Origin of the sequence: uncultured Ruminococcus sp., from assembly GCF_947301925.1 — a bacterium.
Lineage (GTDB): Bacteria > Bacillota > Clostridia > Oscillospirales > Ruminococcaceae > Ruminococcus.
Genome location: NZ_CAMYUE010000001.1, coordinates 288,357 through 346,027 on the forward strand (window position 1 = coordinate 288,357; position 57,671 = coordinate 346,027).

Annotated in this window: 53 protein-coding genes and 1 other RNA gene (2 of these 54 cut by a window edge); 20 read left to right on the forward strand and 34 right to left on the reverse strand. The window is 45.8% G+C overall.

Translation table 11 applies throughout. From position 1 onward, the window contains the following. The 13 genes from Q0Y65_RS01375 to Q0Y65_RS01435 all read right to left on the reverse strand — a co-directional run. Positions 1-136, reverse strand: the start of a protein-coding gene (locus tag Q0Y65_RS01375; RefSeq protein WP_297955900.1) for a Gx transporter family protein. The gene continues 368 nt to the left of window position 1, outside the view; only the first 136 of its 504 coding nucleotides appear in the window; it begins with the start codon at positions 134-136; its stop codon lies beyond the left edge, outside the window. 1 nt (position 137) lies between these two features. Then, positions 138-491 carry a NusG domain II-containing protein gene (locus tag Q0Y65_RS01380; protein ID WP_297955903.1) on the reverse strand — a complete coding sequence of 118 codons (354 nt, stop codon included), beginning with the start codon at positions 489-491 and terminating at the stop codon, positions 138-140. Further along, the gene (locus Q0Y65_RS01385; protein WP_297955905.1) at positions 484-1,527 is read right to left on the reverse strand and encodes an FAD:protein FMN transferase; all 1,044 of its coding nucleotides are present in this window, start codon (positions 1,525-1,527) and stop codon (positions 484-486) included. Before Q0Y65_RS01385 ends, Q0Y65_RS01380 begins: the two co-directional genes overlap by 8 nt. 112 nt (positions 1,528-1,639) lie before the next feature. Beyond that, positions 1,640-3,160, reverse strand: coding sequence for a 2,3-bisphosphoglycerate-independent phosphoglycerate mutase (gpmI, locus tag Q0Y65_RS01390; protein WP_297955907.1), 1,521 nt, complete (start codon positions 3,158-3,160; stop codon positions 1,640-1,642). Positions 3,161-3,220: 60 nt separating this feature from the next. Further along, positions 3,221-3,997 carry a triose-phosphate isomerase gene (tpiA, locus tag Q0Y65_RS01395; RefSeq protein ID WP_297955909.1) on the reverse strand — a complete coding sequence of 259 codons (777 nt, stop codon included), beginning with the start codon at positions 3,995-3,997 and terminating at the stop codon, positions 3,221-3,223. A 6-nt stretch (positions 3,998-4,003) separates the two neighbouring features. Further along, positions 4,004-4,228 carry a hypothetical protein gene (locus Q0Y65_RS01400; RefSeq protein WP_297955912.1) on the reverse strand — a complete coding sequence of 75 codons (225 nt, stop codon included), beginning with the start codon at positions 4,226-4,228 and terminating at the stop codon, positions 4,004-4,006. 71 nt (positions 4,229-4,299) lie between these two features. After that, complete coding sequence (locus tag Q0Y65_RS01405) at positions 4,300-5,520, reverse strand: phosphoglycerate kinase (RefSeq protein ID WP_297955915.1); 1,221 nt, start codon at positions 5,518-5,520, stop codon at positions 4,300-4,302. A gap of 174 nt (positions 5,521-5,694) precedes the next feature. Further along, positions 5,695-6,456: an alpha/beta fold hydrolase gene (locus tag Q0Y65_RS01410; protein ID WP_297955918.1), complete on the reverse strand. Its 762-nt coding sequence runs from the start codon at positions 6,454-6,456 to the stop codon at positions 5,695-5,697. A gap of 107 nt (positions 6,457-6,563) precedes the next feature. After that, a complete protein-coding gene (locus Q0Y65_RS01415; protein ID WP_297955921.1) occupies positions 6,564-7,784 on the reverse strand; it encodes a sodium ion-translocating decarboxylase subunit beta in 1,221 nt (406 codons plus the stop codon). Between the two features lie 12 nt (positions 7,785-7,796). Next, positions 7,797-8,198, reverse strand: coding sequence for a biotin/lipoyl-containing protein (locus Q0Y65_RS01420; protein ID WP_028520481.1), 402 nt, complete (start codon positions 8,196-8,198; stop codon positions 7,797-7,799). 2 nt (positions 8,199-8,200) lie between these two features. Further along, positions 8,201-8,584 (reverse strand): OadG family protein, encoded by a 384-nt coding sequence (locus Q0Y65_RS01425; RefSeq protein WP_297955925.1) that lies wholly within the window; start codon positions 8,582-8,584, stop codon positions 8,201-8,203. Between the two features lie 12 nt (positions 8,585-8,596). Continuing rightward, positions 8,597-9,994, reverse strand: coding sequence for a pyruvate carboxylase subunit B (locus tag Q0Y65_RS01430; RefSeq protein WP_297955928.1), 1,398 nt, complete (start codon positions 9,992-9,994; stop codon positions 8,597-8,599). Positions 9,995-10,211: 217 nt separating this feature from the next. Next, complete coding sequence (locus tag Q0Y65_RS01435) at positions 10,212-12,779, reverse strand: translation factor GTPase family protein (RefSeq protein ID WP_297955931.1); 2,568 nt, start codon at positions 12,777-12,779, stop codon at positions 10,212-10,214. 116 nt (positions 12,780-12,895) lie between these two features. Here Q0Y65_RS01435 and Q0Y65_RS01440 point away from each other — a divergent pair, with 116 nt between their 5' ends. After that, positions 12,896-13,564: a sporulation protein YunB gene (locus Q0Y65_RS01440; protein ID WP_297955933.1), complete on the forward strand. Its 669-nt coding sequence runs from the start codon at positions 12,896-12,898 to the stop codon at positions 13,562-13,564. 3 nt (positions 13,565-13,567) lie between these two features. Here the strand turns inward: Q0Y65_RS01440 and Q0Y65_RS01445 are convergent, their stop codons facing one another. Then, complete coding sequence (locus Q0Y65_RS01445; protein ID WP_297955936.1) at positions 13,568-14,206, reverse strand: class I SAM-dependent methyltransferase; 639 nt, start codon at positions 14,204-14,206, stop codon at positions 13,568-13,570. Positions 14,207-14,365: 159 nt separating this feature from the next. On the opposite strand from Q0Y65_RS01445, the gene Q0Y65_RS01450 reads away from it, so the two are divergent. Further along, the gene (locus Q0Y65_RS01450) at positions 14,366-16,033 is read left to right on the forward strand and encodes a MutS-related protein (protein ID WP_297955939.1); all 1,668 of its coding nucleotides are present in this window, start codon (positions 14,366-14,368) and stop codon (positions 16,031-16,033) included. Between the two features lie 54 nt (positions 16,034-16,087). Here Q0Y65_RS01450 and glmS read toward each other — a convergent pair whose 3' ends face one another. From glmS to nrdD, 8 genes are all read right to left on the reverse strand, one after another. Next, positions 16,088-17,926 (reverse strand): glutamine--fructose-6-phosphate transaminase (isomerizing), encoded by a 1,839-nt coding sequence (gene glmS / locus Q0Y65_RS01455; protein ID WP_297955942.1) that lies wholly within the window; start codon positions 17,924-17,926, stop codon positions 16,088-16,090. A gap of 113 nt (positions 17,927-18,039) precedes the next feature. Further along, positions 18,040-18,528, reverse strand: a complete 489-nt coding sequence (locus tag Q0Y65_RS01460; protein ID WP_297955944.1) for a hypothetical protein — start codon at positions 18,526-18,528, stop codon at positions 18,040-18,042. Positions 18,529-18,539: 11 nt separating this feature from the next. Further along, complete coding sequence (locus Q0Y65_RS01465) at positions 18,540-19,622, reverse strand: hypothetical protein (RefSeq protein ID WP_297955947.1); 1,083 nt, start codon at positions 19,620-19,622, stop codon at positions 18,540-18,542. Positions 19,623-19,767: 145 nt separating this feature from the next. Then, the gene (locus tag Q0Y65_RS01470) at positions 19,768-21,111 is read right to left on the reverse strand and encodes an SPFH domain-containing protein (protein WP_297955950.1); all 1,344 of its coding nucleotides are present in this window, start codon (positions 21,109-21,111) and stop codon (positions 19,768-19,770) included. 184 nt (positions 21,112-21,295) lie between these two features. Beyond that, complete coding sequence (locus tag Q0Y65_RS01475) at positions 21,296-21,637, reverse strand: arsenate reductase family protein (protein ID WP_297955953.1); 342 nt, start codon at positions 21,635-21,637, stop codon at positions 21,296-21,298. Between the two features lie 2 nt (positions 21,638-21,639). Further along, positions 21,640-24,408: a glycoside hydrolase family 3 C-terminal domain-containing protein gene (locus Q0Y65_RS01480; RefSeq protein WP_297955956.1), complete on the reverse strand. Its 2,769-nt coding sequence runs from the start codon at positions 24,406-24,408 to the stop codon at positions 21,640-21,642. Positions 24,409-24,540: 132 nt separating this feature from the next. Continuing rightward, complete coding sequence (locus Q0Y65_RS01485; protein ID WP_297955959.1) at positions 24,541-25,092, reverse strand: NADH peroxidase; 552 nt, start codon at positions 25,090-25,092, stop codon at positions 24,541-24,543. A 70-nt stretch (positions 25,093-25,162) separates the two neighbouring features. Then, positions 25,163-25,429, reverse strand: coding sequence for an anaerobic ribonucleoside-triphosphate reductase (nrdD, locus tag Q0Y65_RS01490; RefSeq protein ID WP_297955961.1), 267 nt, complete (start codon positions 25,427-25,429; stop codon positions 25,163-25,165). A 104-nt stretch (positions 25,430-25,533) separates the two neighbouring features. Here nrdD and Q0Y65_RS01495 point away from each other — a divergent pair, with 104 nt between their 5' ends. Together Q0Y65_RS01495 and Q0Y65_RS01500 are read left to right on the forward strand one after the other, a co-directional pair. Beyond that, positions 25,534-26,202 (forward strand): Crp/Fnr family transcriptional regulator, encoded by a 669-nt coding sequence (locus Q0Y65_RS01495; protein ID WP_297955964.1) that lies wholly within the window; start codon positions 25,534-25,536, stop codon positions 26,200-26,202. A 61-nt stretch (positions 26,203-26,263) separates the two neighbouring features. Then, entirely contained in the window at positions 26,264-27,127 is an 864-nt protein-coding gene (locus Q0Y65_RS01500) for an undecaprenyl-diphosphate phosphatase (RefSeq protein ID WP_297955966.1), read from the forward strand. Between the two features lie 36 nt (positions 27,128-27,163). On the opposite strand, the gene Q0Y65_RS01505 is transcribed toward Q0Y65_RS01500, so the two are convergent. From Q0Y65_RS01505 to Q0Y65_RS01525, 5 genes are all read right to left on the reverse strand, one after another. After that, positions 27,164-27,397 carry a YdbC family protein gene (locus Q0Y65_RS01505; RefSeq protein WP_037298838.1) on the reverse strand — a complete coding sequence of 78 codons (234 nt, stop codon included), beginning with the start codon at positions 27,395-27,397 and terminating at the stop codon, positions 27,164-27,166. Between the two features lie 139 nt (positions 27,398-27,536). Then, positions 27,537-27,839: a hypothetical protein gene (locus tag Q0Y65_RS01510; RefSeq protein ID WP_297955969.1), complete on the reverse strand. Its 303-nt coding sequence runs from the start codon at positions 27,837-27,839 to the stop codon at positions 27,537-27,539. A 138-nt stretch (positions 27,840-27,977) separates the two neighbouring features. Further along, entirely contained in the window at positions 27,978-28,670 is a 693-nt protein-coding gene (locus Q0Y65_RS01515) for a GTP pyrophosphokinase family protein (protein WP_297955972.1), read from the reverse strand. A gap of 35 nt (positions 28,671-28,705) precedes the next feature. After that, positions 28,706-30,562: an ABC transporter ATP-binding protein gene (locus Q0Y65_RS01520; RefSeq protein WP_297955975.1), complete on the reverse strand. Its 1,857-nt coding sequence runs from the start codon at positions 30,560-30,562 to the stop codon at positions 28,706-28,708. A 26-nt stretch (positions 30,563-30,588) separates the two neighbouring features. Beyond that, on the reverse strand, positions 30,589-31,431 hold the full coding sequence (locus tag Q0Y65_RS01525) for a TPM domain-containing protein (protein WP_297957042.1): 843 nt from the start codon (positions 31,429-31,431) through the stop codon (positions 30,589-30,591). 155 nt (positions 31,432-31,586) lie between these two features. Between Q0Y65_RS01525 and Q0Y65_RS01530 the strand changes: the two genes are divergently transcribed. The 3 genes from Q0Y65_RS01530 (at position 31,587) to Q0Y65_RS01540 (ending at position 33,612) form a co-directional block, all read left to right on the forward strand. Continuing rightward, positions 31,587-32,396, forward strand: a complete 810-nt coding sequence (locus Q0Y65_RS01530) for a DNA-3-methyladenine glycosylase (protein ID WP_297955978.1) — start codon at positions 31,587-31,589, stop codon at positions 32,394-32,396. A 62-nt stretch (positions 32,397-32,458) separates the two neighbouring features. After that, entirely contained in the window at positions 32,459-32,710 is a 252-nt protein-coding gene (locus Q0Y65_RS01535) for a hypothetical protein (RefSeq protein ID WP_297955981.1), read from the forward strand. A 38-nt stretch (positions 32,711-32,748) separates the two neighbouring features. Next, entirely contained in the window at positions 32,749-33,612 is an 864-nt protein-coding gene (locus Q0Y65_RS01540) for an AraC family transcriptional regulator (protein WP_297955984.1), read from the forward strand. A gap of 35 nt (positions 33,613-33,647) precedes the next feature. Here Q0Y65_RS01540 and rnpB read toward each other — a convergent pair. From rnpB to Q0Y65_RS01555, 3 genes are all read right to left on the reverse strand, one after another. Continuing rightward, an RNA gene (gene rnpB, locus Q0Y65_RS01545) (RNase P RNA component class A) lies at positions 33,648-33,994 on the reverse strand. 32 nt (positions 33,995-34,026) lie between these two features. Then, entirely contained in the window at positions 34,027-35,490 is a 1,464-nt protein-coding gene (locus tag Q0Y65_RS01550; RefSeq protein WP_297955987.1) for a PH domain-containing protein, read from the reverse strand. Beyond that, positions 35,480-35,932, reverse strand: a complete 453-nt coding sequence (locus Q0Y65_RS01555; protein WP_297955989.1) for a PH domain-containing protein — start codon at positions 35,930-35,932, stop codon at positions 35,480-35,482. Before Q0Y65_RS01555 ends, Q0Y65_RS01550 begins: the two co-directional genes overlap by 11 nt. 117 nt (positions 35,933-36,049) lie before the next feature. Between Q0Y65_RS01555 and Q0Y65_RS01560 the strand changes: the two genes are divergently transcribed. The 13 genes from Q0Y65_RS01560 (at position 36,050) to Q0Y65_RS01620 (ending at position 52,465) form a co-directional block, all read left to right on the forward strand. Next, the gene (locus tag Q0Y65_RS01560; protein ID WP_297955994.1) at positions 36,050-37,291 is read left to right on the forward strand and encodes a sodium:alanine symporter family protein; all 1,242 of its coding nucleotides are present in this window, start codon (positions 36,050-36,052) and stop codon (positions 37,289-37,291) included. Between the two features lie 686 nt (positions 37,292-37,977). Beyond that, positions 37,978-39,621 (forward strand): ribonuclease J, encoded by a 1,644-nt coding sequence (locus tag Q0Y65_RS01565; protein ID WP_297957045.1) that lies wholly within the window; start codon positions 37,978-37,980, stop codon positions 39,619-39,621. Between the two features lie 22 nt (positions 39,622-39,643). Further along, positions 39,644-41,611, forward strand: a complete 1,968-nt coding sequence (locus Q0Y65_RS01570; protein WP_297955996.1) for a DHH family phosphoesterase — start codon at positions 39,644-39,646, stop codon at positions 41,609-41,611. Between the two features lie 26 nt (positions 41,612-41,637). Continuing rightward, positions 41,638-42,084 (forward strand): 50S ribosomal protein L9, encoded by a 447-nt coding sequence (rplI, locus tag Q0Y65_RS01575; protein WP_297955999.1) that lies wholly within the window; start codon positions 41,638-41,640, stop codon positions 42,082-42,084. A gap of 12 nt (positions 42,085-42,096) precedes the next feature. Next, positions 42,097-43,452 (forward strand): replicative DNA helicase, encoded by a 1,356-nt coding sequence (dnaB, locus tag Q0Y65_RS01580; RefSeq protein ID WP_297956002.1) that lies wholly within the window; start codon positions 42,097-42,099, stop codon positions 43,450-43,452. After that, the gene (gene tilS / locus Q0Y65_RS01585) at positions 43,449-44,789 is read left to right on the forward strand and encodes a tRNA lysidine(34) synthetase TilS (RefSeq protein ID WP_297956005.1); all 1,341 of its coding nucleotides are present in this window, start codon (positions 43,449-43,451) and stop codon (positions 44,787-44,789) included. The genes dnaB and tilS overlap by 4 nt, the downstream gene beginning before the upstream one ends. 17 nt (positions 44,790-44,806) lie before the next feature. Next, a complete protein-coding gene (ftsH, locus tag Q0Y65_RS01590) occupies positions 44,807-46,708 on the forward strand; it encodes an ATP-dependent zinc metalloprotease FtsH (RefSeq protein ID WP_297956008.1) in 1,902 nt (633 codons plus the stop codon). A gap of 133 nt (positions 46,709-46,841) precedes the next feature. Beyond that, a complete protein-coding gene (locus tag Q0Y65_RS01595; protein ID WP_297956011.1) occupies positions 46,842-47,261 on the forward strand; it encodes an FHA domain-containing protein in 420 nt (139 codons plus the stop codon). Beyond that, complete coding sequence (locus Q0Y65_RS01600; protein WP_297956014.1) at positions 47,251-48,546, forward strand: FtsW/RodA/SpoVE family cell cycle protein; 1,296 nt, start codon at positions 47,251-47,253, stop codon at positions 48,544-48,546. The genes Q0Y65_RS01595 and Q0Y65_RS01600 overlap by 11 nt, the downstream gene beginning before the upstream one ends. Continuing rightward, the gene (locus tag Q0Y65_RS01605) at positions 48,543-49,904 is read left to right on the forward strand and encodes a penicillin-binding transpeptidase domain-containing protein (RefSeq protein WP_297956016.1); all 1,362 of its coding nucleotides are present in this window, start codon (positions 48,543-48,545) and stop codon (positions 49,902-49,904) included. The genes Q0Y65_RS01600 and Q0Y65_RS01605 overlap by 4 nt, the downstream gene beginning before the upstream one ends. A gap of 139 nt (positions 49,905-50,043) precedes the next feature. Beyond that, positions 50,044-50,571 carry a ribosome hibernation-promoting factor, HPF/YfiA family gene (gene raiA / locus Q0Y65_RS01610; RefSeq protein WP_297956019.1) on the forward strand — a complete coding sequence of 176 codons (528 nt, stop codon included), beginning with the start codon at positions 50,044-50,046 and terminating at the stop codon, positions 50,569-50,571. A 69-nt stretch (positions 50,572-50,640) separates the two neighbouring features. Further along, a complete protein-coding gene (locus Q0Y65_RS01615) occupies positions 50,641-51,309 on the forward strand; it encodes a lactate utilization protein (protein WP_297956022.1) in 669 nt (222 codons plus the stop codon). Between the two features lie 181 nt (positions 51,310-51,490). Further along, positions 51,491-52,465, forward strand: coding sequence for an aldolase catalytic domain-containing protein (locus Q0Y65_RS01620; RefSeq protein ID WP_297956024.1), 975 nt, complete (start codon positions 51,491-51,493; stop codon positions 52,463-52,465). Positions 52,466-52,503: 38 nt separating this feature from the next. Here the strand turns inward: Q0Y65_RS01620 and Q0Y65_RS01625 are convergent, their stop codons facing one another. The 4 genes from Q0Y65_RS01625 to Q0Y65_RS01640 all read right to left on the reverse strand — a co-directional run. Then, positions 52,504-54,744, reverse strand: coding sequence for a DNA topoisomerase (ATP-hydrolyzing) subunit A (locus Q0Y65_RS01625; RefSeq protein ID WP_297956027.1), 2,241 nt, complete (start codon positions 54,742-54,744; stop codon positions 52,504-52,506). Then, a complete protein-coding gene (locus Q0Y65_RS01630; RefSeq protein WP_297956029.1) occupies positions 54,745-54,969 on the reverse strand; it encodes a hypothetical protein in 225 nt (74 codons plus the stop codon). 12 nt (positions 54,970-54,981) lie between these two features. Further along, positions 54,982-56,961, reverse strand: coding sequence for a toprim domain-containing protein (locus tag Q0Y65_RS01635; protein ID WP_297956031.1), 1,980 nt, complete (start codon positions 56,959-56,961; stop codon positions 54,982-54,984). A gap of 128 nt (positions 56,962-57,089) precedes the next feature. Then, positions 57,090-57,671: the 3' portion of a heavy metal translocating P-type ATPase gene (locus tag Q0Y65_RS01640; protein ID WP_297956033.1), read on the reverse strand. 1,926 nt of this gene lie beyond the right edge of the window; the window shows 582 of its 2,508 coding nt (coding positions 1,927-2,508); its start codon lies off the right edge, out of view; its stop codon occupies positions 57,090-57,092.

Sequence of the window (57,671 nt, forward strand, 5' to 3'; positions counted from 1 at the left end):
CATAGACAGTGATAATATTTGCCAGACCGAGCTTCGCTCCGGGGATCGGTATGATATCTATTCTGAGCTCGATAACGAATATTATAAGTGCAAGAGCTGTAAGCAATGACAGCTTGGCGAGTCTGTTTGCTTTCATATTATTGCTCCTTATCGGCATATCTGATGACAAGCTTGTGAGGCAGGCAGACTATCGGTATACTCTCCGAACGCAGAACGCCGGTTTTTACGCAGGTATGATCATGACAATCTGCGTCGGTAATACTGATTTTTCCGTCTTTGATGGACACCTCGTTCCAACCGCCGTCAGGCGATTCTATCCTGAATGTCCTGTCATCTTCCGTGGAAAGATCAAGCTCGTATATCACTTTATTGTTCTGAACTATCACGACCTGCGTACTGTCAGAGTCCTTTGACGCTATAACTGCCCATATCACAGCGGCAGCAAGTATCAAAGCAACAGCGGCAATCAGCAGCTTTACAGTTTTAGTCAAGATCTATCACCTCTGCACCCATATCACTCAGATCAGTAAAGCATTCGGACAATCCTTCTGAATAGTATAGTTTTTTATCGTCAGTAACAAGTATAAGCTCATAGCCGTTTTCAGAACGCAGAAAATCAACGGCTTTATCATAGCCTGCAACAAAAAGAGCTGTTGATAAAGCATCACAGTCTATACCGCTGTCCCCTATTACGGTAACGGAAACAAGACCGTTATCGGCAGGATATCCGTCGGAGGGATCAAGTATATGCCAGTATACTTTTCCGTCATCGGCAGTAAAACAGCGTTCATAGTTTCCCGAAGTAATAACAGCTTTGTCTGATACTTCGATCATGCACATATCCTGTTCGGGAGAAAACGGATCTCTCACCGCGATTTTCCAGTCCGAGCCGTCAGGCTTTGAACCGAGAGCCTGCACGTTTCCGCCAAGACTGACTATAGCGGAGCTTACTCCCTCTTCCGACATTATCTTCATTATCTCATCGCCTGTATAGCCCTTTGCAAGAGCTCCGAGGTCGAGCTCGGCTTTTTCGGGCAAGCTTACTATATTCCCGTTCAGGTTGATTTTTCTGTAATCAACATAAGAAAGAAGCTCACCGATGGTATCATCGTCGGGAACTTTATAGTTCCCTGTTGTGAATCCCCATTCCTTCAGCACGGGAAATAAAGTTATATCTAAGGCTCCGCCTGAACGGTCTCCTATTTCAATGGCTTTATTTATAATTACTGCCGTATCATCACATACATTTACTTCATCACCGAAGCTGTGATCTATAGCCCAGATATCACTCTGTTCATCGTTTACCGAAAGTTCCTTTTCCAACTGAAGAATACGTTCTTCGGCTTTATCAAGAGCTTTACCGGCATTTGCTCCGTATGCCTTCATGTTCATGAAGGTGTCCATAGCAAAGACATCTTTTGTCATTGAAACTGTTTCACTATTCAAGTCATGATCCTTAGCAGCACAGCTGCTTATACACACAAAAGCCAAAAGAACAGTACCGATAATAATCCTTTTTCCGCCCATAATACATCTCCTATTTATTACTTATTACATTATAACATAAAATGTTAGTATATGCAACCATATTATTATCAGGCAGAAAAAAGCGGACCGTTTTATCGATCCGCTTCGCTGATTACTTTACGAGCAGGCTCTTTCCTGTCATTTCCTCAGGCTGAGGCACGCCCATTATATCAAGCATTGTAGGTGCAAGATCGGCAAGAACACCGCCTTCCGCAAGCTTGCCCTCAACACCGACCGCAATAAGCGGAACAGGGTTTGTTGTATGAGCTGTGAACGGACTGCCGTCGGGCTCCATCATCTTATCGGCATTACCGTGATCGGCTGTGATAAGAGCTGCGCCTCCCTTTGCAAGGATCTTGTCGACCATACGTCCAACGCAAGTATCGGTAGCCTCCACTGCCTTTACAGCAGCATCAAATATGCCGGTATGTCCGACCATATCGCAGTTTGCGTAGTTGAGTATGATAACATCGTACTTATCAGAGTCAATAGCCTCGCATACAGCGTCGCATACCTCGTATGCACTCATCTCGGGCTTGAGGTCAAATGTAGGAACATCGGGAGACTTGATAAGGATACGATCCTCGCCCTCGAACTGTCTTTCCTCACCGCCGTTGAAGAAAAAGGTAACGTGCGCATATTTCTGTGTCTCCGCAATACGGAGCTGAGTCTTTCCGAGCTTTGCAAGATATTCGCCCATTGTCATCGTAAGCTGCTCGGGAGGATATGCTACTGAAACATTAGGCATTGTAGCGTCATACTGAGCCATACATACAAAGCTTACAGGGAAGAAGCCGTTTCTTCTCTCGAAGCCGCTGAAATCGGGATCAACGAATGAACGTGTGATCTGTCTTGCTCTGTCAGGACGGAAGTTAAAGAAGATAACGCTGTCGTCAGCCTTTATCTGTGCTCCACCCTCGATAACTGTAGGAAGCATGAATTCATCGGTAACTTCATTAGCGTAGGAGTTCTTTATAGCCTGAACAGGATCTGTTTCCTGAACGCCCTCGCCGTAAACAAGTGCTGCATATGCCTTTTCAACTCTGTCCCATGCGTTGTCTCTGTCCATAGCATAGAAACGTCCCGAGATAGTAGCGATCCTGCCAAGACCGATCTTGTTCAGCTCTGCAACTGCTTCCTCCATATACTCGGCAGCAGATGAGGGAGGAACGTCACGTCCGTCAAGGAAAGCATGAATGTAAACCTTGTCAAGACCGTTCTTCTTTGCCATTTCAACGATACCATAAAGATGCTCCATATGGCTGTGAACGCCACCGGGGGAAAGAAGTCCCATAAGATGGAGTGCGCTTCCCTTTTCCTTGCAGTTGTTCATTGCACCGAGAATAGCCTTATTATTGAAAAACGTGCCGTCCTTGATATCCTTTGATATCTTAACAAGCATCTGGTAAACGATGCGGCCTGCACCAATATTGGTGTGGCCAACCTCAGAATTGCCCATCTGTCCGTCAGGCAGACCAACATCAAGTCCGCTTGCACCGATGATAGTGTTAGGGCACTCGGCCATATACTTGTCAATGTTGGGCTTCTTAGCGGCAGCGATAGCGTTACCGTATGTATCGGGATTATAGCCGAAGCCGTCCATGATTATAAGTGCTACAGGTTTCTTTGACATTATAATTTTCCTTTCATATTTAAGGGCGGAATAGCTCCGCCCTTATAAATATAAGATTTATCAGCCGTTTACAGCTGCCTGAACGATTGTATTGAAGTCGGCAGCCTTCAGTGAAGCTCCGCCGATGAGACCGCCGTCGATATCAGGCTGTGCAAGAAGCTCGGCTGCGTTGCCAGCATTCATAGAACCGCCGTACTGGATAGTTACAGCATCAGCTGTTGCCTGATCGTACTTCTTAGCAAGCTGCGCACGGATAAATGCACAAACCTCCTGAGCCTGATCGGGTGTAGCTGTAAGACCTGTACCGATAGCCCATACAGGCTCATATGCGATAACAACGTTCTTTACCTGCTCAGCAGTTACGTCCCAGAGATCAAGCTTGATCTGACGAGCGATAACTTCTTCAGTGATATTGCACTGACGCTCCCACTTGAGCTCGCCAACGCAAACGATAGGCTTGAGACCAGCCTCGAGAGCTGCAAGAGTTCTCTTGTTAACTGTCTCATCTGTCTCGCCGAAGTACTGTCTTCTTTCGCTGTGACCGATAACAACATACTCAACGCCAAGCTCTGTGAGCATATCAGCAGAGATCTCGCCTGTGAATGCGCCGCTCTTCTCGAAGTGAACATTCTCGGCACCGATCTTTACATTGCTGCCGGCTGTTGTATTTATGGCTGTCTCAAGGTTAGTGAAAGGTACGCAAGCGATGACCTCGATTTTGCCCTCAGCATTGGCTACAAGAGGCTTAATAGCTTCAAGAAGCTCCTTAGCCTCGGGACGTGTCTTGTTCATTTTCCAGTTACCGGCAATAATTGCCTTTCTTAATGACTTGTTCATTACTGATTACTCCTTATCACATTTATGCTTTTTACAGCACTTTTTATCTTTTTTCTCAATATTATTTGAGTTTTTGAACTGATTGTTCGCACCGTTGTAGCTTCCGATCGCGATCCCGTTTTTTACAGGAGACAATAATAGACCCACTATCACTCCAACAAGGAATCCGATAAGCACATAGAGAAAAGCTTTTTCGCCGTTCTCCTCTTTGAATTTTCTGATAGCTTCCATTACGGTTATTTCCTTTTCTTTGATACCAAAACGAGGGCGAATATCTCTACCCGCCCTGTTTGTAAATTCAATTACTTTTCAGCAATAGCTGCAACACCGGGAAGAACCTTGCCCTCGAGGTACTCGAGTGAAGCACCGCCGCCTGTTGAGATGTGGCTCATCTTGTCAGCGAAGCCGAGCTGGATAGCAGCTGTAGCAGAGTCGCCGCCGCCGATGATAGTTGTAGCGTCAGCCTGTGCGAGAGCCTCACATACAGCAACAGTACCCTTCTTCAGTGTGGGATTCTCAAATACGCCCATAGGTCCGTTCCAAACAACAGTCTTTGCAGACTTAGCAGCCTCAGCGAAGATAGCAGCTGTCTTGGGACCGATATCGAGGCCCATCTTGTCAGCAGGGATCTTGTCAGCGTCAACATACTCTACGCTGATCTCTGCGTCGATAGGATCAGGGAATGAAGCTGCGATAGCTGTATCAACAGGAAGAAGTATCTTCTTGCCGAGCTTCTCAGCCTTAGCCAGCATTTCCTTACAGTAGTCGAGCTTCTCCTCGTCAACAAGTGACTTGCCGATAGAGCCGCCCTGTGCCTTTATGAATGTGTAAGCCATACCGCCGCCGATGATGAGTGTATCGCACTTCTCGAGAAGGTTAGAGATAACATTGAGCTTGTCAGCTACCTTAGCGCCGCCGAGGATAGCAACAAAAGGTCTCTCGGGTACCTCAACTGCATTACCGAGATACTGGATCTCCTTCTGCATGAGGTAACCAACAGCTGTCTCCTTAACGAACTTTGTAACGCCTGCTGTTGAAGCATGAGCTCTGTGTGCAGAACCAAAAGCGTCCATAACGAATACTTCACCGTCAACGAGATCAGCGAGCTCCTTAGAGAACTCCTCGCCGTTCTTTGTCTCCTCGTTGCCGCGGAAACGTGTGTTCTCAAGAACAACGATCTCGCCGTCGTTCATAGCAGCAACTGCCTTCTTGGCGTTTTCACCTACAACTGTATCGTCAGCTGCAAATGTAACCTTTGTGTTTACCAGCTCGCCAAGTCTTGCTGCTGCGGGAGCCAGTGAGAACTTAGCCTCGGGACCGTTCTTCGGCTTGCCGAGATGTGAGCAAAGAACAACCTTTGCACCGTTCTCAACGAGCTTATTGATAGTGGGGAGAGCAGCCTGGATTCTGTTATCATTTGTGATAACGCCATCCTTCATAGGAACATTGAAGTCAACTCTTACGAGAACTTTTCTGCCCTTAACGTTAATGTCTTCTACAGTAACCTTGTTTAATCCTGCCATGGGTATGACATCCTTTCGTAATAAAATACATTCTTAGCTGTTGTTATATTATTAACAACGTACATTACTATTTTACACTATTTCATGATATTTTGCAAGTATTTCCTCAATATTTTTCATCTTAAACATGAAAACTCTTTATGACGGCCGTATATATATTGAAATTGCCCTGTTCTACGCTAAGAATTCCATGCTGAGCTTATAGAATTCCTCCTGATTTGTCATCATGGCAGGGTGATCTCCCGTTTCAAAGAGGTGCATACTGCCATTGGTTAACTTTTCCAGCATATTACCGTATATTTTTTCGTAGTAGTCAGGTGCAACGCTGTACATAAACTTATCACCTTTGCTCCCTGTGAGCAGCACCTTAGTTTTAAGATCACTGAGAGGTCTGTGAAAGAAGTCCACAACTTCTTTTGAGTGTCTGATAATAGCTGATGTGTCATTCCTGACGATCTGCTCCCAGTCATTGCCGTGCATATAAGAGTAAAAACCCCTTGCATTTACATCTTCCATCGAAGAACTGCGGTCGGAAAGCAGATTTTTCACAAAAGCTTCATCAGCTTTCTCACCCTCAAAACTGTCAGCGATGACTTTGTTCACACATTCGGGCACTTCAAGCGCTACATTCAGAGCAACTATAGCTCCACCGCTGCTACCGATAATGTTAACCTTGTCATACTTTTTATGCCTGAGAAACGCAATTACCTGCTGTGCCTCATAAAACCATAAATCGGCAGGAAACTTTGATAATCTTTCCGACCTTCCGTGGCCAAGAAAGTCGATCAGTATGACTTTGAAACGTTCGCTGTATCGGTTGGAATAATCTTCGTACATTTTAGAGGAAGCTGTATTGCCGTGAAGGAAAATAAGCGGTGTTCCCTCACCCATTTCTTCGTAAAAGATCTTTTTATTATCAAATATATAGAAACTCATATAGCACCTCCGTTATGATATAATTATATAGTATTTATAAACGGCTGTCAACTAAAAAAGCCACGGCAGATAAATGCCGTGACTTTGTAAATACTATTCAGTTCCTATCACTTGAATACAGCGAGGAGGAATCCGGCTGCGATAGCAGAACCGATAACACCTGCTACGTTTGGTCCCATAGCGTGCATGAGCAGGAAGTTTGAAGGATTAGCCTTCTGGCCTTCCATCTGCGATACACGGGCAGCCATAGGAACGGCTGAAACACCTGCGGAACCTATAAGAGGATTGATCTTGCCGCCTGAAAGCTTATACATGATCTTTCCGACGAGAAGTCCACCGATAGTCGAGAATGCAAATGCTGTAAGACCAAGAACGATGATCTTGATGGTCTCAAGTGAAAGGAATCTGTCAGCAGCTGTTGTTGCGCCAACGGAAATTCCGAGGAACACAGTTACGATGTTCATAAGAGCATTCTGAACTGTGTCTGAAAGTCTTTCTGTAACTCCACACTCTCTCCAGAGGTTACCGAGCATAAGGCAGCCTACAAGAGGAGCTGTTGAAGGGAGAAGAAGGATTACGAACATAGCAACGATTATAGGGAATATAATCTTCTCTGTCTTTGTAACGACACGGGTCTGCTCCATCTTGACTTCTCTTTCCTTCTTTGTGGTGAGAAGCTTCATAAGAGGGGGCTGGATCATAGGTATCAGAGCCATATAAGAGTAAGCTGCGATAGCTATAGGTCCGAGAAGTTCAGGGGCCAGCTTTGTGGTAAGGAAGATAGCTGTAGGACCGTCAGCACCACCGATGATACCGATGGAAGCAGCCTGATTTCCGCTGAATCCAAGGCATACAGCACCAAAGAATGCAAGGAATACACCCATCTGTGCAGCAGCTCCGAGAAGGAGGCTCTTGGGGTTGGAAATAAGAGGACCGAAGTCTGTCATAGCTCCTACGCCCATGAATATGAGCGACGGGTAGATACCTGCCTTTACGCCGATGTAAAGGATATCAAGAAGACCGCCGTTACGCATGATAGCGCCGTAGCTATGATAGTCAGCGTGATCGTGATCGAGGAAGTTATCCCAGAGATTCATGTGATAAAGTGCATCCGATGTGTCTCCGCCTGTAAAATATGAAAGGTTTACCAGCAGACAGCCAAATGCTATACCAACGAGAAGCAGAGGTTCAAACTTCTTTTTGATTCCAAGATAAAGAAGAACGCAGGAAATAAGGATCATTATAAGATTCTTCCAGCCTCCGTCAATGAGGAAGCTATGGAATCCCGAGCTTTCCCAAAGGGTCTTCAGGGTTTCAAGTATATCCATTTCAAGTCCTCCTTATGCGATAACAACCAGAGGAGCGCCTGTATCTACAACAGAACCCTTGCTTGTAACTACCTGAGCAACTGTACCGTCCTTAGGAGCTACTATCTCATTTTCCATCTTCATAGCCTCGAGGATAACGAGGATCTGACCAGCCTTTACAGCGTCGCCCTTAGCAACATCAACTCTGATGATGTTTCCGGGCATAGGAGCTGTTACAGTCTCGCCTGCTGCAAGATCAACAGGTGCTGCAGGTGCAGGAGCGGGAGCCGCTGCGGCAGCGGGTGCAGCAGCAACAGGAGCAGCGGCAGCTGCGGGAGCGGGTGCAAGTGCCTCGTATTCATCAAGCAGAACAGCTTTACCCTGTTCTACCTCAACTTCATAGGTTTTGCCGTTAAGAGTTACTTTATACTTCATGATTATTTGACCTCCTTAATGGAAATAAAGTGCAGCTCATTGAGCGGCTTCTGCATTTTATCGGCAACGATAGCCATTATCATAGCAGCTTCCTTATCAGGAACGTCAAAGAGCTTAACATGACCTGCTGAACCGGGAGCAAGAGGAAGCTCCTTTTCAGCTTCGGGAGCAGCCTCGGGAGCGATCTTATTTTTAGCTTCTGCAATGGCGCTTTCCTTTTCGTTCTTTGACTTGAAGTAAGCACCTGTGCAGTAGAGAACGATCATCAGAAAAATAAGTCCGCAGAAAACAACACAGTAACCAAACACAGCGGTGATCGCTGCGTCACTGATAGACATTTCCTTTACGTTTTCGGCAGCAGCAGTAAAAAAGTTTGAATCAAACATAACTCTGCCTCCTTACATTTCCTCAATGGTGTAAATAGCTTCGTTTTCTTCCTTAGCCTTGCGGTCCTTGAGGAAATTGAGAGTCTGATCGGGATAGCAGATATAGCTCATTACATCCTCCTCGCTGCGGCAGAGATCTCCGAGAGCTTCCCTGGCGGCAGTGAACTCCTCGCCTGTTCTCTTCTGATCCTCTATGCGGCAGTCGACAGGCTCGTCTTCGCCAAGAACCATCTTGCTGAGTTCTGCATCTATAGGAGCAGGAGCGATACCGTACTCGCCCTTTATGTAATTCTTTACTTCCTTGGAAATATTCTTGTAGCGCTCGCCGATGAGCACGTTTGTTACGGCCTGATTACCTACCATCTGTGAAAGAGGAGTAACGAGAGGCGGATAACCGAGATCTGCTCTTACCTTCGGGATCTCTGCAAGAGCATCGTCGAACTTATCCATTGCGTGCATATCGGTAAGATTAGCGATCATATTTGAAAGCATACCGCCCGGAACCTTATAAACCAGAGCCTGCGCATCTGTACCGAGGCTCTTGGGGTTGAGCTGACCGTTGTCTATGTACTTCTGCTTGATAGGCTTGAAGTAGTCGTTCACCTTATTGATTATATCCTCGTTGAGGCCTGTATCTATGCCATACTGGCTGAGAGCATAGAACATACTCTCTGTTGCAGGCTGAGAAGTACCGCCCGAGAAGCATGAAGTTGCAGTATCGATAACATCGATTCCCGATTCGATAGCCTTTGTGAGAGTCATATAGGCCATTCCGGTTGTACAGTGTGTATGAAGGATAAGGGTCATATCTCCGATAGCGTCCTTGATGCCCTTGATAAGGTGCTCTGCCTCATAAGGAGACATTGTACCTGCCATATCCTTCAGACAGATAGTGTCAAAGCCCATTTTCTGGAGCTCCTTACACATCTCAATATACTTGTCTACTGTGTGAACAGGGCTCTGAGTGTATGAGATACAGCCTGAAGCGATAGTCTTTTCAGTCGCATACTTCTTTGTAGCGTTGAGTGCAGTCTCGATATTTCTGAAGTCGTTGAGAGCGTCGAAAATACGGATAACGTCAATACCGTTCTTGATCGAAAGTTCGATGAACTTCTCAACTACATCGTCGTGGTAGTGCTTGTAGCCCAGAAGGTTCTGGCCTCTGAGAAGCATCTGGAGTCTGCTGTTGGGAAGATTCTTCCTGAGATTGCGGAGCCTCTCCCACGGATCCTCGCCGAGGTAACGGAGACAGGAGTCAAATGTAGCTCCTCCCCAGCACTCGATCGAGTAATATCCGGCCTTATCCATTTCTGAAAGAATACCCTCATAATCGGCATAAGGCAGACGTGTAGCCATAAGTGACTGGTTGGCGTCACGCAAAACGGTTTCTGTCAGTTGCACTTTTTTCATGTACAAACCTCCTCAATTATAAATCTGCAGAGCAGAAAAAATACAGTTATCTGATCGGGAGAACACATTGATATCAAAGTTCCTTAAAAAAACCCCAATCAAAAATAATTATATCATATCCAAAAAATAAAATCCACTGTTTTTTACAAAAAAATAATTATTTTTTTCTTTTACTCAATTTACAAACAAAAAACAGGCACATTATGTGCCTGTTTAATTACATGGAATCGATATATTCTCTGATGGATCTCTCTGCTACCTCGCAGCGTTTTCTGAATTCGGTGGCTGAGATCCTCATAGCCCCGTTGCCGAGGATTATCATCTGCTCTACTCCGTCAGAGGTGGCAACTCTTACCCTGTGCTTCTTTGACAGCTCATGGGTAACCCGCTCAATATAGGTATCTGCGGTCTCGCACTCCTTGGTGTATACTATATTTATATTACAGTATTTCTCTACGTCTCTGTGCTTCCCTTTTACTTTATAGGCGTCAAATACAAGTATAAGCTCACATCCTGCATAGCCCTGATAGTTGCACATACGGTTTACAAGTTCACCTCTTGCCGCATCGAGATTTTCCTCCGCGATCTTTTTAAGGTCGTCCCATGCAAAGATAATGTTATATCCGTCCACAAGAAGATAGTCGGGACCTTCGTATTTCGGGAGCCTGACTTTTTTATCGTCAATGGTAACAACCTTTGTTTTCTTGAAGGCTTTGTTCGGATCGCGCTTTATCTTTCCGTAAGTCATCTCGAAGATTGCCATCAGTTCTTCGTCGCTGACTGCCTTTTCCATAAACCGGGCAGCCTTTTTCTGCTGCTGTTCCTGAGTATCGTCATCATCGCTGTTCTCCGTACAAAGCGGCAGGTGCATATTGTCATACACCTCGTTCCACTTTACGAGATATCCTGCCCCGTGCGAACAGAATACGGAATCAGCACTGTTTTCCACATCACTGTCGGGATCGTACTGTATTCGCCCGATTACATCATCTGCATTATGACATTCCCTGTATCCGCTCAGCGACAATGAGAGCTTGCCTTTCCCTCGGGTGTACTCCATAAGCTCCGACTGATAGCTGCTTATCTCCGATACGGGAGCGCTTCCTTTTATTACAGAGCTATCACCTATCTGCTGGGGAGAACCGAATTCAGCGCTCATGCGTTGCAGATCGGATATGGCTCTGCCTACATTTTCCGCCGGTATCTCCAGCTCGTAGTCAAAGAAGGGTTCAAGAAGTACAGACTCCGTACTGCGAAGCCCCTGCCTGACGGCACGGTATGTTGCCTGTCTGAAATCTCCGCCCTCGGTATGCTTCAGATGAGCCTTTCCTGCTACAAGAGTTATTTTTATATCAGTTACAGGCGAGCCTGTCAGGACGCCGATATGCTCCTTTTCTGTCAAATGCGTAAGAATGAGGCGCTGCCAGTTCCTGTCAAGCTCGTCCTCCGGACAAACGGTGTCTATCTGTATCCCGCTTCCGCGAGGCAGCGGTTCGAGAAGCAGATGCACCTCGGCATAATGTCTGAGAGGCTCGTAGTGACCGACTCCCTCAACGCTTTCAGCGATCGTTTCCTTGTAAGAAACCGCACCGTCCAAAAAACTGACGTTATAGCCGAATTTATCATATATGAGCTTTGTAAGGACCTCGGTCTGTACAGCGCCCATAAGCTGTATATTTATGCTCCGATTCTGTTCGTTCCATACCAGATGGAGCTGCGGATCCTGATCCTCAAGAAGTCTGAGTTCTTTTAATGCCTCATGAACATTTTTTCCATCAGGAAGAGCGACATGGTATGTCATTACAGGCTCAAGCACAGCGCCTTCAGAGTTAAGCTCTTCTCCCAGTCCTTGTCCGGCATATGTACCTGAAAGCCCGGTAACCGCACACACCTCCCCGGCCGCGGCTGACTCGGATGTTCGGAATTTTTCGCCTGTGTAAAAACGTATGGAACTGATCTTTCCTCTGATATCCTGCCCGTCAGCGTCTTTATATCCGATCTCATCTCTCATTTTTAGTTCGCCGCCTGTTATTTTCAGATGAGTAAGACGGCTGCCTTTGGGATCGTAGGATATTTTATAGACCTTAGCGGCAAAAGAAGTCTTGTACTCTTTTTCAACAGTATATCTGTCCAGCAGGCCGATAAACTCCTCTATCCCCTGCATTTTCAGTGCGGAACCGAAAAAGCACGGAAAAATTCTTCTGTCTCTGACGGCGGCGCATATACTGCAACTGTCAAGAGCACCGTCGCGAAGATACTCCTCCATCAGCTCCTCACAGGCCATTGCGCAGTTTTCAGCTATATCATCACTGCTGCCTGAAAAATCTGTGCAGCCCTCCGACAGCCTTTTGCGAAGCTCGTTGATCAGATAGCTTTTATCTGCACCGATAAGATCCATTTTATTAACAAAGATAAAAACAGGGATACCGTATTTACGCAGCAGCTTCCAGAGAGTTGCCGTATGGCTCTGCACTCCGTCTGTGCCGCTTATTACAAGCACCGCGTAATCAAGCACCTGCATTGTTCGCTCTGTCTCTGCTGAAAAGTCAACATGACCCGGAGTATCAAGAAGAGTAAAACGGGTCTCATCAGTTGAGAATTCGGCCTGCGAAGAAAAGATCGTTATACCGCGCTCTCGTTCTATTGAATTGGTATCAAGAGTGGAATTGCCATTGTCAACTCTGTCGAGACTGCGGATAGCTCCCGATGTATAGAGCATAGCCTCCGCAAGAGTAGTCTTTCCCGAATCGACGTGTGCGGTTATACCTATTATAATGTTTTTCATTGTTACGCTCCGAAATAAAATATCACTTTATTTTACCACATAAAACTGATTTTGTCCATATATAAAACACATCAAGGAATCAAAGTGAATATAATAGTACGAAAAGAGGTGCTGTAATGAGACGCAGAAGAAAAAGACGGCAATTGAAACGGATATACCTTATATGGCTTTTGATAGCAGCAACGATCTTTGCTGTATTTTTTATTCAAACGGAAAAAGCGCTTGAACCAGTTGCAAGAACGCGAGGGGAACACTTTGCGAAACAGCTCGCAACAGAGCTTGTAACAAAATCTGTATCGGATTATATCAGCGATAACCGCTTTACATATGATGATTTTTCGGCCGTTCTGTATGACGATAAAAAAAGGCCTGTGTCGGTAGAAGCCATACCGTATACTATAAACAAAGTTCAATCCGAACTGACTTATGCAATAAACAGACGTTTTGAAGAAGCAGGAAAAAAAGAAGCTCATATTCCTTTGGGTTCTCTCATTGATTCACCAGTTTTCATAGGCAGAGGGCCTGCCGTGAGAATAAGAGTCTGCCCTGATGGAACAGCTGAGGTGAAGATAAAAAGTGATCTCTCAGAAGCGGGAGTCAATCAGACCTGCCACAGGATATCAGCGGTAATAACAGTTAAAATGACTTCATCAGTGCCTATGTACAGCTTTGAGACAGTCACAGAATTTGAGTTCGTACTTGCGGAATGCGTCATTGTAGGAGAAGTACCGAATATAGCGCCTTATATCGGGAACTCAAATCCCGTACAAAATAAGACGGCATGAAAATCATTTATTGCCTTCGGCACAAACACATTTTTCGCCATCCTTTGTGTGTATAACAACATTTCTGAAACCTGCACCCGTAAGAAGCTGCCTGAACTGTTCAAGAGTAGGGTTGAAAAGTCCGTACTTTCGTATACCCTCAATGTCTTCTTCGTCGAGGCAGGCGTCGCCGTTTATATCGGCAACTATAAGAAAACGTCCGCCATTTTTAAGCACCCTGTACACTTCTTTAAGGTTTTCGGCAGGGTCAGGCCAGAAATAAAAGCTTTCTACCGTGATTATCTTATCAAAGAAGCAATCATCAAACGGCAATGCCTCAACGGAAGCGCCCTGCACGCTGACTTTTCCACTTTCAACATCGGTTTTATTCCTTTCTGTTGAAAGTCTGACAGATACCTCCGAATAATCAACTCCGTATATATTGCCGTTCTTTATACTCTCTGACAGTCTGTGCAGGGTCTCGCCGCCTCCGCAGCCTATATCAAGGGCTGTATCGTTATCGCTGAATTCAAAGAAGCCGAGAGCCCAGCCTGTTACAGCGTAATGATGCTGGTTCATACCCATGAGCATTTCTATACCGGCATCGCCTTGAGGCTTTCGAGGATTGCCAAGCTCGGTAATTGATACTTTTTTCTCACACATTTTTATTCTCCTTAATATTTGTTTGCAGCTGCTTATCTTCATTGTTACAGTAAAGACGGCTGCTGATATTTTAAACCGCCTGTTTTCATGTCGGAGAGCTTATTGACTTTTTGTCCGATCGCGTGGTATAATACAAAAAAAGCCTAAAGGAGAAGAATAATGAGCAATAACCACTCTGACGATATACAGGGTTTCAGTCTTCTTGCTCCCGATGATTCCGACAGCTATTTTTGTTTGAGTGCCAATACGCGCAACGATCTTTCTATCGACTACATCACTGAGGCTGTATCAGCAAATTCATCGGAAAAGGAAGCAATAAGGCGGATCCTTCTGAAAATGCCAACCGACAACAGGATAATAAGCTACCGCAATGCAGTTTACTCCGAGCTCAGGGAGGAACCTGACCTTTGCGAAAAGCTGTATGAAATATTTGACACAATGCGTTTTTATACCAGCGACAGTCCTTCTCATATAGATAAAAACTCAACTATCTGGGAGCTGCTTACCCGACTGAAATCACTTGAAAATTATACCCGTTCCATTCTTCAGGTAAAAGAACTGATAGCAGATCGCGAATTCAGATCGGAAGGACTGAGGAGATTTGCCGCTCAGATAACGGAGATCTACAATAACAGCGGTTTTGATGAGCTGTCTAAGGATATTTCCGTTATAAGCGACGAAATAAATAATGTTAAGAGCATGACTCTGGGAGTCAACTTCAACAGGGATTTTTATCCGGAAGAAGTCGGTATAATATCGCTGAATAAATTCTGGTTCAGTGAACAGAGTATGCTGAAGCGCTTTCTGAAATATCACAGAAAAGATCAGATCAACGATAAGGATCTCATGGCTTTTTCTATGGAAATGCCGGAGGATAATATGGCTGAAATGCTCAATAAATATGAGAGGAAATACCGCGGCGCTGCAAAGCAGCCTTCTGCAAATCCTCTTATGAACAACCTTAACAGTATTATAGAGCGTATGCTGCCGTCCGTTACTGCCAAGATAAAAAGAGTTCTTCATAAATATATCGACGCCAGCGGCCGTGCCCTTTTTACTCTTGCAGACGAGCTTTTATTCTATCTGCGCTTCATAGAGCTTGAAAGAAAGCTTACCGCAACAGGCGTCCCTTGCTGCTGTGGAAAAGCTTCCGATTCGGATACGTTCATAAAGGACTTCTACAATGTCAAGCTTGCCATTTGCAGGCTAAAAGGCGAAATAAACGACGATATTATATGTAACGATATCGAATTCACCACTGACAAGACGGTTTGGATACTTACAGGTCCCAACCGCGGCGGAAAGACTATACTCACACAAGGGATAGGGCTTGCCTTTCTTCTGTATCAGAGCGGCCTGTTCACTCCTGCCTCATCGGCAGATATACGCCTTTGTGACGGGATATATACTCATTTCCCTGTTGATGAAGAACGCACCGTATCTCTTGGTCGTCTCGGTGAAGAATCGGAACGCTTCAATGTCATATGCAAGACTGCTGGTTCAGACAGTCTCCTGCTGTTCAACGAATCATTCGCAACCACAAGCCATACCGAATCGCTGTATATAGCGGAGGACGTTCTTAAATTCCTTTGCTGTAAGGGAATACGCACCTGCTTTAATACACATATGCACGAACTCGCCGAAAACGCCGGAAAAATCTCTGATGGTGAAAACTGCCAATGCAAGGCGGTAAGCGTTGTAATGGAAAGCGATAACGGCGAACGTTCTTACCGCATATCCTTCAAAAAGCCCGACGGTAAGAGCTATGCTCATGATATTGCTTATAAATACGGTATCACGTTTGAGCAGCTTATGGGCAATACATAAGAATAGATCAGGCAGATCTACAGTTGATCCGCCTGATCTTTTTTAATTTGAGTTTTATTCAACAGTAACGCTCTTGGCGAGATTTCTCGGCTTGTCAACGTCATAGCCCTTGGCTACAGATACATAGTATCCCAGGAGCTGAAGCGGTATAACAGAGAGACTGCCTGCAAAATGTGCGTCAGTCTGAGGAATGTATACAGTAAAGTCTGCAAGATCCTCCATGCTGTAGTTGCCGTATGTGGTAAGACCCATAAGTGAAGCACCGCGGCTCTTTACCTCAACCATGTTGCTGACTGTTTTTTCGTAAAGCTCCTGCTGGGTAAGGACGCCGATAACAGGTATGCCTTCCTCAATAAGGCTTATCGGACCATGCTTGAGCTCGCCTGCTGCATATGCTTCTGAATGGATATAGCTGATCTCCTTCATCTTGAGGCTTCCCTCGAGACCGATAGCATAATCAATGCCGCGGCCGATGAAGAAAGCGTCTTTAGCGCCTGCAAGCTTATTTGCATACCACTGGATACGCTCCTTGTCCTCGAGGATCTTCTCGATCTTCTCGGGAATGGTGTAAAGCTCCTCAAGAAGCTCCGCGCATTTTTCCTCGGTCATTTCTCCGCGTGCAACAGCAAACTGCATTGCAAGAAGATAACCGGCAATAAGCTGTGTGCTGTATGCCTTGGTTGTAGCAACCGATATTTCGGGACCAGCGAGAGTGTAGAATACATTGTCTGCCTCACGGGCAATGGATGAGCCTACAACATTAACGATACCAAGAGTCTTTATGCCCTTGTCCTTTGCCTCTCTGAGAGCAGCAAGGCTGTCAGCAGTTTCGCCTGACTGGCTGATAATAATAACAAGACTGTCCTTTACAAGAGTCATTTTTCTGTATCTGAACTCGGAAGCAAGCTCAACTCTTACAGGTATTGAGGTAAAGTCCTCGATAACATACTGAACCGCCATACCTACATGGTATGCACTTCCGCAGGCAACGATATATATCTGGCTGATCTTCTGCATCTCCTCGTCGGTGAGACCGATATCGGAGAAATTGATCTTTCCGTCCTTGACAACGGAATGGATGGTATCCTTTACGACCTTGGGCTGCTCATGGATCTCCTTGAGCATGAAGTGCTCATAGCCGCCTTTTTCGGCAGCCTCGGCATCCCATTTGATCTCTGTGAGTTCCTTCTCAATCTCCTCACGATCAATGTTATAGAAAGTAACTCCGCCCTTAACAAGCTTTGCTATCTCCATATTGCCGATATAATAAACATTTCTGGTATATTTAAGGATAGCAGGAACATCAGAAGCAACGTAGGTCTCGCCGTCTGTGATACCGATGATCATGGGGCTGTCCTTACGTGCTGTGTAGATCTCGCCTGCATAGTCCTTGAACATTACGCAGAGAGCATAAGAACCTCTTATACGGATCATAGCTCTTGCAATAGAGTCTACAGGACCGAGATTATACTTCTTATAGTAGTAATCAATGAGCTTGACAGCAACTTCCGTATCGGTCTGTGAATTAAAAGAATAACCGCTCTTTGAGAGCTTTTCGCGAAGCTCCTGATAATTCTCGATGATTCCGTTATGAACAGCAATGACATTTTCGTCGTCGCTGCTGTGAGGATGAGCATTGAGTGCGGAGGGCTCTCCGTGTGTTGCCCAACGGGTGTGGCCTATACCGCAGCTACCCTTAACAGCGTCGCCGTTATTGGTCATTTCCTTGAGCACCTTGAGTTTGCCCTTAGCCTTTACGATCTCCGTGTCCTTTTCACCGTCACGAACCGCAATTCCTGCCGAATCATATCCTCTGTATTCCAGCTTTGAAAGACCGTCAAGCAGTATGGGAGCTGCCTGCTTGCTTCCTGTAAAGCCGACTATTCCGCACATAATCTGTTCCTCCAAGTATAATTTATGATTTCAGTTCCAACCTATAGATACGGCAGATATATTCCACCATATTACATCTATTATACTACAATAAAGCTTTTTTGTCAACCGGATTATTTCCTTGTATTGATGTTATGGGGAGGAGCTGCATTAGTTCTTGCAACAGGGCTTCTCTCGGTCTTTTCACCGAGGTATGTATCCTGATTCAGCCTGAGCTTCAGACTGTTCTCCTTACGATAATCAGCTGCACCTGTTTTCTTGTGTACCGACTTCATGCTTGATCTCATTATCGATACGCCGATAAGTCCTGCAACAAGGCCGATTATAAGACATATAATAAAAGATCTTACGGGATTATATGTTCTTTCAACTGCTCTGTCATCGTATGAGCTGCTGTGATGACTGTCCTGAACATAATCATATGCATCATCAAGATCTTCCCAGTCTGAAGCTGCATCGTCGTCGCCTATATACTCAAAATCATAATCTGCCGCTGCTGTAATACCTATCGGACTTTTTTCTGACGCTGTTCCGAGAGCGACAGGGACTGCGAAAAAAAGAAGCAATGAAGCAGCCGAAGCAGCTAATTTCCTTATATTCATCTTTTTCCTCCTTAAAGTCCGAGTATAAACGAGATCACAAAGCAGGCAGCGGTTACTCCGGCAGCAATGGCACAGAACCATTTGGCTGCTGCTCCCGAATCCACGGGAAGATCACCGACGAATTTGCCTGTCTGACCGTTCATAGCAAATGTGTATTTATTGCCGTTCCATGTGGTATTCAGAAGCCAGACGGGATATAGTGCATATTTCGCCTTGGCGTTTTTCAGCTTTATGCTTGAGTTTTCTCTTGTAAATGATGTATAGCCTGTAACTGTGCTGTCGAATACCTGCTGCGTAGTCTGTTTTATGCGCTCGTTGGCACGGTCTATGCTTTGCTCGGCAGTAACATCATATCTGTCGGCAAGGTATCCCGAAAGATAGGCAGTCTGGAACTCCACCGCGCCGTTGAAATCAAAGGGCTCGATGGATTCCATAAGCTCATCCTGCATTTTGGTCGAGCCATCAACGGGAACAAGCTCAAACTCAACATTTCCCTCACGCTGAACGGAATAAAACTTTCTTTCTACATAGTTGAAGCTGTTATCGCTCCATCTTCTTGTCTTCTCGCCCTTATAAAGCATTTTTGCGTCAGCTTCCGCGTCAAAAAGCCAAACAGGGACATATACTCCCTTTATCTCGTCGATGTGATTCTGATCCTTGAAAACCTTCGGAAGCAGCTTCCTGCCCTCTATATGCTTGTTGAGAGCCTTTTTTGCAGCCTCTTTATCGAATTTGAAGGGAATGATGTAATCAGGCTTGAGGTCGCCTGAGAAATTGCCTGACATTACAACGGGATTGTCACAGTAAGGGCACTTTGAAGCGGACGTTGTCGAGTCGGTTATTATCTCGCCGCCGCAGGACTTGCAGGTATATATCCTCATGCCCTCAGTCTCGCCCTCTTTCCAGTCGTTTCCCGCCGCCGAATCCCACTTCATCTCATCGGGCTGCGAATTTTCCAGATTACTGTCGTGATCTTTCAGTGATTCCACATCAAAGACAGACTCGCAAAACGGGCATTTCATCTTCTGCTCGCTGCTGTTGAACTCAAGCTTACCTGCACAGGCAGGGCACTTATATTCTATTATTTCGGACATTCATTTCACCTCTGTATAACAGTATATACCTTTTGTCACGATCTTTCCGCCGCAGGACGGAAACGAATAGACACGGAGTTCTTTCATTCGATACTCCCATAATCCGAAACAGGCGGACGCTAAGGTCCGCCCGTTATGTATTATTTTACTTTACGATATCATCATCAGTGAAAGGATCGCCGCACTCAGCGCAGAACTTAGGAGGATTGAACGGATCCTCAGGCTCCCAGCCGCACTTGTCGCATCTGTAAAGAGGTGCGCCCTCGGGCTTCTTCTTTCCACACTCCGAGCAGAACTTACCCTTGTTTACAGCACCGCACTCACAGGTCCAGCCGTCAGCTGTAAGCTGTACTGGCTTGGGCTTGCCGCAGGAAGAACAGAACTTTCCTGTATTGGTCTCGCCGCATTCACACTTCCATGCGTTAGCTGCGGGAGCGCCGCCTGAAGGAGGTGTAGGCTGAACAGGCTGCTGAGGCTGATTCTGCTGAGTCATACCAAAGAGTCCCTGTGCATTGGCACCGCCCATCTGCTGAGCCATACCCATACCGAAGAGACCCATTGCGGCACCGTTGGGGTTATTGGCAGCATTCTGCATAGCCTGAGCCTGTGCTTCAACGAGTGTAGCGGCAGCATTGCCGGGATCACGGTTCCATGCTCTGTCCTCAAACTCCTGGATCCTCTTTGTATCTTCTTCGGAGATAGTTGCGGAGTTGATATTTACTGTCCAGATCTTGAGACCTCTCTTTTCATTCCAGATAGGATTGACCTCTGTCTCGATAGCAGCCTTAACTTCACGCTGTCTGCCGGGAAGCTCGTCATATCTGATGCCTGATGCAGAGATAGCTGCAAAAGCAGGCTGAAGTGAATCGAGGAACTCGCTTCTGAGCTGATTATCCAGCTCTGAACGCATATAGCGGTCTGTTACGTTTCCGCAGACATTTACATAGAAAAGTACAGGATCAGCGATCTTGTATGAATATATACCGTTGCAGCGAACGCCGACAGTAAAGCTTCTGCCGAGGTCCTGATATGCCATTCTGAAAGGAACGGGATTCTGTGTGCCGAACTTATTGTCGAGGATCTCCTTCATATTGAAGAAATAAACTCTCTGATCCTTGGCAGCTGTTCCGCCGTACTTGATACGCTCCCACATTTCCTTGAATGTAGCTTTGAGTCCTGCGCCGAAGGAGCTTGAGAAAATACTTGGTGCAGTACCTGTCTCATATTTGTACACACCGGGTTCAGTAGCGATCTCGGTTACAACGCCCTGATCTACCATGATCATAGCCTGACCTTCATGTACAACGATTCCGCTTCCGTCAGAGATAACGTTATCGTTTCCCTTTGTGTTGGAAGAATTCTTTCCCAGATGCTTCTTTCCTCTGACAACGAGGCAATCTGCAGGAATAGATTCGCAAACGAAGAATTCCAGCCATGTATCAGCGAGTGTCTGACTTGCTCCGACGAGAGCTGCCTTGATAAGTCCCATAGTTTTAACTCCTTTCGGGAAATGATCCCTAAAAAATATTATTTAGCGGAAAACAGAGGTTTCCCGTTGTTTTTCTGCCAGTATTTCACTAACATAATTGAATTATAACATATTTTAAAGAAAAATGCACTACCCTTTTGTCAATTTTTTATGCCTTCGGATATATTTTTATTATTTAACAATATTATTCCCAGTCCTTCCATACTTCGGGGCAGTAACCGATGGTGACTTTCTTGCCGTTTCTTACAACGGGAGTGCGAATAAGCTTAGGATTTTCGAGTATCTTTTCTTCCTTGTCCTCATCTGAAAGATAGTTTATGATGGCCAGAAGGTCCTTATCCTTGCACGATGTATCAATAAGAGCATCCATGCCGCCTACCGCCTGCTTAACGTTGTTGAATTCGCCGCGGCTCATTCCCTTTTCCTTCATATCAATGAACTGATACTTTATACCGCGCTCCTTGAAGTATCTTTCTGCTTTTTTGCTGTCAAAGCACTTTTTTGTGCCGAATATCTGTATATTCATGTTCATTCCTCCTCAGCGAAGGCGATATCCATAGTTTCCGCCGATTTCACAAGCTTAAAGGAGATACTGTGCAGATCAAGTCCGTTCTGAGCAAAATACAGCCTTATGGACGAGAATTTCGAGAACAGCGGCATTTCGCTGCTGAATGACACAGGCTTGCCGTCCGTACCGTTCCATGTAAATGTACCGCTTGCAGTTCCCATTGAGAAAATGGTGATCGGTATCTGAGCCAGCGAGCTCTGAGTCGAGGAAGCTGTTATAGTTACATTATATAATCCGGGATTATTGATGACGAGGGCAAATGAATAATTCCTGCCCTTTTCGCTTTTTACACCCGACAGATCAAGTGTGAACTCCTTGTCAACGTCGTAGAATACAACGGGTTCATCGTCAATTCCGTCACCGTCGGGGCGGTTTATGATCTCTACTGTATCCTCACAGCCTGTAATGCGCTTCATGGCGTGAGTGTCAAGGAGCATACCGAGCACATTTGCTGCATTTCTCTGGAGCTCACCTCTTGTGAGCTGCCCGGAGCTGAGTGCAGCAGTTATCTTCTCATCAACACAGGAACTGTCCGCACAGACCATATATACGTCATTCTGCGCCATTGCCATAGGAACATAGCTGCTTCTTTCGGGAGCTTCCCCGCGGAAATTGACATTTGCCCACCAGTCCGTCATGGTGAATCCGTCAAATCCCCATTCATTTCGTAGAATAACGGTATTAAGGTCATAGCTGCCTGCTGTCCAGAGCCCGTTGACGGAACCGTAGGTGGTCATTACAGTCTTTGCATTGCCTTCCTTCACAGCCATCTCAAAGCCTTTAAGGTATATCTCGCGCAGTGCTCTTTCCGAAACTACCGAATCAAGAAAATGGCGGTTAGTCTCCTGATTGTTTGCGCAGAAATGCTTTATTGTACCTGTAACGCCTGCGCTGTGAAGTCCTTTGAGCTCTGCCGAAGCCATTTTACCTGTAAGGAAAGGATCCTCGGAAAAATACTCAAAGTTTCTGCCGTTAAGAGGATGACGATGTATATTCATACCCGGACCGAGAAGACAATCTACCTTGTTAGCCACCATTTCAATGCCGACAAGACCGAAAAGCTCCCGGGCAAGTTCTTTATTGAATGTCGAAGCGATAAGCGTTCCGTTGGGAAGGCTGAAGGCCTTTGTTCCGCAGTCAAGGCGCATTCCCGAGGGGCCGTCGGAGCAGCAGCCTGCGGGTATGCCGAACCCTACAAGTTCGTCGGATACACCGCCGAACGCAGAAGCAGTACCCGCTGTAACACGGGGGCTGCCCATTCCTTCGCCTCTGATGATACATGAGAGATCATGGTCTGAGAGCTGAGCAATAAACTCTTCCATTGTATTTTTTCCGTTTTTTACATCAGCCAGCTTTATGCCCTTGTCGCCTGTGTAAGCTGTCTCTGCGGGGAGTTTCTCGCTCCTGCGTTTTTTCTCGTCAATCCTGTTCAACGGAGCCTTTTCCATGACATAGGTTGTGCCTTTATCTGATGAAACAGCCTTTATCCTGTCAAATTCCACAACGGGAGCAAGCGCCTGAGAGCACTGTTCGATAATCCTGTCGTTTTCCACCTCATAAGTGCATTGTATACTGCAATTCCTTACGCTGTTTCCGACATGAAAGATATATTTTCCTTTTTCAAGCACCCAGCAGTTTCTTCCCTCACTGTCATCATATGAAGCTATATCTCTGTGAGAGACCTTTATTTTCAGCGATTGTGACTCATCAGGAGCAAGCTCCTTTGTTTTTTCAAATCCGCAAAGTACTCTCTTTGCCTTACCGAGTATGCCCTGCGGAGCTTCGCAGTATACCTGAACGACTTCTTTCCCTTTGAATTTGCCTGTATTTGTAACTCTGACACTTATTATAGTTTCATCTTCAGTACTTTTTACGCCTTCCAGCTCAATATCAAATGTAGTATATGACAGTCCGAAACCGAAAGGATAACGGACCTTATCCTTTGCAAAAGTTTCAAACCAGCGGTAACCCACAAAAATATCCTCTGTATACATATCCTGATCTTTATTGCCGAAATACGGATCAGATGGATAATCAGTGACATTATATGCGATAGTATCCGGAAGTTTGCCCGAGGGGCTGACTTTTCCAGTAAGTACATCGGCAATTCCCGTACCGCCTGTCATTCCGCCCTGCCACACATACAGCAGAGCGTCGGGATAACAGTCCTCGATCTCGTTCAGATCAATAAGACCTCCCACATTAAGGAGAACGATCACCCGACCGAAGTATTTTCTAACCTTACGGAGCATATCAGCTTCGGTATCGGTAAGAAGATAAGAACCGGCCTCCACACGGGCGTCCTGTTCCTCTCCTGCTGTCCTTCCGATTATAACTATAGCTGTTCCGCTTAATGAAGCAGCTTTTTCAACAACTTCATCACTGACAGGCATTTCCTTCTGCGACCAGGGCTCACCGCCCCAGCCGCTTCCCTGATCAAAGGGATTTTCCTCGTCCCAGCGGCGGTATATGTCAAGTAGCTCTTCATTTATCTTTACACCTGCATCAATAAGGCCGTCAAGTATTCCTGTGACCTTGGAGACATTAACCATTCCGCCCGAACCTGTACCGCTTTTATAATAATGAAGTTGTATGCGGCCGAAAACAGAGATCATTTCGTTTTTGTCCAGCGGAAGTGTATTATTGTCGTTTTTCAGCATAACTATACCTTCGGATACAGTCTGTGCTGCTTTTTCAAGATATTTATTCCAGTCAAGTATTATTTTCATATCATATTCCTCCTCTACAGGGTATTATGAATATATTATATCAAATCGCCTCCGTTATTGCAAGTGTTTTGTGTAAATTAACAGAAAAATAAAAAACGGCGGAGCATAAGCTCCGCCATTTAATATGTATCATTAACCAAAATATCTCTTGAGAAGTCCCTCAAATGCCTTGCCGTGACGAGCCTCATCTTTTGCCATTTCATGAACTGTATCATGGATAGCGTCAAGGTTGAGCTCCTTGGCTCTCTTTGCAAGCTTGAGCTTGCCCTCTGTAGCACCGTGCTCGGCAGCAACTCTCTTTTCAAGGTTCTCCTTTGTGGAAGAAGAAAGAACCTCACCGAGAAGCTCTGCAAACTTGGCAGCGTGCTCAGCCTCCTCAAAAGCAGCCTTTTCCCAGTAAGCACCTATTTCCGCATAGCCTTCACGATAAGCAACTCTTGCCATTGCAAGGTACATACCGACCTCTGTACATTCGCCGCTGAAATTAGCTCTGAGTCCGTCCAGAATCTCCTGATCCGTTACAGCCTTTGCAACTCCGAGCTCGTGCTCGCAGGCAAAAACAAGCTTCTCGCCTGCTTCCTTTTCGATAAACTTAGATCCGGGAACTCCGCACTGAGGGCACTTCTCAGGCGGTGCATCTCCTTCGTGAACATATCCGCATACGGGACATACATACTTTTTCATGATTGAATACCTCCGTTTTTTGATAATATCTGAGTCCGTACAGTCAGAAATATCCTCCTGCATCAGACTGTCATACTGAATGCTTTACTCTATCGTGTTCCTCAGCTCGTTTTCCGTTGTTGAAACGATCAAGTGTACCGACAAGATAGCCTGTGATCCTTCTGATCCTGTCAAAAGGGATATCCTTTGCAAAATCATACTGGAGATCAACGTAGTCTCCGTCAGTCTTAACAGTCATACCGATGATCTCACGGTCGCTGTATTTTTGTCTGCCGTAGTCGATGTATGCGTCGATCTCATTCTGAGAAAGCTGCTCGCCAATTACATTTACTTTCATGATGATTGACCTCCAATTAGAATAGTATTGACTTTTGTCTGAATATATTGTATCATAAAGAATGTGAAAAATCTGTTGCATATGCAACACAGGAGGAGTTTTTTATGTTACCCGAGAATAACATATTGTTCAAAGGCATAGATGAAAGCGACTGCCGTCGCATGATAAGCTGCTTTAATGCGGATATAAAGAAGTTCAAGTCAGGCAGCAGGATAATGGACTACTCCGATAATCCCGATAAGCTCGGCATTGTTCTCTGCGGTACGGCGGTTATGGTAAGATATGATATAAACGGAGTGCGTTCTATAATGGAATCTCTGGAGGAGCAGAGTGTTTTCGGCGTTTACTTCACATTTACTGCCTCACAGAGAAGCGGTATTGAGATCATGGCAGAGACAGACTGCGAGATCATGTTTGTAAGACGCTCCGAAATAACCAAAAGATGTGAAAATGCTTGTCAGTGCCACTCAAAAGTCGTTGAAAACTTACTTGAACTTATGTCTGAAAAAGCAATTTCGCTCAATGAAAGGATAGAGGTCCTCAGCCAGCGTTCCATAGAGGAAAAGCTTATAAGCTGCCTGCGTATAATAGAGGAAAAGACTCCCGACGGAAAATCTCCTCAGATACCGTTTTCAACTACAGCGCTGTCCGATTACCTCTGCGTCAACCGAAGTGCTTTACAGCGAGAGATAACCAGACTGAAAAAATCAGGAATCCTCACTATTTCAAAAAGGAAATTCAAGCTTATAAGATATCATGACGCCGATAATTGACACATCAGCTCAGATGTGATATAATGAAGTTTGTATTTTAACTGAAAGGAACATAATACATATGATCTGGGAGATAATCAAAACAATAATACTCGGAATAGTTGAAGGTATAACCGAGTGGCTTCCCATTAGCAGCACAGGACATCTTATTCTTGTAGGAGAGTTCCTTGATCTCGATAAATCCGACGAATTCAAGGAAATGTTCGATGTTGTGATTCAGCTCGGCGCAATTCTTGCGGTAGTCGTTATATTCTGGAAGAAGCTGTGGCCCTTCGGCAAAAAGAACAATGCTCATCCGCTGAACAAATCGCCTTTTGGACAGATGATAAAGAAGGATATATTCATCATGTGGTTCAAGGTCCTTGTTGCCTGTCTTCCCGCAGCAGTCATAGGCCTTATTCTTGATGACTGGATAGACGAACATCTCTACAACCCGTGGACTGTTGCAATTGCACTTATAGTATTCGGTATGGCATTTATTATCGTTGAAAACTGGAACAAGGGCAAAAAGCCCAAGATCAACACCATTGCGGAGCTCACGTTCAATACGGCTTTCATTATCGGTGTATTCCAGCTTATCGCAGCTATATTCCCGGGCACCTCACGTTCAGGCGCAACAATAGTAGGCGCTCTTATTATAGGAGTATCAAGGACTGTTGCTGCTGAATTCACATTCTATCTTGCTGTCCCCGTTATGTTCGGTGCAAGTCTGCTGAAGCTGGTAAAGTTCGGCTTTGACTTCACAGGCAGCGAGCTTGCAGTTCTGCTGACAGGCATGGTTGTTGCCTTCCTTGTATCGATCTTTGTTATAAAATTTCTTATGGATTACATCAAAAAGCATGATTTCAAGGTGTTCGGCTGGTACAGGATAGTGCTTGGCGTTCTTGTACTTATATACTTTGGCGTAAAAGCAGCAATAAAATAGCAAAAAGCAGCTCTATGAGCTGCTTTTTTATTATTATTATTCAAACGAATCAAGATCTATGCCCGCAAGAAGCTCCTTGAGCTCGGCAAGCTCATCGGCAGAAAGGGTCACGCCCTTTCCCATTCTCGAATGATCGGGCGACCATTCTCTTATATCATACTTAGGCTCGTGCTCGTTCCAGCTTACCATGTTGAGCTCCTTGGTCCAGCCCTTTGCGTTTTCTGAGAGCACTCCTATTTTTTCGGTAATTTCATATTTTAATTCTGCCATTTCCCATAGCTCCTTTCAAAAAATCGGCTTATCAGCCATTACAAGTCATTATTATAACATATTATTTTAAAAAAAGCAAGCAGAAACAGGAAAAATACATCATCCGCATACAAAATCCCCCCCGCACCTGCTCCGTATATCATATTGATACGCTGAGATAACCGAGAGCTCTGCTGTAAAGCTGCCTCGGACAGCTCCTGTTGTTTATCAGCGATTCCGCAAAAGCCACCGCTTCTTCGATATTTGTTGAAAAATCAGCAATACATTCTCTTTGGCCGCTTTTATGGTCATATACCTCAATTCCGTATGTAATGACCTCATCTCCGAAAAGCGTCATTCTGCTGCTCAGAACCCTGTATGCCACCTTGTTGTCGCCGAATATTTCCATATACAGCGTTCTGTCAAGCACCTCCCGCTTGTTTCTTTTAACGATCCCGAACATTTTATTTCTCCTTTCAGCTTTTGTATTACATATATTATATCACTGCGCAGCAGCCGTGTGAACGGGGATTTTTTTGTAAAAACAAAGAATTTGAGTAATAATATGACGAAAAAGCTCACCTGTAAAGGTGAGCTTTTCTTATTCGATATCATTTATCTGCATATAAATCCTCTGCATTCGCATATCCGTCTCGGCAATGCGTTCGGCACACTCACGAAGCTCCTCCGATATGTCGGGACTGAGCTCTGCAGATGTTTTGTATCTGAGCTGATGTTCAAGACTTGCCCAGAAATCCATTGCTATAGTTCTTATCTGTATCTCAACGGGAGCGTATTCCTTGTGAGTAGAAAGATATACAGGCACATTCAGTATCATATGATAGCTTCTGTATCCGCTCGGCTTGGGAGACTTTATATAGTCCTTGCGTTTGATGACAGTAAAATCATCGCGCCTGCTGAGCATTTCCGCAATTGCGTATATGTCGCTTATATAGTAGCAGGTCACTCGTATCCCCGCAAGATCAAGCAGGTTTTTCCTTGCAGCCTCCGTCGAAAGAGGCAGCCCCTTTTTCTGGAGCTTTCCGATTATGGACTGTGGGGATTTCAGTCTGCTTTCAATGTTGTGTATGGGATTTCGCTGAAACTTCACACTGAATTCGTTATCGAGTATGTTCAGGTATGTCTTCACGACCTCTATGGCCGAGTCATATAAATGCGACAGCTGAAGAAAATCATAAAAAACATGAGAGAACGTTTCCTTGACCGACTCGTTGTTGTCTGCCAGTGCAGGCAGATTGTCGAATGCTTCCATGTAAAATTCCTTTTCGTCCATATATGTATCCTTCCTTTCTGTATTATTGGCGGCGATCAATCCTCGCCTTCCGTATAATCAAAGCGTTCCGTATCATTTCCCGCCTTGCTGAACTGGGTCTTGTAAAGCTCCGAATAAACACCGCCCTTATTGACAAGTTCACTGTGCGTTCCTCTTTCCGAAATAACGCCGTCCTTGATGACAAGTATCTCATCTGCGGCAAGGATGGTCGAAAGACGGTGAGCTATAAGAATACTTGTACGGGAAGAGATAAGCGGCTCGATGGCGTCCTGTATCTTCTGCTCGGATATGGAGTCAAGGGCAGATGTTGCCTCGTCAAATATCATGAGGGCAGGGTCCTTCAGCAGTACCCTTGCTATGGAGATACGCTGTTTTTCGCCGCCGGAAAGCTTCAGACCTCTGTTTCCTACAACTGTGTCAAGGCCTGTTTCCTGCTTTTCAATAAATTCGTAGATATTAGCCTGTTTGCAGGCCTCGATAAGCTCCTGCTCCGTCGCGTCAGGCTTTGCATATAGTAGGTTTTCACGTATAGTACCGTTAAACAGATATGTTTCCTGACTGACTATACCGATATGCTTTCTGAGATACTCAAGATCCAGCTTTCTTACGTCCGTACCGTCAAAAAGCACACTTCCAGCAGTCACATCGTATAGTCTTGGGATAAGATTTACAAGGGTACTCTTACCTGAGCCGGATGGTCCTACGACCGCAATACATTTGCCGCTGTCAAGCTTGAAGTTGATATCGCTGAGTATCTGGCGCTCCTTATCGTAATAGAAGCCTACGTTCCTGAACTCTACCTCGCCTTCGGGAGCTTTCGCGGGCGTTATGGCATCGGGTGCGTTCTCGATCTCAACGGGCATATCATAATACTCGAATATTCTTGTGAACATGGCCATTGAGCGTATCCAGTCCACCTGTATATTCAGAAGCTGGTTCACGGGGCCGTACATCCTGCCGAGAAGTGCAACGAGCACGGTTATATCACCGACTGTCAGGCTTGAATCGTACTTCATCATAAGAATACCGCCTGCAAGGTAAATAAGCATGGGGCCTATGCTGGAAAAAGTCGTCAGAGCGACTCTGAACCAACGTCCTGCCATACCCTCACGGATATTCAGCTTTATCATCTTATGATTGACCTTTTCGTACTTTTCGTACTCGGTCTGTTCCATGCCGAAAAGCTTAACAAGGAGCTGTCCGCTCACGGACATGGTCTCGTTGAGTATGCCGTTTATCTCGTCGCTGCAGGCCTGAGACTCCTTTGTGATCGACCAGCGGGTCTTTCCGGCGCTTCTTGTTGGTATGGCGAAAAGCGGCACAACAAGCACGCCAACGATAGCAAGTATCCAGTTCTGACGGAACATTACTATCATTGCAACAATAAGGGTTATCGAGTTTGACAGTATGCTTGTAAGAGTATTGGTGATTATCTGCTGGACTCCCGAGATATCGCTGGTCATTCGGGTTATGATATCGCCCTGATTGTTTGAAGTGAAGAACCTCTGGGACATTTTCTGAAGATGCAGGTACATTTTATTGCGCATATCATATGTGATATGCTGAGCTATCCATGTATTCATGTAGCTCTCGAGCACACCGATAAGATTTGCTCCGAGAGTCACGGCAAGGGACAGAACTATGAAAAATATCAGTTTTTTAAGGCTTCTGCCGATAAGGCCTTCGTCTATGATCTTTCCGGTCAGAACCGACGGAAGAAGTGAGAGTGTGGAAGAAATTATAATGGCGATAAGCACCACGATCATCTGCTTCCAGTACGGTTTCAGATAGGAAAAAATCCTTTTCAGAAGGGCTTTGGTCACCTTAGGGCGGTTCTTTTTCTCCTCATCGGTAAGATAGCCCATTCCTCTCGGTCCACCTACAGGCGGCATAGAGATCATCTCCTTAATAAAGATTATTATGTCTTCTTCAAAGATGCAGCTTTTCCGTCAAGCGCTTCTATTACCTTATTGACTGCACCGGAGTAATCCTCCTTTGCCGCCAGTTCGTTTGCCGGCTTCAGAGCCTTCTCCAGTTCCCACGGAAGCTTGTCACCGGAATACGCGATCATATTCTTTTTGTTGGCGTCTATCATCAGCATGATGCCGCTGCCGTCACTGTATTTTCGCGTATAATACGATTTCAGTATATCCTCGTTCGGCGTATCGGAACCGTTCCTCGAAGCAAGTAAAGTCAGATCGTATTTACATGAACCCATTGCCTTATCCAGGACAGTCAGCTCATCGAACTCAAATACCTGAGCGTTATCAACGATATGATCGCCGCACAGCTCTCCAAGCTGAAGCAGACGCATTATACCGCGTCTGTAGCTGCCGCCGATGATCTCTTTTGTAGACCAGTATATCGCGTTGCTCTCTGACGCCTGGCTTATTTCCGACAGACATGAGCCGGTTCTCCAGATAAAGTCTTCGTTTGTGTCGTTATTTATGAGAACAAGCAGGCCGCTGCCCTTGCCCTCATATATCCTGTTGTACTCGTCGAGGGCAAAATCCGAAGGAGACTTTCCGCCAAGGTCATTTGTAGTGACAACTGCGGCGTTTATAAGCTTCTCGGTATAGAGCCAGCCCGCATAATCATTGCAGGCTTTCAGATCGTCTGCGTTCAGCAGACCTGCCTTGTCATATACATAACTGCCGTCAGCCGTATCAACAACGCGCTCGGTAAAGGGCTGACTTGTGGCCTCCACCGATTCGTCATGCTTCTTACCGTCGTTTTTTGCCGTACAACCACACAATATCATTGCCAAAGCAGTTACTGCTGCTGTAAAAGATATGAATTTTTTCAAAAAAATCATTCCCTGCTCTTGTATTTACTATTATATTTTAGTATAATTTAATTGAAAAATCAAGTGCAGTCACATATTTCTTACATAATTTTCAGAAAAGGAGCGCCAATATGGATTACAGAGTTCAGGGAAATGATATTATTGTTTACGAGCCTGACCTTGATCTGGATGAGACCCTCGACTGCGGACAGGCATTCCGCTGGAAAAAGATCCCATCGGATCATATCTCCACCTATGAGGGAGCTTACCTGAATGACAGCCTCAGGATATCACAGACTGATAAAGGCAGCTTTATATTCCACGATACCGACGAAAACGATTTCATATCAAAGTGGATAGATTATTTCGACTTTGAAACGGACTATTCGGAACTGAAACGCTGTTTCTCCGAGGACGAGACCCTTGCAAAGGCCTGCAGCTTCGCAGGCGGTATAAGACTGCTCCGTCAGAACAGCTGGGAGTGCCTTATTTCCTTCATTATTTCCCAGAACAATAATATACCGCGTATCAAAGGCATAATCGACCGCCTTTGCGAGCATTATAACGGCTGCTTTCCCGACGCTGATGCACTCGCAGAAGAGACTGCCGATTCACTTGGATATCTCCGCAGCGGTTTCCGAGCAAAATACCTTGCCGACGCTGCCGACAAGGTTCACAGCGGCATTACAAAGCTCGATGAGATAGCAAAACTGCCCATAGATGACGCACGGAACGAACTGAAAAAGATAAAGGGCGTGGGACCGAAAGTGGCAGAATGTGTGCTATTGTTCGGTATGTACAGAACGGATGCATTTCCCAAGGATGTTTGGATAAAGAGAGTCCTCGCAGAGTACTACCCCGACGGTTTCCCCGAATTTGCCGCCGAAAAAGCAGGCATTGCCCAGCAATACCTGTTCCATTACATAAGAAATCTTCATTGACATGCTGAATAAACGCCGCCGAACAGGCAATACTCCCGATAAATAAGTTTTTGGGAGGCATTATGTTAAAAGGTGTAAACAAAAGAATAGTAGAAGTCAACGATCCGAACAGTATCTATTTCGAGAGAGCTGTATTCTATCTGAGACCGGAGGTAACGATTGTTCCCGACCTTGTTTCCCACAGGGAAGCGGAAAGACTTTATTCCGCTGTCACACCTCAGAACAGCAGTACCCGGAAAAGGTCTGCAAAGAAAATTATCATAGTTATAACAGCTGCTGCCGCTGCAGTGGCAGCCTTCATACGCATATTTTGATACAATAACAGCAATATGCTGTTTGTCAGGAGTTTTATATGGATAAGCATGAGACCAACGGCTTCAGGAACAGGCTGTCAAAGCGCTTGATATGCACTCCGAGTCCTGCCGCCAAGAATACATTCTTTTATATACAGGAGACAGGCTGCCTGAAAACCGAAGACGCAGCCGCAACTCAGCGTCACAACCTTGAATCCTTCCTCATCGCTGCTGTAATAAGCGGCAGAGGCGAGGTAACTGTGGGAAACGAGACATATCCTCTCGGAAAGGGCGACTGCTTCTTCCTTGACTGCCGTATTTCCCATTATTACAAGAGCTCCGCAAACGACCCCTGGGAGCTTATGTGGATACATTTTAACGGCAGCACCTCTCAGCAGTATTACGATTATTTCATATCGCAGTCAAAAAATGTGTTCAGGCCGCCGTTTTTCGACAAAGTCATCTCGGCAATATCCGAGATAATCGATATAAACGACAGAAAGCTCCCCGATGCGGAGATCACCACTTCCAAGCTCATCGTGGATCTTCTCACCCTTTCCCTGACCGTTAACAACACTGCGCAGCAGTACGATTCTGCACTGAAACAGAAGCTTGCGGCTGTACACAACTACATCGACGACCATTTCAACGAGGATCTGTCTCTTGAAAAGCTGTCATCGGAATTCTACATAAGCAAATACTATCTGACCCGTGAATACAAGAAGATCTACGGTAAGACCATTTTCCAGCATATAATAACCGCCCGCATCAACTACGGAAAGAAACTGCTGCGCTTTTCGGACAAGTCCGTTGAGGAGATAGCGCATCTTTGCGGATTCAACGATCAGAGCTATTTTGCAAGGCAGTTCAAAAAGACCGAGAATCTCACTTGCTTTTCATACAGAAAAATGTGGAGAGACTGACATATAAAGAAAAAAGAGAGCATAAGCTCTCTTTTTTTATGACCAGACCGATAAGCCGGGTTCTGTCGTGTGCGGTAATTTATCTACGCTTATCGTCGCCGATAAGCTGAAGCCGTCATTACCTGTTATCCGCCGAGCCGACGTTGAGATAACAGGCACCAATAGACGTTGCATCGGATAGGGTTTACATAGCAGCGCTGTCTCCAGCACTCTGGTGAGCTCTTACCTCGCCTTTCCACCATCGCCGCCGTAAAGACGGCAGTATATCTCTGTTGCACTTGCCCTAAGGTCGCCCTCGGCTGCCGTTAGCAGCTACCCTGCTCTGTGATGCCCGGACTTTCCTCGTAAACTAAAGCGTTTCCGCTACCGCATAGTCTGCTCACCTGATAATGATATCATTTTTTTGATAAAAAGTCAAGCTCTGACCTTCTCTGCCAGCTTATACCCAAGTATATCCGCTATTTTCCGTACTTCATCAGCCTTCATGGCCTTGATTTTGAACCGCTTGTGCTCCTCCCCCTCGAACCATATGCTCATGGCGCAGCGTCCGCTGAGAGCCTGAAGAAGATTCTGCTCAAGCTCCATTTTCACGATCTTTCTGCGATCGGATACTACAGTATGGAAACGTGTCCACGCGGAACACCTTATCATTATCTTATCGTCGTAAAGCGCTACGCCGCTTGTCAGGAGAGCCACGAACTTTACGATTATAAACCACACAGCCGGTATCTCAAACATGACGGCAGCAAAGAATGAGAGCTCTGCAAATCGTGGAAAAAGTCTTGCGACCCAATCGTGGGAAGGTACTATCAGCGCTGCTACCAGCAGCGGTATCATCAGATATGAGCCGATACCCGCAGGCTGAGCACAGAAATTGTTCCGTATACCGCTGTATATGCCTATAACCTGTAGGTTCTTGCCGAGGCTCTTTTCATGCTTAACGGGCAGAAGCACGGGAAGCCTGTTTTTGGACGAACCATAACCCGCGCAGCTTATATTGACGGCTACGGCGCCGAAAAGCTTCATTATCAGATTCTGTCTGAGATCGGTATAATTGATATGGGAGTTCTTTATGCGGTATTCCTTACGGTCGAGTATGCCGTATCCGACCTTCATGCAGTGCTTATCGCACTCTATGGAGAATTTGCCGTATCTGAAAAGATTGACAAGGAAGGATACGAACCAGGAGGCTATGAAGAATACACCCATGAATATAGCGGCCGTAGGTATTTTCAGTACCAGCTTCTCCGTTATCTTTGCCGTTTCGGCAGTAATGATATTGAGCGATCTGCTGATAATGTCATAGGCAATGTCGCCGCCTTTGAGGAAAAAAGTGGCAAGATAGACCGTTCCCGAAAAACCGCTCGAAAAGAAAACGGAGAAAAGCAGTATCGAAAGCGCCGTAGGCTGAGGTATACCCTCTATTTTCTGCTGATCGTTGATATCGGGCATACGTTCCATTATGGCTTTTCTTGTTTTATTGCTTACAAGAAGCTTCAGGTCTACGGTCTTGAATATGCCTGCGCGTGTATCGCACCTGAATCTCATCGCTCTTACAGGCACCATGTACAAAGGCCGCTCCACAGTTACGGAGCTGATATTCCTGAAGGGAATATAGGTATTAACTCTTACAAACACGCCGTCTCTGTGGACAAGCTCATCATTGGTAAAATCGATCCTTGAAAAGAACCACCTGACCAGTCCGAATATAATGATGGCTCCGAGAACGGCTATATCGAACCATGCGCCCCTGACCCAGCTGTAAAACCAGTTCTTGTCAAAATGATAGGTGTATATGCCTCTTAACAGAGGAAAAATAAGGAGCCAGATGTTCTTTGCGGAATACTTCAGTATTTTCAGAGGGTGTTCATGGTACATACTTATCCCCCTTTATGTCTATACTGCCTGATATCTTGATTATCTCCTTTGCGTCCGACTGTTTGAGGAAAAGCAGTCTGAGCTGTCCGCCGTAGACAAAGAATATTATAAAATTAAAGCCTGTATACTGTGAGAACGGGCTGCTGATTATGGTTGTATACTGTATTGACGAGTATCTCACCGACTGGTGGACTTTTATAAATACACCGCTGCTCTTGGTTACCTCCGTCCTTGTGACGGTATAGCTGATGGATGAAAAAAACAGGGGGAGATGTACGAACATCTCGATACAGGCGACAGCGATAACACCGACCGTCGTATATATAACGACTTTTTCTATCGGAATAAAATATCTGACAGCTGAAAGTATAATGATAACAGCAGCTGTTATCATAAGTCTCAGCGTAGTGAGACAATGTCTGTCAGGATAATATTGTTTCATTCTCCGCCCCCTTTCCCAGTATATTTTCATTATAGCACAAATATCATTTAATGTAAAACATAATTTAAAGACAAATTGTAAACTTTATAGCAGAAAAATCGCGGAAAGAGTGTGTTTATGCTGGAAAAGGCAGCTTCACTGATATGGGGCAGAACGACAGTATTGCTTCTGCTTGTGACGGGAGTAGTGTATACGATCAGATATCGTTTCATACAGTTCAGGATGTTCGGTTATATATTTAAGAACCTGAAAAAAGGAAGAAATATCGGTCCCCAGGTGCGTACAATGTGTATGTCCCTTGGAGCTGCCATGGGCACGGGCAACATCACAGGAGTAGCGGCTGCAATTGCGTCAGGCGGAGCAGGTGCCGTATTCTGGATGTGGGTCTCGGCTTTTTTGGGAATGGCTACTGTATATGTGGAAAACTCTCTTTCGGCAAAATACAGCGATGCAACGTTAAAAGGCCCTATGGCCTATCTGAAAAAGGGCTTGGGAAGCCCTGCGCTTGCCGCTGTATTCGCAATATGCTGCATCTTCACCTCGTTCGGTATGGGCGGAATGATACAGATCAACTGTATGAGCGAAAGCATAAGAGAATGTATCTCCGTCGATTCGTTTACCCTTTCCGCGATCCTTTTCATAGTGATATATCTTGTAATAAGCGGCGGCAAGGAACGTATCGGCAAAACCGCTCAGCTGGCACTGCCGGCAGCTTCAATAATCTACGGAGCACTGTGCCTTGCGGTGATATACACTGAAAAAGGTCGGCTTTCCGACGTTTTTTCGAACATTATATGCGGAGCGTTCGGCATAAAACAGGCAGCAGGCGGAGCGATGGGCTATACTGTTTCACAGGCGGTCTCCACAGGCATAAGACGAGGCATATTTTCAAACGAAGCAGGTCTCGGAAGCTCTCCTCTGCTCCACAGCTCCGCAGAAAAATGCAATTCAGCGCAATTGCAGGGTATGAGCAGCATGATAGAGGTTTTTATCGACACAATGCTGTGCTGTTCGCTCACCGCAGTAACTCTGCTGTGCAGCGTGAATTGCAGCGATATATCGGAAGCTCTCGGTATTGTATCGGGCAGAGCTTCAGAACCTCTGCTGGCGGCTGTGCTGACCGTTTTTGCCTTTTGTACGGTCATAGGCTGGTATTATGCGGGAGAATCCGCATTTCTGTATCTGATGCCGAAAGCTCCGCGGAAGCTCTTTGTATGTGTATTTGCGCTTATCGCCTCTTTCGGCGCTCTTTTCAAATCTGATATGCTCTGGAATCTTTCGGATATCTTCAATGGCACTATGATGATACCCAACCTTATAGGACTGATATTCCTGTTCAGGCACACCGCAAACGAATAAAAGGCATTAAAACTGTCAATAAATCATATGTGGAAAGAAAAAAGGCGATTCGTCCCCTACTTTTATTTCAACGGTTACAAAAAATTTATTGATAATGCCAAATGTTAAAAACAGCCCCTTTCCCTATTGACATTGAGCTCCTGTTTTTGTATAATTATAGTGTGAATTATTATGCCTGTGCATATATAAACTATCAGTATTTTTATGCAGGATTATTACGGCTTTTATGGTGAGTCATCGCCATTAAGATACAGGAACGTGCGGCGATATGCGTTCCATCGGTTTCGGATCAGTTATTCTCGGGATCACATTGATAATAAAACAGGATATGCTCATCGAAAGAGCTTGTACGTTTGCCTGTTTTCTGTGTGGTCAGTCTTTTTATCGCCTTTTTAAGTTCAGGATCATCAATTCCGAAGCCCTTTTACATACTTTTTCAGGCTTCCGCAGCGTTCATACGGAAGTCTTGTGATTTTTGAAAGTGAGGTCATATAGTGAACGAAAAAGATAAAAATACAAAGGCTAAGAAGAATACATCGGATACGCCTAAAAGAACTTACAGAAAGAGAACTGCGCCAAAGGAGAAAACAGTAAAGGAAACTGTTTCCAAGAACGAAAAAACAAGCGCAGCAAAGCCTGCTGCCCGCACAAGAAAGCCCAAGGAAGTCAAAAAGACTCCCGTAAAGATCATACCACTCGGCGGACTTAATGAGATAGGTAAGAATATGACGCTCTTTGAGTGTTCAAACGATATATTCATTCTTGACTGCGGACTTGCATTCCCTGACGCGGATATGCCCGGCGTAGATATAGTTATCCCCGATTTCACATATGTTGAGCGCAATCAGGACAAGATAAGAGGTATCGTCATTACACACGGCCACGAGGATCATATAGGCGGTCTTGCATATCTGCTCAAGAAGATAAATGTTCCCGTATATGCCACAAGGCTCACCATAGGCCTTATTGAGGGCAAGCTCAAGGAACAGGGTCTCAGCGGAAAGGTGAACCTCAATATCGTTGAGCCTAAAAAGACCGTTAAAATGGGCTGTATGGCTGTTGAATTCATCAAGGTGAATCACTCTATCCCCGATTCGGTTGGTATGGCTATACACACCCCCGCAGGTGTTATCGTACACACAGGCGACTTCAAGGTGGACTATTCCCCTATTGACGGCAAGATAATAGACCTTGCACGCTTCGGCGAACTCGGAAGCCGCGGCGTACTTGCTCTTATGGCAGATTCGACCAATGCTGAGCGGCCCGGATATACCCATTCCGAAAGAACTGTCGGCGATTCCTTCGACAAGCTCTTCCAGAAGGGCGAGGGCAAGCGTATCATAATCGCTACATTCTCCTCGAATATCCACCGCGTCCAGCAGATCATAAACTGCGCTGTCAGATACAACCGTAAGGTCGCTGTATTCGGCAGGAGCATGATAAACGTTATCAATACCGCTATCGAGATCGGATATCTCGATGTTCCTGACGGTATTATCATCGATATCGAAATGATGAACCGATATGAGAGCGAGCGCATCGTCCTCATAACTACGGGAAGCCAGGGCGAGCCTATGTCGGCTCTTACAAGAATGGCCATGAACGACCACAAAAAGGTCAACATTACGCCTATGGATTTCATCATCATATCGGCTACTCCCATTCCCGGAAACGAGAAATTCGTTACCAGAGTGGTAAACGAGCTGATGAAATCGGGCGCAGAAGTCGTATATGAGGCCATGTACGAGGTTCACGTTTCGGGACACGCCTGTCAGGAGGAGCTCAAGCTCATGCAGGCTCTTACAAAGCCGAAGTTCTTTATTCCCGTTCACGGTGAATACAAGCATCTGAAGAAACACGCCGATCTTGCGCTGCAGATGGGTATGCCAAAGGAAAACGTCATCATCGCCGAGATAGGCAATGTCATCGAGACTGACGGAGCTACCATGAAGGTCGTTTCACAGGTCCCCGCAGGCAGAGTACTGGTCGACGGCCTTGGCGTCGGAGATGTGGGCTCCATCGTTCTCAGGGACAGGAAGCATCTGGCTCAGGACGGTCTGATAATCATCGTTATCGGTATCGAAAAGAACAGCAACGAGATCGTTGCGGGCCCGGATATCATATCACGAGGCTTCGTTTACGTTCGTGAATCCGAGGAACTCATGGTCGAAGCACGTGGACTTCTGTCAGATACCCTTGCAAACTGCTCTTCAAGCGAGCTGAGAGAGTGGAATTCTCTCAAGGGCAAGCTTCGTGACGCTCTTTCTGATTACATCTATCAGAAAACAAAGCGCAGTCCCATGATCCTCCCGATCATTATGGAGACATGAACCTTCCGAAAGGAGCTTTAAGGTGAAAAAGAAATACCCGGCAGTCCTGATGATCCTGCATCTGCTGGCTCTCGGCACAATGATAGCTTCCTATCTGCTGATAGGTCACGCCGACAGAACAGTAAATGTACTGTTTCTCGCGTCTGCCGTTATAATATTCATTTGTATCATTTATACTATCTTTTATTCAAGGAACTCAATGCGGCACATATCAAAAATGAATCAGCATCTTGAAAGCTCTGCCGCTGAGTTCATGAATTCACTGCCCGCTCCCGTTGCCGTTATCGACGACCACAGGCAGTTCGTCTGGTATAACCGGATATTTGCCGAGAAGATAGGCCTCGGACAGGATGTATACGGCCATGATTTTGAAGGCTTCGTCAAGATCGATATAGATTCGCTCATTTCCAACGGCAGAGCTATCTGCCCCGTAAACGGATGTATATACGACGTTACTTCCGAAAAATTCGACAAGAACGATATGTCCTTCCTCGTTCTCTATTTCCATGACGAAACAAGCTATTACGCCATGAAGAAGTCAATGGACGAGTCACACCCCAACGTGGTGGTCATCACTATAGATAATTACGACGATATAATGCAGAACGCCAAGGAAAGCGAAAAGGCTCAGACCTCTGTCGAGACCGAGAAGCTCATCGAAAATTTCATGAGCAAGACAAACGGCTTCATAAAAAAGACCTCGTCCAACACCTTCTTCGCTATAATCGAGAACCGTCATCTCAATTCCATTATCGAAGGCAGGTTCAAGATTCTTGATGCCGCAAGAAATATCAAGATCGCAGGAAAATACCCCCTCACCTTCTCTATCGGTGTAGGTCAGGGCGCTTCTTCGCTCTCCGAAAGCGAGAGCATCGCAAGACAATGTCTTGATATGGCTCTGGGACGCGGAGGCGATCAGGCTGTCATCAAGACCGACAGCGGATACCGCTTCTTCGGTGGTGTTTCAAAGGGCGTCGAAAAGCGTTCAAGGTCAAAGACAAGGATAATTGCAAATGCCATGCAGGATCTCATTATGAGCTCTGACAGGGTGTTCATTATGGGCCACCGTTTCAGCGATCTGGATTCCGTGGGAGCTGCCTGCGGTATGGCCGGTGCGCTGAAAATACTGGGCAAACAGGCGTACATCGTTGTTGACCGCTCAAAAAGTCTTGCTTCCAACCTTATAGATATTGTAGATTCCGAGACGGAGGGAGAGCTTTTCATCACTCCCGTCGAGGCCGAGGAAAACATCGGTCAGAACGATATGCTCATAGTTGTTGATACTCACAATAAGGACTATGTGGAAAGCCGCGAACTCTATGAAAATGCGAGATCTGTAGTTGTCATAGATCACCACAGAAAGACTGTCAACTTCATTGATGACGCCGTTATTTTCCACCACGAGCCCTACGCTTCTTCCGCTTCGGAAATGGTGACCGAGATCATACAGTACTTCAACTACGGTACAGACGAAAAGATCGCAAGCTGTCATGCCGACGCTCTCCTTGCCGGTATAATGCTCGATACAAAGAACTTTGTTATGAGAACAGGCGTAAGGACCTTTGAGGCCGCTGCGTTCCTGAAAAAACTGGGAGCTGACACCATAGCCGTAAAGCTCCTGTTCTCAAATTCCATCGACTCCTACAGAAGAAAAACTCAGATAGTTGCTTCTGCAAAGATACATAACAACTGCGCTATTGCCGCAGCGGATTTCAAATCCGATGATATACGCCTCGTTGCTCCCCAGGCAGCAGATGAGCTGCTGGGAATTACCGATGTGGACGCTTCATTCGTAATATACAGAACGGGAAGCGCTGTAAATATTTCGGCGAGATCTTTAGGTGCGCTGAACGTACAGGTGATCATGGAACAGCTTGGCGGCGGCGGACACCAGACAATGGCGGCAACGCAGCTTGAAGGCTTCACAGTGGAGGAAGCCGTGAAGGCACTTATATTCGCAATAGACGAGTGCCGTAAGAATTCACAGTAAAAACAGACCGAAAGGCAGGTATAAATATGAAAGTAATTTTCTTAAAGGACGTAAAAGGTTCGGGAAAAAAGGGTGAACTGAAAAACGTTGCGGACGGATATGCACGCAATATGCTGCTCCCCAAGGGACTGGCGGTTGAGGCTACTCCCGAGAACATGAACAAACTGGAAGGCGCTCAGGCGTCCGCTCAGCACAAGATCGACGTTGATATACAGAACGCTAAGGACGCGGCTGCCAGGATCAAGGGCAAAAAAGTTCTTATCAAGGCAAAAGCAGGCTCTAACGGCAAGCTTTTCGGTTCTGTAACCGGCGCAAATGTCGCTGCTGCAATTTCGGAACAGCTCGGCGTCAGCGTAGACAAGAAAAAAATCGTTTTAAGTACAGATATCAAGAACTTCGGCTCCTACACCGCAGCGGTCAAGCTGTATAACGGCATTTCCGAGACTGTGGACGTGGAAGTTACCGAAGGCTGATCGGTGAACAATATGGATGAAAATGATATCCTGCTCTCCGCCCGCGAACTGCCGCACAGTATCGAGGCGGAGCAGTCCGTTTTAGGAGCTATAATCTCCGATCCGACTGTTCTGTCGGATGTTATCGAGCTCATCAAGCCCGAGTATTTCTATAACGAGCAGCATAAAGCTCTTTATTCCATAATGCTGCAAATGAACTCCATGAGCCTGCCTGTTGATATCGTGACTGTTCTCAACGAGGCGGAAAAACAGCATATTTTTGAAAGTCCTGCCGAGGGCAGACGTTACCTTGCGGAAATAGGCAATCTTCTTCCTTCAACAGCGAATATCGAGAGCTATTGCAGGATAGTAGCTGATAAATACTTCCTCAGAAGTCTCAGCTACGTTGCAAGAACTATCCTTGAAGAAGTCCAGTCGGGCGAGCAGAATGCTCAGCTGCTTCTGGATTCCGCAGAACAGAAGATATACGATATCAGGCAGGGACGGGACGTCCGCGGACTCGTTCCCCTTTCGGAGGCCATTGCCGAAGCATATGACAGGCTCGGAAAGATATCGGGTCCCGACAAGGAAAAATATGTGGGCGCAAGGACAGGCTTTACGCTGCTGGACAGTATTACTTCCGGTCTCAACAAATCGGACCTTATCATAATAGCTGCCCGTCCCGGTATGGGTAAGACCTCTTTTGCTATGAATATCGCCACAAACGTGGCAAGACGCGCTGAAAAGGAAGTCGTTACCTTCAATCTGGAAATGTCAAAAGAGCAGCTTGCCACAAGAATTCTTTCCACGGAGGCCCTCGTTGAATCAAACACTCTGAGAAACGGACGTATTTCAGGCGATGACTGGGTAAAACTGGCAACAAGCGCAGGATATCTGAGCTCTCTGCCGCTATTCATTGACGACACCGCAAGTATGACTGTACAGCAGATGAAAGCAAAGCTGAGACGTACAAAAAATCTCGGCCTTGTCATAATCGACTATCTTCAGCTCATGGAATCTACCTCGCGATCCGATAACCGTGTTACGATCATCAGTGAGATAACCCGTCAGCTGAAGGTCATGGCAAAAGAGCTGAATGTGCCTGTAATACTGCTTTCTCAGCTATCCCGTGCTGTCGAGAGCAGAACAGACAAGCGCCCTATGCTGTCAGACCTGCGTGAATCAGGTTCCATCGAGCAGGATGCCGATATCGTTCTGTTCCTTTACCGCGACGCTTATTATAATAAGGAAAGCCAGAACCAGAACATATCCGAGTGTATCGTTGCCAAGAACCGTCACGGCGAAACGGGCACGGTAAAGCTCATATGGGACGGTCAGTATACACGTTTCTCGAATCCCGACTATAATGAGCCCCCCGAAAGCCTATGACAATTCTTGATAAGATCTGCAGATTCATCTGCGAAAACAATATGCTGTCCCGTGGTGATACCGTTGTATGCGGTCTCTCCGGCGGAGCCGACAGCGTCGCTCTGCTGCTGTCTTTGTTTCAGCTCAGCGAAAAGCTGGAAATAAACGTGGAAGCCGTCCATGTAAACCACTGTATACGCGGAGAAGAAAGCGACAGGGACGAAGAGTTCTGTCGCGGTCTGTGTGCGGAAAACGGTATCCCCTTCCATGCGGTTCGCTGTAATGTGCCAAAGGAGGCGGAACGGTTGCAGAGATCACTGGAGGAAACCGCAAGAATAATGCGATATGACTGCTTTTCCAGATATTCCGCAGGCAAAAAACTGGCTACCGCTCACAATGCAAACGACAATCTAGAGACCCTAATCCTGAATCTTGCAAGAGGTTCGGGCGTAAAAGGTCTTGCAGGGATCCCCTGCACCAGGGATAATATAATTAGACCCCTGCTGACAGTCACAAGAAGTGAGATCGAGGATTTCCTCAGGGATATGGATCAGCCTTATGTAACAGACAGTACAAACCTTTCCGACGATTATACAAGAAACAGGATCCGCCACAGGATAATCCCGCTTCTTCAGGAAATAAACAGCTCTGTTATCGAGACATCCGTTAACAGTATCGCTGCATTACGAGAGGAAAACAACGCACTGGAGGCTATTGCCGACTCTGCCATGGAGCAGTGCCGAAAGGGACAGAAACTCGCGGGACTTGCTTCATATGACTCTGTTAACCGTAAGCGCTGTATATCGAGGCTGCTTGCAGAGAATCAGCTTCCTTACTCCCATAAAAGGCTCGAGGAGGCGGACGATATACTCCTCCACGGCGGAAAGATCAATATATCAGGCAAATATTTCCTTGTCGGGAGCAAAGGTTCCATTGAACTGAAAGCCATCGGCAACAAGGAAGAGATTGTTATTGATCAGCCGCTGACAATCGGAGATAATACTGTCAGTGATATATGTACAGTAAAATGTGAAATTGTCGAATGTGATAATTTGAAGAAAATTGAAGCTGTTCACAAAAAATCCACATTTTATGTCCTTGATTATGATAAAATAAGAGGAAGGCTTTTTTTAAAGACCCGTAAATACGGCGACAAAATCAAGCTAAAAGGAAGAAATTTCACTTCTTCCGTGAAAAAGCTGATCAATGAAAGGATCCCTGCCGAAAAAAGAAATGATCTTCTTTTCGCAGCGGATGATGAAGGAACTATCCTGGCGGAGGGCATAGGCATAGCCGACAGAGTTGCCCCCGATGATGATACAGCCAGATTTCTGACAATTTCATTTATACGATCATAAAGAATGGAGAGGATAATTTGACACCAAAGAAAAGCAAAGGCATTATCACCTATCTGCTTCTTATCGTTATTGCGGTATTCTGCCTTGTATTTATCAGCTCAAGGATAAACGCAAATACCGATAAGACCGAGTATTCAAAGATTATCAGTTATTTCGATGAGTACAAGGTATGTTACTATGAACTTGATCTCGGTACAGGCGATCTGACCTATAAGCTTATAGACGATGATACCGAAAAGCATTATACCGTTCCCAATGTAAATATATTCCTTACAGATACGGAGAACTACCGTCAGGAGTATAAAGAGAATAATCCAAAAGGTCCTGAGCTTGAGCTTGACTATATCAAGGTAACAGACAGAACATGGCTCTATTCCCTTATCCCGGTTCTTCTGACAATAATCCTCGGTATCGCCATACTCTACTTCATGATGAAGCAGAGCGGCGGCGGCGGTAAGTATACCACCTTCGGCAAAGCAAACCTGAAGAACGGCGCAAGCGCACGAAAGGCCACCTTCAAGGACGTTGCAGGTGCCGACGAGGAAAAGCAGGAGCTCGTCGAGATAGTTGACTACCTCAAGAACCCCAAAAAGTATACAGAACTGGGCGCTAAAGTGCCCAAGGGCGTTCTCCTTCTGGGACCTCCCGGTACAGGTAAGACACTTCTTGCCCGTGCTGTAGCAGGTGAGGCAGGCTGCCCATTCTTCCCTATCTCCGGTTCTGATTTCGTTGAAATGTTCGTAGGTGTCGGTGCTTCAAGAGTCCGTGACCTTTTTGAACAGGCAAAGAAACACGCACCCGCTATCATTTTCATTGATGAGATAGACGCTGTAGGACGTCACAGAGGCGCAGGTCTCGGCGGCGGACACGACGAGCGTGAGCAGACTCTTAACCAGCTCCTTGTTGAAATGGACGGCTTTACAGGAAATGAAAGCGTTATCGTTATTGCTGCTACAAACAGGCGCGATATCCTCGATCCTGCTCTGCTCAGACCCGGACGTTTTGACAGACAGATCGTTGTAGGCTATCCCGATGTAAAGGGACGTGAGGAGATACTCAGAGTTCACGCTAAGAACAAGCCCCTTGCTCCCGATGTTGATATACAGCGTATCGCAAGAACTACTCAGGGCTTTACAGGCGCTGACCTCGAAAATGTACTCAATGAGGCGGCTCTCCTCGCTGCAAGAAACGAGCGTCTTGCCATCACTGAGGCTGATATCGAGGAAGCCACTCTCAAGGTCATTGCAGGTCCCGAGAAAAAATCAAGGATCGTTACCGAAAGCGATAAGAAGATCACAGCTTATCACGAGGCAGGTCACGCTATTGCTGCATATATACTTCCTACTCAGGATAAAGTTCATCAGGTTACTATTATCCAGAGAGGCATGGCAGCAGGTATGACCATTCACCGTCCCGATACCGACGATCAGCACGTTTCACGCAATCAGATGCGCGAGCGTATAATCGTTCTTCTGGGCGGAAGATGCAGCGAGGAGATCTTCCTTGACGATATCTGCACAGGAGCTTCAAACGATATCGAGCGTGCAACTGCTACTGCAAGAAATATGGTCACAAAGTACGGCTTCTCGTCAAAGCTCGGCGCTGTTGCTTACGGCTCTGATAACGATGAGGTATTCCTCGGCAAGGACTACGGCCATACCAAGAATTACAGCGAGGCAGTGGCTGCACAGATCGACGAAGAGATAAGAGTTATCATCAACAAGGCTTACGCCGATTGTTTACAGCTCCTCAAAGAAAACGCTGACAAGATCCATTTACTTGCCAGGTATCTGCTCAAGTACGAGAAGATCGACGGCGACGATTTTGAAAAGCTCATGACAGGCGAGTTAGTTCCCGATCTTTCAGATGATACTACCGAAACAACTTCGTCTGAAGGCGTTGAAGATAATACTATCTGATATCTTTGATAAATGTCCCGAAGAAGCTTTTTCTTCGGGATTTTTATTGCTAAAACGCTCCTCATATCCCAAGTTGAAATAATTATCTCTTTATGATATAATATAATAAGCATTTTTATACGGAGGTGTTTATTTGAATTCTCTGAATCTTATATTATGTGCCGTAGCAGCTGCCGCACTTGATATTTGTATACTTGTGCTTATCCTCACGGCTTACCGTGAGAAGAAGTCGTCAAGAATAAACTGGCACAGAGTCTCAAATGATATGGAGCTGGCCGAACAGGATAAAACCTACGAGCTCGGCTGCGACGAGGTGCTTATCGGCCGTCATGCATCGGCAGATATAAGGCTCCCCGATCTTTCTGTATCAAGATATCACGCTATGCTGACTGTTGCAGACGGAGTATGGACAATAAAGGATATCGGCTCAAAGTCAGGTATCTTTGTTAACGGTGAGCTTACACGAGAGACCGTTCTCCACGAGAATGACATCATAAAGCTTGGCAACCGCCGCCTTTTGTTCAGAAAAAGGAGGGACGGAAATGTACGCTAATCCTGTGGCCTATGTATTCTCATGTTTCTTCGTCCTCATCGCACATTCGGCTATGCTTTGCAATATCTTCTTTAACGGACGCTATGATGACGTCCACCAGATAGCCGTTATCGGCGCTGCTGTCATAATACTGGATATCGCATATTTTGTGGCTATCGTTGCATTCAGGCAGACCTCATACGCACTTGATTTCCTGCTAATACTCATAATAGGAATGAGCGTCATATTCCAGTCCTGCTTCGGACAGATCCATTTGGACGTAAAGCACTACATAACCTGTATCGTATGCCTTGCCGCAAGCAAGGGTGCCTATATTCTTTGCCGCAATCATAAGCTGCTTCAGGATAAGAAAATGTACTTCTACGGCGCTATAGGCGTGTTGATTCTCATAACTCTTATTTTCACAAGCGCTGAGAATATGTGGATAGAGCTCGGCAGCTTCACCATTCAACCCTCAGAGTTCATCAAACCGCTGTTTGTACTGGCCTGCGCTACATCTATCGCCGATCAGCAGAAGAAACACAAGATACTCTTTATTAATGTAGTGTATGAAAATATCGCATTATTCGGTCTGATGGCCGCTATATGCCTTTTACAGGTAAAATCACATGACTACGGAAGCCTTCCCACATTCCTCAGTATTTACGCTGTGGGCTTCCTTCTGAGAATATGCTATCCAAAGGCGAAATTCTCCAAGAAAAAGCTTATCGCTGTGGGAGCTGTGATACTTGTTTTTGTTATCATAGGTCTGAAGTACGCTCCCGATTACGTTCAGCACAGACTTCACGTTGACATCTGGAGTGACAAGACGGGCGACGGCTATCAACAGTCACAGGCACTTATAGGAGTAGCCAACGGCGGCTGGTTCGGTGTAGGCCCTGGTTTCGGAGCCCTTGCAAAGATACCCGCATACGACAATGATATTGTTTTTACCACTATAAGTGAAGAATGGGGCCTTCTCTACGCTCTCATGACTGTTCTGACTATTATAATCATAACTGCAATCCCCCTTATCAATCCTGCACGTTCATATTTTCATGGCACCATGTCAACCTGCATATGTGCTGCATTTCTTGTACAGATGGCGCTGAATATCTGGGGTTCATGCAACCTTATCCCCTTTACAGGCGTAACTATCCCCTTTATATCAACGGGAGGAAGCTCACTCATGGTAAGCGGACTTATGATAGGTATGCTTATGGCCTGCCAGTCCCCTGTATTCAAGGAGCCTGCACATAAAAAGAAGCAGGAAGCTCCGGAGCCTGCATGGAGGTGGAAGGAATGAAAAGCATAAAACGAACACAGAGGCTGATAAGCCTGATAATCACCCTTTTTATTCTCGGCATGGCTGTGCTTATCTTCAAGATAATACATGAATCTTCATTCTATATGATGAACTCTGACAAGCATGAGCTTGGATTTGTGTATGACAGAACGGGCGATGTACTCTTTGACGGTACGGGCGAAGGCTCATATCCGGATAATTATTTCCTCGATGTGGGAAATATAATCGGCGATGACAAGGGACAGATGGAAAACACCCTGGTTGCAAGAAATATCGAAAAGCTCAACAACTACGATTTCTCCAACGGACTTATGCAGGAGGGCGGCAAAGCTGCCATATACACAACTCTCGACCATGCTTCAAACCGTGCTGTTTTCAATGCCTTCGGCAATATGGACGGCTGTGTATCCGCATACAACTACAAGACAGGCGAAATGCTTGTCTGCGCCAGCCTTCCGTCTCTCGATGTTACAAAAGGCTATGATAATCTGCCGAACTTCAGATCGGGTACTCTCCTGTCAAAGAATCTTTACGGTACCGTTCCCGGCTCTACACAGAAAGTCTCGACGGTAATAACCGCTCTTGAAATAATGGGAACAACTCAGCTCTATTCCAAGAGCTACACCTGTACAGGCAAATACATTAACAGAACAGGCGACGAAATAGATTGCCATAACATCTACGGACACGGTACTCTGAATATACAGGAGGCCGTAGAAAACAGCTGCAACCCCTTCTTCGCCCAGCTCATCGAAGACGATGATATGCCTCTTGACAGAGTTATGAAGCAGTACGAAAAGCTCGGCTATGTTCTCAACGGCGGTAAGCCCACATATATCGACATAGACGGTATACAGTGCGAGACCGCCTCCACTACACTCGAGGACTCTTATCAGTTCAAGACTCAGTGGGGCTGTATCGGACAGGGAGATACGCTTGTAAGTCCCATACAGCTCATGATGTGGGAAAGCGCCATCGCAAACGAAACAGGCAGAATGACAATGCCCTACTTTATCGATCATGTCACTGACCTGAAAGGCAATATAAAGAACAAAGCCAAAACCAGATACAGTGATAAGCTGTTTTCCGAGAGCACTGCGTCAGCTGCCAAACAGATACTTCTTACCAACGGCGCCGACAGATACACTTATTCCATTGCCGGCTACACGGTGGGAGTTAAGAGCGGTACTGCTCAGGTAGACGAGGGTGCGCATGAAAACTCACTTCTTGTGGGCTTTGTGGACGATCCGTCCTTCCCTATCGCCTTCTGTATCCTTATCGAGGATAAAAACAGCGGATATCTTACTACAGAGCAGATTGCCCAGGTGCTTCTTGATAATTTAAAAAACAATTATTGATGTCAGATTAAACAAATTATGTTTTTCTCTTTGTGCATTTAAACGAATTTAACAAAAATATATTGTAAACGCTATAATATTATGGTATAATATAACCATAAACTTAGCTATGTTTTACATAGCTTAAAGGAGGACTAATATGAAAACTACTATCACAGCTAAAAAAATGCAGATCCCGACAAACTTTACAGAATATGCTGAGAAGAGAATCGATACCCGACTCGGTAAGTTTTTCGGCGACGACGCCGACGCAAAGATCGTGATCTCCGAGATCAGAGGTCAGATCATACTTGAGCTTACTGTTAAATACAACAGCATCATTTTCCGTGCAGAGCGCTCTGCCGAGGATAAATATGTTGCCCTTGACGACGCTATCGACAAGATAATCAGACAGATCCGCAAGAATAAAACAAAGGTCGAAAAGAAGCTGAAGGATACAGCCTTCAAGGAGGCCTTCGCTTATCCCGTTCCCGATTCGGTTGATTATGAAGTAATCAAGCATAAGAAGTTCAAGATGAGACCCATGGATATCGATGAGGCTATCCTCCAGATGAATATGCTGGATCACGAGTTCTTTATGTTCACAAACGCTGATACAGGTCTTATCAACGTCGTTTATAAGCGTGCGGACGGCAATTACGCTGTTCTCGAACCTGACAACGACTGATAAACAGTTTATTACAGTATGCGGGGCTTCATGTCCCGCATATTGATTTTATACAAAAGGAGAATACCTATGGATAACAATAAGAAAACTATAATCGAAAAGCGAATAATGAATGTTGGCGAGAAGCTCCGCAGAAACAATATGGAATTCTATTATGCGGAGAACCGCAGCGATGTTGCAGATATCGTCAAATCGCTTATCAATAAGGGAGACGTTATCACCAACGGCGGAACAATGACCATGGCTGAATGTGGCCTCAGCGAGCTGCTCTCCTCCCCTGATTACAATTACCTTGACCGCTCGAAGATGACTCCCGAGGAAGTGAAAGAGTTGTATATCAAGGCTTTCTCTGCCGACGTTTACATTTCCAGCTCAAATGCTGTCACTGAAGACGGAGTCCTCTACAACGTGGACGGAAACAGCAATCGTATCGCAGCAATTGCATACGGTCCGAAGTCGGTTATTATCATTGCAGGCTACAATAAAATAGTCAAGGACCTCACCGAAGCTGAGATAAGAGTCAAAAGAGAAGCTGCTCCCCCGAATTGCGTTCGTCTCGACTGCGATACATACTGCAAGGAAAAGGGCGAATGTGTATCACTTTCAAAGGCAGACAGACAGATGAGCGACGGCTGCGGCGGTGACGGAAGGATATGCTGCAATTACCTCATATCTGCCCACCAGAGACATAAGGGAAGGATAAAGGTAATAATCGTCGGTGAGGAACTGGGTTATTGATATTTATTACAGCGATTCTCATAAAAAATACTGTTTGATCCCGCTTTTTTGATACATTTCGTGAAATTTCCGAAAACGTTTGACAAATCTGTATTAGTGTGATATACTATATAAAGAAACGCAGCGCTTTAAAGCTTAAAAGCTTCAAAGCGCTGCAGTATCAAATGAAAGAGGAATACTTATGAAAGAGATAGCCAAGCTTATGAATTACAGATCAGATGTCAGAGTTGTAGACGCTACTCTGAGAGACGGCGGATTGGTAAACGAGTTCAGATTCACCGACGAATTTGTAAAGGATCTTTACATTGCCAATATCAAGGCAGGAGTAGATTATATGGAATTCGGCTACCGTGCCGACAAGGAAATGTTCAAGGTAGAGGATTTCGGTCCCTGTAAGTTCTGCGATGACGAATACATCCGCTCCATTGTAGGTGAGAACAATACAGATCTCAAGATAGCTATAATGGCTGATGTCGGACGCTGCAACTATAAGCAGGATATCTCCGAGCGCGTAAACAGTCCTGTTGATCTTATACGTGTAGCTACATACACACACCAGATACCTACGGCTGTTGATATGATTGAAGACGCCAAGAAAAAGGGCTATGAGGTAAGCTGCAACATAATGGCTATATCCAATGCTCAGGAATCCGATATAAAGGTTGCTCTCGACATTCTCGGCCAGACCCCTGTTGACGTTATATATATCGTTGACAGCTTCGGTTCAATATACCCCGAGCAGATGGCAAGGATAGCTTCACTTTACCTTGAATATGCTGAAAAATACGGCAAAAAGATCGGTATCCATGCTCACAACAATCAGCAGCTTGCATTCGCAAACACCATTGAAGCTGTGGGCGACGGAGTGGACTGGCTGGACGCTACATACTCGGCAATGGGCAGAGGCGCAGGAAACTGTGCCATGGAACTCCTTCTCGGATTCCTCAAAAATCCCAAGTATAATGTATACCCCGTATTCCAGTTCATAGAAAAGCATATGACCAGGCTCCGTGAAGAAGGTGCAGTATGGGGCTACGATCTTCAGTATCTGCTCACAGGCCTCTTTAATCAGCACCCAAGAACCGCTATACAGTTCACAAAGGATAACCGCAAGGATTATTCCGAATTCTACAAGGAGATAATCTCTCAGGAATAAAAAAATCAAGGACTGCTGTAAAGCAGTCCTTTTTGTTCTCAGAATGTAAGCTGATTGCTGTCGCCAAGTTCCTTTGCAGGCTTGCCTGCGGCGGGAACGCTTTTAGCTCTGTATTTTTCGAGTTCGGGCATATCCTCGGGGATAATGATATCCGCAGAGGATAGCACAGCCTTCTTCCTCAGATTGATCACCTGAACGCCCTGTGAGTCTCTGGTAGACTTGGGAAGGATCATACCTGTATTGAACACAAGTGCATGACCGCTGGAAGTCCTGAGAAGAATATCCGCATCCTCTCCCACAAACAGAGCAGACACAAGTGACGACTTGGCTGAATAGGCGTTTGCAAGCTTCTTGCGGTTGGTCTTTGTCTCGTATGACTTCATGGGAACCTTTGCAGCCTTGCCGTTCTCGAAGAAGAACACGATATATCCGCTGTAATCTGTAGTGGGGACCAGAGTTTTCAGGCCCTCTCCCTCGTCAAAGCTCAGCTTTGCAGGGATATAGTCGCCCATTACACTGGCCTTTGTGTCGTCAAATGCGCTTGCTTTAGACTTGTACGCCTGGGCTTTATCAGAGAAGAATACAAGATCAGTCTTATTGGTAGCCTCAAAGCTCTGGCTGATGAAGTCACCTTCCTTCAGCTTCTGCTCACCGCTCATGCGCAGAGACTGAGGTGTTATCTTCTTGAAATAGCCGCTGTCTGACACAAAGATATTTACCGCATAATCAGGAGTATCGTCTATATCCTCGGCTTCCTCAATATCGGACTGGTAATAGAACATTGTCTTTCTGGGCTTTGCGTAGTTCTTTATGACATCGCGGAGCTCATTGATGATGATCTTTCTTATCTTCTTCTTATCGCGGAGGATATCCTCCATTTCGGCAATATCCTTTTTCAGCTGGTCGACCTCCTCAATGCGGCGGAGGATATACTGCTTATTGATATTGCGGAGCTTGATCTCGGCAACATACTCTGCCTGTATTTCGTCAATACCGAAGCCGATCATAAGGTTGGGAACAACGTCTGCCTCATTTTCAGTCTCGCGTATTATCTTTATAGCCTTGTCTATATCGAGAAGGATCTTGGACAGAGCCTCCAGCAGGTGGAGCTTTTCCTTCTTTTTCTGTAGATCATGGTATGTTCTGCGCTGGATACATTCCTCGCGGAAGGCAGTCCACTCTGTCAGTATCTCTCTGACGCCCATTACCTTCGGAGTACCTGCTATGAGGATATTGAAATTGCAGGGGTAACTGTCCTGTAAAGGAGTAAGACGGTAAAGCTTCTGCATGAGTTTATCGGGATCAGTGCCGCGCTTCAGGTCGATAGCGATCTTCAGACCTTCTATATCCGTTTCGTCACGGATATAGGATATCTCCCTGATCTTGCCCTGCTTTACAAGGTCGATTATCTTCTCGATAATAGCCTCGATAGTTGTGGTATAAGGGATCTCGGTAACTTCTATGCAGTTGGCGCTCTTGTCGTAGCTGTACTTAGCCCGCACCTTAATGCTTCCTCTGCCGGTCTCGTAGACCTTGTTAAGCTCGGCTTCATCATAGAGCATAAGGCCTCCGCCGGGAAAATCAGGCCCTTTCAGAGTGCTTATAATATCATGGTCGGGATCCTTCATGAGAGCGATGGTGGTCTCACAGACCTCCTCCAGATTAAAAGGGCAGACATTGCTTGCCATAGATACGGCAATACCCGTATTGGAGTTAACAAGCACGGTGGGGAATGTGGCAGGCAGCAGAGTGGGCTCCTGCATCGTATTATCGTAGTTCGGTACGAAGTCTATGGTCTCCTTGTCGATATCGCGAAAAAGCTCGTTGCATATCTTTTCAAGCTTTACCTCGGTGTATCGCGGAGCCGCAAAGTGCATCTTGCTGGAATACTGCTTTCCGAAGTTGCCTTTGCTGTCGATATAGGGGTGGAGCAACGCCTCGTTGCCCCTCGTCATACGCACAAGAGTCTCATATATAGCCTGATCTCCGTGAGGATTGAGCTTCATGGTCTCTCCCACCACGTTTGCAGACTTTGAACGCTCCTTGTCGGGACTGAGCAGTCCCCTTTTGTACATCATGTAAAGGAGCTTCCTGTGTGAGGGCTTGAAGCCGTCTATCTCCGGAAGAGCTCTGGAGATGATAACGCTCATAGCGTAAGGCATATAATTCTTTTTCAGCGTATCGGTGATCTTCTCGTCGACTACGCTTCCGGAACCCTCTATATAAGCCTCGTGCTTGAAAACAGGCTGTTTTTTCGGAGTTTCCTTCTTCCTTGGCATTTATTCTTCTCCTTCTTTACGTCGTTCGCTCTTTTTAACAAGCTTTTCGGGATCCTTAACGTAGGTCCTTATAACGCTGCCGCAGTCGCGGCAGATAGTATGATAAAGCGATGTAGAGCGCAGCAGGCTGTCAGCGCTGTACACTGCACCGTAAAAATTCTGGTATCCTGTTATGAATTCGGTACCGCCGCAGAAGCGGCACTTTGTCATCTTTACCCTTTTCATAGCTTCACCTCATCAGCTAATATCAGCAAGCTCAAGATAGTCGGCACCGTACTCGGAGATATAGTCCTTACGTCCCTGAAGGTCATCGCCCAGGAGCATCTCGAATACCTCAGCCGATTCCGTGATATCATCGGCCGTAACCTTGATAAGACGTCTGGTATCAGGATTCATGGTAGTAAGGCTCATCATGTCCGGCTCGTTCTCACCGAGACCTTTCGAGCGCTGAATGGTGTACTTCTTTTCGCCGATCATATCAAGTATGCGCTGCTTTTCCTGCTCAGTATAGGCAAAATATGTCTTTTCCTTGGTATTTATCTCAAAAAGCGGAGACTCAGCTATATAGACATATCCCTGCTCGATAAGTGTTGGAGTAAGACGATACAGCATAGAGAGTATCAGTGTTCTTATCTGGAAGCCGTCAACGTCCGCATCGGTGCATATTACTATCTTGCTCCAGCGGAAATTATTGATATCAAAATTTGAAAGCTCCTTGTTTGCCTTGGTAGTTACTTCAACTCCGCAGCCCAGTACTTTGATAAGATCGGTGATGATCTCGCTTTTGAATATCTTTGCATACTCAGCTTTAAGGCAGTTGAGTATCTTTCCGCGGACAGGTATTATTGCCTGGAACTCTGCGTTTCTCGCAAGCTTTACGGAACCGAGAGCCGAATCGCCCTCCACTATATAGATCTCGCGGCGTGAAACGTCCTTTGTACGGCAGTCTACGAACTTCTCTACCATATTGGCAAGATCAATAGTGCCTGTAAGCTTTTTCTTGACATTGAGTCGAACCTTTTCGGCATTCTCGCGGCTGCGCTTGTTTATGAGCACCTGCTCGGCGATCTTCTGGGCTTCATCGGGATTTTCGATAAAGTATACCTCCAGCTGGTGACGAAGGAATTCCGTCATTGCCTCGCGGATAAATTTATTCGTAATAGCCTTTTTAGTCTGATTTGCATATGAAGTCTGAGTGGAGAACGATGAAGAAACCAGCACAAGACATTCCTCGACATCTGCATAGGTGATCTTGCTCTCGTTTTTCTGGTAGCCGTTAATAGACTTTATATAGCTGTCGATCTGAGCCTGAAAAGCTCTTTTCACCGCCTCGGCAGGAGAACCGCCGTGCTCAAGGAAGCTGGAATTGTGATAATACTCGGTGAGCTTTGCCTTATTTGAGAAAGTAAGCGCAACGTCAAGCTTTACCTTGTATTCGGGTTTATCCTCGCGGTCTCTTCCCTTCTTCTCGGCCGTCCAGTGCTGTATGGAGGACAGTGTGCCTTCCCCTGCTATCTCCTGAACATACTCTGTTATACCTGATTCATAGAAGAATTCCTGCTCATTGAAGCCGCCTGCTTCGTTCTCTGAACGGAAAACAAAAAGAATATTGGGGTTAACTATCGCCTGACGCTTCAGTATATCACAGAAGAACTCGTCCGATACATTGATATCGGTAAACACTTCCAGATCGGGACGCCAGCGTGTCTTGGTACCTGTCTGCTTTTTCTTGCATGGCTCCTTTTTCAGACCGCCTACATTGTTACCCTTTTCAAAGTGCAGATCGTACTTGTAACCGTCACGAATAACTTCAACGTCCATGAACTCCGAGGAATACTGTGTAGAGCACAGACCGAGTCCGTTGAGTCCGAGTGAGTACTCATAGGATTCCGCAGCCGAATCATACTTACCGCCTGCGTAGAGCTCGCAGTACACAAGCTCCCAGTTATAGCGTTTTTCGTTGTTATTATAGTCAACGGGACAGCCGCGGCCGAAGTCCTCCACCTCTATCTCGTTGTTTCTGAAATGAGTTATGATTATCTTATTGCCATAGCCCTCACGAGCCTCGTCGATGGAATTAGAGATGACTTCAAAAATAGAATGCTCACAGCCGTCAAGACCGTCTGAGCCGAATATAACAGCAGGACGCTTGCGGACTCTGTCCGCGCCCTTCAGCATTGAGATACTGTCATTGCCGTAATCTTGTTTCTTAGCCATAATCCACTGCCTTTCAGTCACGTTTTTATGCATACTTGATAATTATAACACATCTGAAACATTTTTGCAAGTGCGCAGCAAAAATCTCCCGATATACTGAAAAAGCAGCCGTAATGACTGCTTTTCTCTTATTTTACGCCAAGATATTTATATCCCGCATCGGTAACTGCCTTTTTCACGGCATTCTCATCGAAACTGCCCGATATACTAAGCTCCGCAGTTCCGTTTTCGTGACTTGGTGAAGCTTCATCAACAAACGGGAGTTCTTCAAGTGCTTTTTTCACTCTTGCCTCACAGTGTCCGCACATCATACCTTTGACTTTTATAACCGCCGAACCTGTCTCAGCTTGCGACGGCGGAGGGCTGCTGCGCTTTTTATCGCGGCGGCTGTCGTATATCTTCAGCAGATTCAGTCTAAGGGCATTAGATACCACAAAGAAGCTGGAAAGGCTCATTGCCGCCGCACCGAACATGGGATTCATCTGCCAGCCGAAAAGCTTATAGTATACGCCTGCCGCAAGAGGTATACCGATTATGTTATATATGAACGCCCAGAACAGATTCTGTTTTATATTCCGCAGTGTGGCACGGCTCAGTCTCACAGCGGCAGGAACGTCTCTCAGGCTGCTTTTCATTAATACTATATCCGCAGCGTCTATAGCAACATCCGTGCCTGCCCCGACTGCTATGCCCATATCAGCAGCAGTAAG

What these genes read in the sequence shown, in the direction of transcription:
- Q0Y65_RS01615 (WP_297956022.1), top strand. Translation starts at nt 50,641, where the DNA reads ATGGATAACAATAAGAAAACTATAATCGAAAAGCGAATAATGAATGTT.
- Q0Y65_RS01540 (WP_297955984.1), top strand. Translation starts at nt 32,749, where the DNA reads ATGGATAAGCATGAGACCAACGGCTTCAGGAACAGGCTGTCAAAGCGC.
- Q0Y65_RS01465 (WP_297955947.1), bottom strand. Translation starts at nt 19,622, where the DNA reads ATGTCCGAAATAATAGAATATAAGTGCCCTGCCTGTGCAGGTAAGCTT.
- Q0Y65_RS01385 (WP_297955905.1), bottom strand. Translation starts at nt 1,527, where the DNA reads ATGGGCGGAAAAAGGATTATTATCGGTACTGTTCTTTTGGCTTTTGTG.
- Q0Y65_RS01550 (WP_297955987.1), bottom strand. Translation starts at nt 35,490, where the DNA reads ATGTACCATGAACACCCTCTGAAAATACTGAAGTATTCCGCAAAGAAC.
- gpmI (WP_297955907.1), bottom strand. Translation starts at nt 3,160, where the DNA reads ATGTCAAAGAAACCTGTAGCACTTATAATCATGGACGGCTTCGGCTAT.
- Q0Y65_RS01535 (WP_297955981.1), top strand. Translation starts at nt 32,459, where the DNA reads ATGTTAAAAGGTGTAAACAAAAGAATAGTAGAAGTCAACGATCCGAAC.
- Q0Y65_RS01405 (WP_297955915.1), bottom strand. Translation starts at nt 5,520, where the DNA reads ATGGCAGGATTAAACAAGGTTACTGTAGAAGACATTAACGTTAAGGGC.
- Q0Y65_RS01525 (WP_297957042.1), bottom strand. Translation starts at nt 31,431, where the DNA reads ATGATATTGTGTGGTTGTACGGCAAAAAACGACGGTAAGAAGCATGAC.
- raiA (WP_297956019.1), top strand. Translation starts at nt 50,044, where the DNA reads ATGAAAACTACTATCACAGCTAAAAAAATGCAGATCCCGACAAACTTT.
- Q0Y65_RS01635 (WP_297956031.1), bottom strand. Translation starts at nt 56,961, where the DNA reads ATGGCTAAGAAACAAGATTACGGCAATGACAGTATCTCAATGCTGAAG.
- Q0Y65_RS01560 (WP_297955994.1), top strand. Translation starts at nt 36,050, where the DNA reads ATGCTGGAAAAGGCAGCTTCACTGATATGGGGCAGAACGACAGTATTG.
- tilS (WP_297956005.1), top strand. Translation starts at nt 43,449, where the DNA reads ATGACAATTCTTGATAAGATCTGCAGATTCATCTGCGAAAACAATATG.
- Q0Y65_RS01620 (WP_297956024.1), top strand. Translation starts at nt 51,491, where the DNA reads ATGAAAGAGATAGCCAAGCTTATGAATTACAGATCAGATGTCAGAGTT.
- Q0Y65_RS01410 (WP_297955918.1), bottom strand. Translation starts at nt 6,456, where the DNA reads ATGAGTTTCTATATATTTGATAATAAAAAGATCTTTTACGAAGAAATG.
- Q0Y65_RS01415 (WP_297955921.1), bottom strand. Translation starts at nt 7,784, where the DNA reads ATGGATATACTTGAAACCCTGAAGACCCTTTGGGAAAGCTCGGGATTC.
- Q0Y65_RS01475 (WP_297955953.1), bottom strand. Translation starts at nt 21,637, where the DNA reads ATGAATATACAGATATTCGGCACAAAAAAGTGCTTTGACAGCAAAAAA.
- Q0Y65_RS01480 (WP_297955956.1), bottom strand. Translation starts at nt 24,408, where the DNA reads ATGAAAATAATACTTGACTGGAATAAATATCTTGAAAAAGCAGCACAG.
- Q0Y65_RS01600 (WP_297956014.1), top strand. Translation starts at nt 47,251, where the DNA reads ATGTACGCTAATCCTGTGGCCTATGTATTCTCATGTTTCTTCGTCCTC.
- Q0Y65_RS01505 (WP_037298838.1), bottom strand. Translation starts at nt 27,397, where the DNA reads ATGGCAGAATTAAAATATGAAATTACCGAAAAAATAGGAGTGCTCTCA.
- Q0Y65_RS01450 (WP_297955939.1), top strand. Translation starts at nt 14,366, where the DNA reads ATGAGCAATAACCACTCTGACGATATACAGGGTTTCAGTCTTCTTGCT.
- Q0Y65_RS01400 (WP_297955912.1), bottom strand. Translation starts at nt 4,228, where the DNA reads ATGGAAGCTATCAGAAAATTCAAAGAGGAGAACGGCGAAAAAGCTTTT.
- Q0Y65_RS01605 (WP_297956016.1), top strand. Translation starts at nt 48,543, where the DNA reads ATGAAAAGCATAAAACGAACACAGAGGCTGATAAGCCTGATAATCACC.
- Q0Y65_RS01440 (WP_297955933.1), top strand. Translation starts at nt 12,896, where the DNA reads ATGAGACGCAGAAGAAAAAGACGGCAATTGAAACGGATATACCTTATA.
- tpiA (WP_297955909.1), bottom strand. Translation starts at nt 3,997, where the DNA reads ATGAACAAGTCATTAAGAAAGGCAATTATTGCCGGTAACTGGAAAATG.
- Q0Y65_RS01485 (WP_297955959.1), bottom strand. Translation starts at nt 25,092, where the DNA reads ATGAAAAAGTATGTATGTCCCGTATGCGGATATGTTCACGAAGGAGAT.
- Q0Y65_RS01630 (WP_297956029.1), bottom strand. Translation starts at nt 54,969, where the DNA reads ATGAAAAGGGTAAAGATGACAAAGTGCCGCTTCTGCGGCGGTACCGAA.
- Q0Y65_RS01425 (WP_297955925.1), bottom strand. Translation starts at nt 8,584, where the DNA reads ATGTTTGATTCAAACTTTTTTACTGCTGCTGCCGAAAACGTAAAGGAA.
- Q0Y65_RS01420 (WP_028520481.1), bottom strand. Translation starts at nt 8,198, where the DNA reads ATGAAGTATAAAGTAACTCTTAACGGCAAAACCTATGAAGTTGAGGTA.
- Q0Y65_RS01510 (WP_297955969.1), bottom strand. Translation starts at nt 27,839, where the DNA reads ATGTTCGGGATCGTTAAAAGAAACAAGCGGGAGGTGCTTGACAGAACG.
- nrdD (WP_297955961.1), bottom strand. Translation starts at nt 25,429, where the DNA reads ATGAAAGTAAATGTAATTGGCGAGCAGCTTTCTCAGAATGAGATCGAC.
- Q0Y65_RS01515 (WP_297955972.1), bottom strand. Translation starts at nt 28,670, where the DNA reads ATGGACGAAAAGGAATTTTACATGGAAGCATTCGACAATCTGCCTGCA.
- Q0Y65_RS01430 (WP_297955928.1), bottom strand. Translation starts at nt 9,994, where the DNA reads ATGAAAAAAGTGCAACTGACAGAAACCGTTTTGCGTGACGCCAACCAG.
- glmS (WP_297955942.1), bottom strand. Translation starts at nt 17,926, where the DNA reads ATGTGCGGAATAGTCGGCTTTACAGGAAGCAAGCAGGCAGCTCCCATA.
- Q0Y65_RS01495 (WP_297955964.1), top strand. Translation starts at nt 25,534, where the DNA reads ATGTTACCCGAGAATAACATATTGTTCAAAGGCATAGATGAAAGCGAC.
- Q0Y65_RS01520 (WP_297955975.1), bottom strand. Translation starts at nt 30,562, where the DNA reads ATGCCGCCTGTAGGTGGACCGAGAGGAATGGGCTATCTTACCGATGAG.
- Q0Y65_RS01445 (WP_297955936.1), bottom strand. Translation starts at nt 14,206, where the DNA reads ATGTGTGAGAAAAAAGTATCAATTACCGAGCTTGGCAATCCTCGAAAG.
- Q0Y65_RS01625 (WP_297956027.1), bottom strand. Translation starts at nt 54,744, where the DNA reads ATGCCAAGGAAGAAGGAAACTCCGAAAAAACAGCCTGTTTTCAAGCAC.
- Q0Y65_RS01500 (WP_297955966.1), top strand. Translation starts at nt 26,264, where the DNA reads ATGATCTGGGAGATAATCAAAACAATAATACTCGGAATAGTTGAAGGT.
- rplI (WP_297955999.1), top strand. Translation starts at nt 41,638, where the DNA reads ATGAAAGTAATTTTCTTAAAGGACGTAAAAGGTTCGGGAAAAAAGGGT.
- dnaB (WP_297956002.1), top strand. Translation starts at nt 42,097, where the DNA reads ATGGATGAAAATGATATCCTGCTCTCCGCCCGCGAACTGCCGCACAGT.
- Q0Y65_RS01470 (WP_297955950.1), bottom strand. Translation starts at nt 21,111, where the DNA reads ATGGGACTTATCAAGGCAGCTCTCGTCGGAGCAAGTCAGACACTCGCT.
- Q0Y65_RS01435 (WP_297955931.1), bottom strand. Translation starts at nt 12,779, where the DNA reads ATGAAAAACATTATAATAGGTATAACCGCACACGTCGATTCGGGAAAG.
- Q0Y65_RS01555 (WP_297955989.1), bottom strand. Translation starts at nt 35,932, where the DNA reads ATGAAACAATATTATCCTGACAGACATTGTCTCACTACGCTGAGACTT.
- Q0Y65_RS01460 (WP_297955944.1), bottom strand. Translation starts at nt 18,528, where the DNA reads ATGAATATAAGGAAATTAGCTGCTTCGGCTGCTTCATTGCTTCTTTTT.
- Q0Y65_RS01530 (WP_297955978.1), top strand. Translation starts at nt 31,587, where the DNA reads ATGGATTACAGAGTTCAGGGAAATGATATTATTGTTTACGAGCCTGAC.